A 55,425-nucleotide genomic window follows, 5' to 3' on the forward strand; every position below is an offset into this window, starting at 1 on the left:
CCTCCTCGACGTCCTCGGGTGCGTGCTCGACGTCCCCGTCCACCGCTCGGACGTGATCGGCGCCTTCGCCGGGCTGCGCCCCCTGCTGGACTCGGCGGAAACGGGCCGTACCTCGGACATCTCCCGACGGCACGCGGTCATCTGTCAGGACGACGGCGTCGTCACGGTGGTCGGCGGCAAGCTCACGACGTACCGGCGGATGGCCCAGGACGCCGTCGACGCCGCCGTCGCCTCGGGCCGCCTCACCGCCGCCCGCTGCCGCACGGCCCGCCTCCCCCTCGTCGGCGCGGCACCCGCGCGAACGCTGCGGACCGTCGCCGCGCCACGCCGCCTCGTCCAGCGCTACGGCACGGAGGCACCGGACGTCCAGGCCCTCGCCGCCGCCGACCCGCACCTCGCCGAGCCCGTCCTCGCGGGCCACCCCGTCACCGGCGCCGAACTGATGTGGGCCGTCCACCACGAGGGCGCCCTCGACGAGGCCGACCTCCTCGACCGCCGCACCCGCATCGGCCTGGTACCGGCCGACCGCGACCAGGCCGTGGTCACCGTAGGCCGCCTGCTCGGCGAGAGGTCCGGCTGGACGCCCTCCGGGCGGTCCTGAGCCGGGCCCGCGCTCGCGACTTCGCCGACTCGGGGTGCGTGCCGCCTCGGCTCATGCCTCGTCGCCGTGGGTGGGGTGGCCCGTCCGACTGCCTGCGCGCGGTCCGGTCGGGCGGTGGCGACCGGGTTGCCGGCGGCCCTGCTCCGGGCGGCGGCGATACGGTCCCGGGCGTCAAGGTGCCCGGCGAGGACCGTGGCCTCCGCCCGGAGTGCGACGTACCGGTGCAGCCGGCTCCAGGAGACCCACTGCCATGCCCGCGTACGCCCGCGACGGCAAGGTCGCCTGCTTCTTCGAGGGCGCGTACGCCACGCTCGGCTTCAGCGACCGGGCGGACCTCGACGAAGGCCCCCTGTGGCCCACCTCCTACGCCCTGACGCAGCCGACCTCCGGCACGAAGGCGCAGATCATCGAGAGGGCAACATGCTGAAACCGTTTGCGGAACGCTGATTACCGGTACGGGCCGTGCCTTCGGCAGGATGGCCCCATGACCGAGATCCGCACCCCCCGCCTCATCCTCCGTCGCTGGCACGACGACGACCTGGTACCCATGGCCGAGATCAACGCCGACCCCGACGTGATGCGCTGGGTCGACGACGGCTCGGTGCTCGATCCGGACGGGACGGCGGAGGCCATCGAGCAGTGGGAGGAGGAGTGGGACGAGGAGGGCTTCGGCCTCTTCGCGGTCGAGTTGCTGGCCTCGGGTGAGCTGGCCGGCTTCACCGGCCTGTCCGTGCCCGGGTACCTGCCGGAGGTGGCCTCCGAAGTGGCGATCAGCTGGCGGTTCGGTTCACCGTTCTGGGGCCAGGGCTACGCCTCCGAGGCCGCCCAGGCCACGTTGGAGTTCGCCCTCCAGGACCGTGGCCTCGACCGTGTCATCAGCATCTGCCGGGTGGGGGACGAGGCCTCCGAGAACGTCATCCGCAAGCTCGGCATGGTGCCGGAGCGGGTGACCACCCACCCGGTCCACGGCTTCCCGCTGGGCATTCACGCCATCGACCTCACCGAGTACCAGGCGTGAGCGGGCGGAGCGGCGGCCCCGGTCCCGCCTAGGTGGTCTTCGGCGGGCGGACGGACTGCTGGTGGCGGAAGACGTCGTGGGGGTCCCAGCTCGCCTTCGCGCGTTGCAGGCGCTGGTAGTTGTCCTTGTAGTAGAGCTTGTGCCAGGGCTGGCCGGACGTGTTGAGGAGCGGGTCGCCCAGGTCGGTGTCGGGGTAGTTGACGTAGCAGCCGTCGGTGTTCGACGACAGGGACGCGGGCAGGGCGGGGTCGGGCACCGCGGGTACTCCCCCGGTGGACTTGTAGACGTCCCGGTAGAAGTTCTGGATCCAGCGCAGGTGGGGGCCCGCGATCTCCGGGTCCCTGTCGGCGTCCCGGTAGTCGTACACCCCGTTGCCGTCGGCGTCCTTGCCCCAGCTCCAGTACGCCTGGTACTGGAGCTTGAGGACCGAGGACCGCTGCGGCACGGCCGTGTCGCCCGCGGCCACGTCGTTGATCCTCCCGCCGTAGGAGTCGACCTGGAGCAGGGCGTCGGGGTTGCTGTAGTTCGGGTCGGTCACGTGGCGGTGGATCGCGTCGATCTGCTGGTCGGTGAAGCCCTTGGTCATGTAGGCCGACTTGTACTTGCCGCAGCGGTTGGGGCCGGAGTCGTTCAGGCTCTGGGTGGCGGTGAGCCAGGGCAGCAGGGTCGGGATGAACAGGGCGTCCTGCGCCGGGTGTTCACCGATCTGCTTGTCCAGGGCCGTCTCGGTGACGTGGTGCCCGCCGCCGGTGGTGAAGCCTTCGGTGATCCAGTCCAGGAAGGCCTTCAGACGGCCGGGCGCGTCCTTGCCCGTGCCGTCGAGCTGGACGGTCAGACCCACCTTGCCGTTGCTCATGTGGGTGAGCTTGAGGAGGGTGAACATGTCGCGGTAGCCGTTGCGGCGGATGAAGTCGGGGCCGGTGCCGTGGTGTTCGTGCTCGAAGAACTCCCCGTAGCGGCGTACGAGGGACTTGAACAGGTCGGGCCGTTCGCGGAAGTCGTCCCAGGTCCAGGCGACGGACCGGAGCAGTACCTGGGCCGGTGGCGACTGCAGACCGCGGAACCAGTACCTGGTGATGACGCCGAAGTTCCCGCCGCCGCCTCCGGTGTGCGCCCACCACAGGTCGCGCAGCGCGGGGTCCTCGGAGTCCTTGCGGGCCACGGTGCGGCGGGGTGTCCTGCCGTCGGCGGCGGTGACCACCTCGACGGCGTACAGGTAGTCCACGGTCAGTCCGAGCATGCGGGACAGCAGACCGTATCCGCCGCCCGAGATGTGACCGCCGAGTCCGACCGAGTTGCAGGACCCGCCGGGCAGGGCGAGGCCGGTCGACCGGTAGAGCTGGGTGGTGCTGTGCCAGTTCGTCGCCCCTGCCTCGACGCAGTAGGCGTCCATGGAGGCGTCGAAATGGACGCGGTTCATCTGGCTCACGTCGATGATGACGCCGACGTCCTTCGAGGACACGAAGTCCTCGTAGCAGTGGCCGCCCGAGCGCACGGTGATCCGGCGGGTGGCGTTGGCGGGGTCGGCGAGGAACTTGCCGAGTGCCGACTCCACGTCGTCGGTGGACGTGGCGACGACGACGTAGTCGGGGTGGGCGATCCAGCGCTGGTTGAATCCACGGCGCAGCGCGTCGTAACGCGCGTCCCCCGAGCTGACTTCGATCGGACTCACGGACATGACACCTCTCCGGACTTGAGGAACAGCAACTGTGAGTGCACATATCCGAACGTAGAGTCACCGACCGGACGGTGTCCGACGATCCGCCGGGCCCCGGGCGATAAACCCGCACCGCCGGATGTACGGACCCACACCGCCCGCGCGCGACACCGCGCCCGGCCCCGCCGCACACCCGCCGACTCCGGCGCACGCCCCCGGCCCGTCAGCGCCCGACGGGGCCACCCGGCTGTTGCGGACGGGCCATGAGGATGGCGACGTCGTCCCGCGCGGTGTGCGGCAGCATCTGCCCGAGGACGTCGTCGCAGAGTGTCGCGAGTGACCGTCCGGGCGTCCGCAGGGCTCGGGCGAGCCTGTCGAGGCCCTGGTCGAGATCCCGGTCGCGGGCTTCGACGAGACCGTCGGTGTACAGGACCAGCAGGCTGCCCGGCGGCAGCGGGACCTCTTCGGTGCGGAACTCGTGCCCTCCCGTCCCCAGCGGGGTTCCCGGCGGGCCGTCGAGGAAGACGATCGACCCGTCGGGTGCCATCACGGCCGGCGGGGGGTGGCCGGCTCGGGCCACCAGGCATCCGCCGGACGCGGGATCGTGGACGGCGTAGACGCAGGTCGCCATCTCGTCCTCGCCCATGTCGGCCACGACGGCGTCCAGCGAGCGGAGCAGGCGGGCCGGATGCATGTCGTGCCGGGCGAGGGTGCGCACCGCTGTGCGGAGCTGTCCCATGACCGCCGCCGCGTGGATGCCGTGGCCCATGACGTCCCCGATGACGAGTCCGGTCCTGCCTTCGGGCAGCGCGATGACGTCGTACCAGTCGCCGCCGACGTCGTGTTCGCTGGCGGGCAGGTACCGTCCGGTGAGTTCGAGGCCGGGGACGACGGGCAGCGCGCTGTTCGTCAGGCTGCGCTGCAAGGTGATGGCCGCCGCGCGCTGACGGGTGTACATGAGGGCGTTGTCGATGTTCAGGGCGGCGCGCGCGGCCAGTTCGTCGATGAGGACGCAGTCCTGCTCGTCGAAGGGCTCGCGGCTGCGCAGCCGGGTCACGACGACCGCACCGAGCACCTTGCCGCGGGCGACCAGGGGGATCAGCCGGGCGGAGCCGAGGGTCATCAGGTACTCGCGCAGATCGTCGGAGCGGGGGTCGGTGACCAGTGCCGGGACGTCGGAGCGGTACAGGTTCGTGGGCCGCCCCTCGGTGATGACCCGCTCGTACAGGGAGCCGTGCGGGATCTGCGAGGTCGTGCCCGGCACGAGCTTCGCCGTGGGGGCGGAGGGGTCGGGGAAGTGGGCGGCCATGCGCCGGACCACGCCCTGGGTGGAGGCGGCGGACTCGTCGGGCTGCATGACCTCTTCGAGGAGCTGCACGTCGGCGGAGTCGGCGAGCTGGGGCACCAGCATCTGCACGATCTCCTCGGCGGTCTGCCGTAGGTCCAGGGTGGTGCCGATCCGGGTGCCCGCCTCCGCCAGCAGGGCGAAGCGGCGTCTGGCCCGCTCGGCGTCGGCCTCGGCGCGCTGGCTCTCGGTGACGTCGATGAGGGAGGCGATCAGGCCCAGTGTCCGGCCGGTGCCGTCGACGAGGGGGGCGTAGGAGCAGGACCAGGTCCGGTCGTGGTCGGGGTCCGACGCGGTGCGTCCGGTACGGCGGACGTCGACGACGGCGGTGCCCCGGTCCAGGACCTTCCTCATCGTCGACTCCAGTGCCACGGCGTTGACGTCGGGCACGACCTCGGTGAGGCGTTTGCCCACGTGGTCGGCGGCGGAGAGGCCGTTCATCCGGGCGAGGGCGTCGTTGACCCGCAGGAAGCGCAGATCGGTGCCGAGGGTGGCCAGGCCGATGGGTGACTGGCTGAAGAGGCTCTCCAGAGCCGCCAGCGAATCCCGCATGCGCAGGACCTGGGAGGTCTCGACGGCGATCAGCAGTGCGCCGGCCCGTCCGCGCGCGTCGGCGGCGGGGACGATCCACATCTCCATCGTCACCTGGTGGCCGTCGCGGTGGCGCACCCACAGGGTTCCGACCACGGTTTCCCCGGCGTGGACGCGGCGGGTCAGCTGGTCGGCGAGTTCACCGTTGCCCTCGGGGACGAGCAGGGCCGAGGCGGGCCGGTCGAGTACGTCCTCGGGCCGGTAGCCGAGCAGGTCCTGGGCGGCGAGCGACCACTCCGCGATGCGTCCGTCCGCGTCTTCCCGCCACAGTGCGATCGGCAGCAGTTCGCGCAGCACACCCGCGTACCCGACAGCCGAGGAGGGCTGTTCCGGCACCGGTCCCGCCGTCTGGTGAGCGTCCACCGCACGACCTAACCACCAGGCAACATTTCATATGGAATCACCCTATCCGGAACGGCCGGGTTCACCATGCGGCACACCCGCCCCTGACCGGAGGTGCAGGGCCACGTGCTGGCCATACAGCCCCTTTCGGGCGATATCGGAATTATCGACTTATGCTGACGTCGGGAGGGCTCGGTAAGTCGAGAGGCCGGTCCGTCGACCGGCGGGAAGCGAGCTTCCATGGCTGAGCGATTGAAAAGGTCGGGACTGGTCGGCGAACTGTCGGCCGAGTTCGCCGGCACGATGGTGCTCATCCTCTTCGGATGCGGTGTCGTCGCCCAAGTGGTCGCCGGCGGGGCCCTGACGACACCGCCGGGCGGCCTCGGAAACCACGACAGCATCGCCTGGGCCTGGGGCATCGGCGTCACCCTGGGCGTCTACGTCGCGGCCCGGCTGAGCGGCGCCCACCTCAACCCCGCGGTCACCGTCGCGCTGGCGGCTTTCAAGGGGTTCCCGTGGCGGAAGGTCGCGCCGTACGCGGTGGCGCAGACGGCGGGCGCCTTCGTGGCGGCCCTCATCGTCCGCTGGAACTACACCGAGGCACTGGCGAAGGCCGACCCCGGTCACACGATCAAGACACAGGGTGTGTTCTCCACACTCCCCGCCAACGGCAACACGAACCTTCCGGTGCACGAGTGGGGCGCCTTCCGCGACCAGATCATCGGCACGGCCCTCCTGCTGTTGCTGATCCTGGCCGTCACGGACCTGCTCAACAACCCGCCGGCCGCGAACCTGGCCCCGTTCATCGTGGGTTTGATCGTCGTGGCCATCGGCATGGCGTGGGGCACCAACGCCGGTTACGCGATCAACCCGGCACGTGACTTCGGTCCCCGGCTGGCCAGCTTCTTCACCGGCTACGGCGGAGCGTGGCGAGATCAGTACGGGAACATCTACTTCTGGGTGCCGATCCTGGGCCCCCTGATCGGCGGTCTGCTCGGCGCCGGCCTGTACAAGGCGTTCATCGGCCGGTTCCTGCCGACGGCGGAGCCGGAGCCTCCGGGCCGTGTCCCCGCACCCGACCAAACGCGCTGACACCCGCAACTCGAGCGCCGACACCCGCAGCAAAGGCGGCAACCCATGGCTGACTTCGTGGGCGCGGTGGACCAAGGCACCACCAGCACCCGATTCATGATCTTCGACCACGCCGGGAACGAGGTGGCGAAGCACCAGTTGGAGCACGCCCAGATCCTTCCGCGGTCCGGCTGGGTCGAACACGACCCGGTGGAGATCTGGGAACGCACCAACTCCGTGATGCAGAACGCCCTGCGGCACGGCAACCTGTCCCCGGACGACCTGGCCGCGATCGGCATCACCAACCAGCGGGAGACCACGGTGGTGTGGGATCCGCGCAACGGACGCCCGTACTACAACGCCATCGTCTGGCAGGACACCCGCACCGACTCCATCGCCGCGGCCCTGGAACGCTCGGGCAAGGGCGAGGTCATCCGCCGCAAGGCGGGCCTGCCCCCGGCGACCTACTTCTCCGGCGGCAAGATCCAGTGGATCCTGGAGAACGTCGACGGGGTCCGCGAGGCCGCCGAACAGGGCCACGCCCTCTTCGGCAACACCGACAGCTGGGTCCTGTGGAACCTCACGGGAGGCCCCGACGGCGGCATCCACGCCACCGACGTCACCAACGCCAGCCGGACCATGCTGATGGACCTGGAGACCCTGGACTGGGACGACGAACTGCTGGGCTTCTTCCGGATCCCCCGGGCCATGCTGCCCACCATCAACGCCTCCTCCCACCGCGAGGCGTACGGCGTCACGCGCACCTCCCGGCCACTGCGCGCCGCCATCCCCATCACCGGGGTGCTCGGCGACCAGCAGGCGGCCACGGTGGGCCAGGTCTGCTACGCCCCCGGCGAAGCCAAGAACACCTACGGCACCGGCAACTTCCTGGTCCTCAACACCGGTACCGAGCTGGTGCGTTCGCAGCACGGCCTGCTCACCACGGTGGCGTACCGGTTCGGCGACGAGCCGGCGATCTACGCCCTGGAGGGGTCCATCGCGGTCACCGGGTCCGCGGTGCAGTGGCTGCGCGACCAGATGAAGATCATCAGCAGTGCCGCCGAGAGCGAGACGCTGGCCCGCACGGTCGAGGACAACGGCGGCATGTACTTCGTCCCCGCGTTCTCCGGCCTGTTCGCTCCCTACTGGCGCTCCGACGCCCGCGGCGCGATCGTCGGCCTGGCCCGCTACAACGACAACGGTCATCTGGCCCGCGCCACCCTGGAGTCGATCTGCTACCAGAGCCGTGACGTCGTCGAGGCCATGGAGCAGGACTCCGGGGTCCACCTCGACGTCCTCAAGGTCGACGGCGGTGTCACGGCCAACGACCTGTGCATGCAGATCCAGGCCGACGTCCTCGGGGTCCCCGTCAGCCGCCCGGTCGTCGCCGAGACCACCGCGCTCGGCGCCGCCTACGCGGCGGGTCTGGCGATCGGCTTCTGGCGCGACACCGACGAACTGCGCACCCACTGGCAGGAGTCCGAGCGCTGGCAGCCCCAGTGGTCGGAAGAACAGCGCGCGGAGGGCTACGCGGGCTGGAAGAAGGCGGTGGAACGCACGCTGGACTGGGCCAAGGTCGATTAGGAGTCCTTCGGGCGCCCCTTCCGGAAAGCCCTCCTGAGCCGGGACCGACAGCATGCGCCGGTCCCGGCTCAGGTACGGTCTCTGCCTGTCCGGGGCAGACGGACAGGCAGAGACCCGGAGGCAGCTCCGGCCGAGCGCAGGGAGCCTGTCCGCGATGGGAACCGCCGTCCACGTACCGCAGACCAGAGACATGATCGGGGAGGAACTGTCCGGCGACGAGGCGCTGACCGCGCTGCGCCGCTACGGCGGCGTACCCCTGCTCCTCGACTCGTTCACCCGGTTCCGGTACGCCGACGGCTTCACCAACGCGCGGGCGCTCGCCTTCCAGGTCGTACTGGGTCTGCTGCCCTTCACCCTGGCCCTGGTGGGCCTGGCGACGTCCGTGCACACCGACTCGGTGGGCCAGGTCATCGAACAGACGCTCGGTGACATCGTGCCCGGTACCGGTACCGACCTCCTCGACGACGCGTTCGCCGGGACGCGGCGCAGCGCGCACGGCGACCTGTGGAGCACCCTCGCGCTCTGGCTCGGCCTGGCGTTCGCCATGCTGAACCTCGCCTCCGCGATGGCCCAGATAGAGCGGGGCGCCAACCGTATCTACGGCATCGAGCGCGACCGCCCCTTCCCCCGCAAGTACGGACGCGCGCTCCTGCTGTCCGTCGCGGCCGGGATGCCGCTGGTGCTCGGGTTCGTGGCACTCGTGGCCGGCGGGCCGCTCGGCGACGCCGTCGCCGAGACCCTCGGCACCGGCTCCGGCGGGCACCGCTGGTGGGACGCGCTGCGGATCCCCGTGGGTCTGGCGCTCGCGTGGATCGCCTCCGCCGCCATCTTCCGGTGGTCTCCGCGCCGCAGGCAGCCCGGCTACACCTGGCTCGCCTTCGGCAGCGCGGTGCACCTGGTCCTGTGGGTCGGGGCCACCTGGCTGCTGTCGCTCTACGTCGGGAAGAGCGCCTCGTTCGGCGCCGTGTACGGTCCGCTCACCGCCTTCGTCGCACTGCTCCTGTGGGCCAATGTGACCGCGATCGCCCTGTTCCTCGGCATCGCCTTCGCCGCCCAGCTGGAGGCGGCACGCGCCGGGATCGAGGCCCCCGTCCGTCCCGACCCGGGGCCGGGCACCTGAGACCTCGCCGCCTACCAGCGGGGCGGTGGACACGACACACCGCACCGCTGCCCGGGTCGTCCGCCTGGACGGCGCGCATCGCGTGCTTGTGCTGCGCCGGCGTGATCCGTTCGACGGGACCCGGCTCCCGGAGCCGCCCGGTGGCGGCATCGAGCCGGGCGGGACACCGCTGGAGGCGCCGCGACGCGAACCGGCCCAGGAGACCGGGCTCGACCCGGCCGCGGTCATCGACCGGTGGACGGCCGTCGACCGGGACGTGTGGGGGAAGGGCGAGCGGTACGTCGGGACGGAGCACTTCTTCCTCCCGCTGTTCACCGCCGAGGGGCCGCCTCCCGTACGGACGCGTCTCCTCCCCGACGAGCGGGCAGCCCTGGACACGCACCGCCGGGTCGCGTGGCCGGAGCCGCGCTCGCTGCCGGACCGGGTCGAGCCGCCGCGACCGACAGCGGTCCTCGGCGCCCTGGTGCCGGACGGGCCGTGGGGGCGGTCGGCGGGTGAGAGCGGGGCGCGACCTGGCCGCCCGGCCGCCGCCGGGCCGGTGGGCGGTCGCCGCGGGTGGTGGGCCGGCGCCGGCTCAGATGCCGCAGGTCGGTGCGGACCAGTACGGCGACGGGTCGAGGGCCACGTGGGTGTGGTCGTTGTGGCCGGGGTAGCCCGGACCGAGGATCTCCGAGAAGCCGTGCGTCCTGGCCTGCTGGGCGAGTCGGCACAGGGTCGGGGAGCCGGTGAGGTCGGCGGCGTCGCCGTAGAGGTGGCGGCTGGTGGACGATCCGCCGACCGCGTTGTTGCAGGCGTAGGACCGGAAGCCGCTGGAGACGGTGACGGGTACGTCGCCGAGGGCGTGCCGCATCGCCTCCAGCTTCCACATCGTCTTCAGGGCGTTCGCCTTGGCGGTGGCGGCAGAGACCGCGCCGCCGGACCAGTCGGAGTTGCACCTGTTGAGTTCTGCGTAGCCGAAGTGGACCGGTGTGCAGTCCGCGTCCTGGAGGGCGTAGATCTTGCTGAAGGTCTGCGCTCCCGCGACGCCGTCCGCGGTCAGCCCGTACGCGGCCTGGAACTTCTTGACGGCGGCGGTCGTCCGCGCGCCGAACCGGCCGTCGTAGGAGAGCCGTTCGCCCGAGGTCACCCAGCCCGCGACGCGGATCTGGAGCTGGGTGACGTCGCCTCCGGAGGACCCCTCGGTCAGGGTGCGGCTCCACGTGTAGCACTCGTCGGCGTGCGCGGTGCCCGAGGTGGCGCCCACCCCGATCACCGCACCAGTCATGATCATGACAAAAGAGACAAGCAGACGTGACACGCGTCTGAACATCCCGGCCTCCCGACCGTCGACTCCCGTACCGACCGGCCGCCGCCGTCTCGACAGCGGCCCGTGCACAGCGTGGAGCACCGTACTACGCGCGTCAACGGTGCCGAGGCACGGCGGCGCCGAAAGCGTTTCCGTCGACTTCTCCCCCGCCGAGCCCGGCACCGAGGACAGCGAACGTGCGATGTGCCGCCCGACGGCATGCATGATGGGCGGGATGGACGACAATCCCCTCCCGAACCCCCTCGCACACCCTCACCTGGACCCACTGGGGGACGACGACTTCCCCCTGGTCCACCGGGAGCCCGCTCCCGAGCGGTACGGACGCCTCCGTGTGCGGTCCAGCGACCTCCGCCCCGCCGAGTGGCTCACCGAACGGGCCCCCGGGTACGGCGGCTTCGGGACCGTGGCGGCTGTCGCCGCGCCCGGGTTCGCCGCCTACGCCCGGGTGCTGCATCCGGCGTCGCTGGACGAACGGCCGGTGCCGTGGGCGGCGGTGGCCGCGGCCCTGGGGCGGGTCGTGGAACCCGACACCGCCTGGCACGAGGTGATCGGCATGGACCTCGACCACCTCGACGCCTCCGAGTACGGCCTGCCCGGCGTCTGGGACGAGCATCCCGCGGAAGGGCCGACCCCGCCCGCGGTCGCCCTGTCCCTCGTCCCCGTCCTGGCCCGCCACACCCGGGCCTCCGAGCACTGCTGGTTCGGGCTGTGGAACGGTTACGGCCGCTGGGACTTCGACCGGTTCCCCTCGTTCGAGACCCCCGGCCGGGACGAGGTGCTCCTCTCCGGCACCCTCGCGGAGGCCGTCAGCCCGGTCGAGCTGGACGAGTTCGCCGAACTGCCCGACCTGTGGTGGCCCGACGACCGTGCCTGGTGCCTGGGCGGTGACGTGGACCTGATGAGCACGTACGTCGGCGGGTCCCCCGAGCTGATCGCCGACCTGCTGGCCACCGCGGACCTGGAGGTCCACCCGGTCACCGCCGGCGACAGAGTGGGCTGACGACGACCGCACGCCGCACGCGGCGGCGCCGCCTCCCCGGAACGCAGGGACGGCGCCGCGTCGTTCCCTTCCGGCCCCCGGACCAGCCGGCCGACGAAGCCGACCGGACCGGCGAGGACGTCGAGATTCCCCTGACTGCACTCCATCAGTGCTGCCGGAACTGGACGCCGGTCGGTTGCAGGACGTCCGCGCGCACCGGGATGCCGTCGAGCTGGAGCTGTTCGCCGTAGATGTCGGTGATCCGGAGAGCGCCGCCGCAGCCGGTGCCCTGTTCGGAGAGGAAGTAGTTGAACTCGGCGCGCGGCAGCGGACGCCAGGCACCGTCGGCCCTGACCTCCAGTCGCGCCACCGGGTTGCGGTGGCCGACGACCTGGATCCCGCACCAGTACTGGGTGGAACCGGTCTTGTAACGGACCGCGACGGTGTCGGAGGTGCTGGGGCTCAACAGGCTCCACGTGATGGAGAGTTCCCCGGCCGACAGGGCGCCCAGCTTCGCGAACGCCTGCTTGCTGAGGTCGAGTTGGCCGGGTGCGCAAGGCAGCGGGCACTCGTTGGTGACCTTGACCGTGACGGAGGCTCCGCTCACCGCGCGGACGCGGATGTAGGCCCCGCACGCCTTGGACGTCTCGTAGTCGGTGTGGTTCATCGCCGCGATCATGAGGCCGTCGCTCGGGCCGAACAGGCAGGCGCCGTCGCCGTCTCCGGCGTCGTAGTGGGTGGCGAGTCCGCGATAGGTGACACCGGGACGGATCCGGCCCGCGGACGGCACCTCCGCGACGACCGCCCGTGCCGGGTCCGAGGCCGACGCGCGCGCTCCCGGAGTCGCGGCGGGGGTCTTCGACGGGCTCGCGCCGGAGGTCGCCGTGGGCGTGGCGGAGGACGGGGAGGGGGAGGGAGAGGGGGAAGGTGACCGGGACGGCTTCTGCCGCGCGGTGCTTGACGGGGCGTCGGCGGCGGGGGCCGCGACGGTCCTTCCCGGGTCGCTGCCGCCGTCGGGGCGCAGTGCCATCACCAGGCAGAGGAGAACGCCCGTGGCGGCCAGCGCCGCGGTCGCCGTCGTCCACGGTCCGCGCCTGCTCGTGCGCCGGCGGCGGCTCGCGGCGTGCCTCGTAACCTTCATGTCCGTCCGTTCGGAAGAGCGGGTCGATTTCACATCACCGCAGTCGCCGCCCGACGCGAAAAGGTTGCCGCCGTCTTCTGCCACGCTTTCCGGTGCTGTCCGCCGCGCGACATGCCTCACATCGCTGTCCGGGGGTACACGCCGAAGCGTCGCGGCAGGATCCACGAAAGGGGTCACGATGGATGAATCGGCGCTGCGAGCGGTCGGGTGGGCGCGCACTCTGCCGATGCACACCTCGGTGAAGGCGGCCCGCGACTGGGCCCGGGAACACCTCGACACCCTGGGCTGGAGCGCCGAGGCCCCGGAGACCGCGGACGCCGTTCTGCTGACGGTCTCCGAGCTGATCACGAACGCCCACCGGCACGCCCGCAGCAACGCCCAGCTCGTCATGATGTGGGACAGCCGCTGTCTCCACATCGCGGTGCACGACCACTCGGGCGAGCTGCCCGCTCCCCGGCAGCCCAGCACCGACCGTGTCGGAGGGCGGGGGATGCTCCTGGTCGACGCCCTGGCCGACAGTTGGGAGGCGCACCCCTGCCCGCACGGGAAAACGATCACGGCATGTTTCCGCCCGCCCGCGGCGGACGCCGGGCGCAGCTGAACGGGCCGGTGTCCGACGCTCGTCGGAAGCGGACGCTACCGAGCGGGCAGCGCCTCGCGCAGCGTCTTCGCGGTGTGGGTGGCGTCGTAGCCCTCGGGGACGCCCGGGACCAGGATGATGTCGCCCTCGATGTGCCGGGCGCGCAGGGGCGCGATCTCCCGGTAGGCGTCGGAGGCCCACCAGGCCCGCGCCTCGGCGATCGACGGGAAACCGATCACCACCACGTGTCCGGGCCAGGCGCCCTCCATGACCTCGTGCTGCGCGCCGTGCACCAGGAAGCGGCCGCCGTACGGTGCCAAGGTGGCGGTGATGCGTTCGATGTACTCGGCGATTTCGGCGTGCGGTGCCGCTTCCTGCAGGTGGGCGATCGCGTAGGCAGACATGGTGTCCTTCCGTCCGGTCGGGCTCTCGACACCCACGATCCTGCGCCGTCGAAGGGCCGCGGTCGATTACCCGGGAGGTAAGCGCGACGCGTGGGCACCCTGGGACGGCCCTCCACGGTTCAGCCGCGCAGCCAGGCCGCGGTGTCGGTGGGCAGTCGGCCGTCGGTGTCCAGGGGGCCGCTGGTGAGGAGGACGGTCTCGTGGTCCGGCAGGACGGCGGGGGCGTCGGCGAGATTGACCACGCAGACCAGGCCGGATGCGCGGCGCAGGGCGAGGACGCCTTCGGGGGCGGGCAGCCACTCCAACGGGCCGTCGCCCAGGCCGGGTTCGGTGCGGCGCAGCCGGAGTGCGGTGCGGTAGAGGGTCAGCATCGAGGCGGGGTCGGCGGCCTGGCGGTCGGCGGCGTACGCGGACCAGCCCTCGGGCTGCGGCAGCCAGGGGTCGGTGCCTGAGCAGCCGAAGCCGGCGTACGGGGCGTCGGCGGTCCACGGCAGTGGCACACGGCAGCCGTCGCGGCCGGGGTCGGTGCCGCCGGAGCGGAAGTGCATGGGGTCCTGGATGCGGTCGCGCGGGATGTCCGCCTCGGGCAGGCCCAGTTCCTCGCCCTGGTAGAGGTAGACGGAGCCGGGCAGGGCGAGGGTGAGGAGAGCTGCGGCGCGGGCCCGGCGGGTGCCCAGGTCCAGGTCGGTCGGGGTGCCGAAGGCCTTGGTGGCGAAGTCGAAACCGGTTTCTCCACGGCCGTAGCGCGTGACCGTGCGGGTCACGTCGTGGTTGCACAGCACCCAGGTGGCGGGGGCCCCGACGGGGGCGTGCTCGGCGAGGGTGTCGTCGATGGCCGTACGCAGCCGGGCCGCGTCCCAAGGGCAGGCGAGGAAGGTGAAGTTGAACGCGGTGTGCAGTTCGTCGGGGCGCAGGTAGCGGGCGAAGCGCTCGGAGTCCGGCAGCCAGACCTCGCCGACGAAGACGGCGCCGTAGGCGTCGGCGACGCGCCGCCAGGAGCGGTAGATCTCGTGGAGTTCGTCGCGGTCGACGTAGGGGTGGGGATCGCGGCCCTCGACGAAGTCGGGCAGCGCGGGATCCTTGGCGGGCAGGGCGGCCGAGTCGATGCGGACGCCCGCGACGCCCCGCTCGAACCAGAACCGCAGGACGCTCTCGTGTTCCTCGCGGACGGCCGGGTGGGCCCAGTTGAGGTCGGGCTGCTGAGGGGTGAACAGGTGCAGGTACCACTCGCCGTCCGCCACCCGGGTCCAGGTCGGGCCGGCGAACTGTGACGGCCAGTCGTTGGGCGGCAGTTCGCCGTGCTCGCCGCGTCCGGGGCGGAAGTGGAACCGCTTGCGTTCGGGGCTGCCCGGTCCGGCGGCGAGTGCGGCGCGGAACCAGGGGTGCTGGTCGGAGACGTGGTTGGGGACGATGTCGACGATGGTGCGGATGCCGAGGGAGCGTGCTTCGGCGATCAGCTTCTCGGCCTCGTCGAGGGTGCCGAAGGCGGGGTCGATGGTGCGGTAGTCGGCGACGTCGTAGCCGCCGTCGGCGAGCGGCGAGAGATACCAGGGGGTGAACCAGACGGCGTCGACGCCGAGTTCGGCGAGGTAGGGCAGTTTCGCCCGTACGCCCGCGAGGTCTCCGGTGCCGTCGCCGTCGCCGTCGGCGAAACTGCGGGGGTAGACCTGGTAGATGGCGGCGTCACGCCACCAGTCGTCCGGGGGGCCGGGGGTCGTGTCGCGATGAGGGGCTGCCACGTGACGGTCCTTTCGGGGCAGGGGTGGGTCTCCGCCGCCGCCCCGGACAGCGGGGTGTCGAGAACGGGGCGGCGGCGGAGGATTCGGAAGGGGCGACGGGCGGCACCGCGAGGCCCGGCGGGAACCGGTGCCGAGGGGGAAGGGGCGCGTCAGCCCTTGAGGCCGCCCGCGGTCAGCCCGCTCATGATGTTGCGCTGGAAGAGGAGGAACAGCAGCAGGGTGGGCAGGGACGCGATGGTGAGGGAGGCGATCAGCACGTTCTCGGGCACGCTGGTGGCGAGCGAGTAGATGCCGACGGCGAGGGTCTGGCCCGTGGGGTCGGGCAGCACCAGCATCGGCCAGAGGAAGTCCTTCCAGACGCCGACGACGGCGAAGATGGACACCACGCCGAGGATGGGCCGGGAGATCGGCAGCACGACGGACCACAGGACGCGCAGCGGGCCGGCGCCGTCCATGGAGGCCGCGTCGAGGAGTTCCCTGGGGATGGAGTCGAAGAAGCGCTTCAGCAGGAAGATGGCGAAGGCGTTGGTGACCGACGGCAGCCAGATCGCCCAGGGCGAGTTGAGCAGGTTGCGTTGGATGATCGGCATGTCCAGCACGGTCAGGTACTGGGGTACGACGAGGACGGTCGCCGGGATCATCAGGGTGACGAGCATCATCCCGAGGATGGCCTTGCCGAGGACGGGCCGCAGCTTGGACAGCGAGTAGGCGGCGGCCACGTCCAGGACCAGTTGGAAGGCGAGCGCTCCGAAGGCGTAGTAGAGGGTGTTGAGGAGCAGCCGGGCGAGGTCCATCACCTCCCAGGCCCGCCGGTAGTTCTCCGGGTGGACGGAGCCGGGCACCCAGGTCGGAGGGGTCTGGACGGCTTCCTGGGTGGTCTTGAGGCCGCCGGACACCATCCAGTACAGGGGGCCGAGGAAGGCGAGCGTGAACAGGGCGACGACGAGCGCGAAGGCGAGCCAGTAGACGAGTCTGCCGCGCGGGCGGGCCAGTCGGGCGGGTGGGATGAGGGTGCGTGTGGACATGTGCGTGTCTCCCCCGGTCCTACTCGTCGGCGGCGCGGCTGAGCCTGGTGTACACGGCCGAGAAGCCGGCCAGCAGCACGAGCAGGAGCAGGCCCAGCGCCGCCGCGGCGCCGTAGTTGTTGAAGTTGAAGGCGTACTGGTAGATCAGGTAGACGACCGTGGTGGTGGAGCCCTCGGGTCCGGCGCCGCCGGTGAGCAGGAAGGGTTCGACGAAGACCTGCATGGTGGCGATGACCTGCATGAGGAGCATCAGCAGCAGGACGAGCCTGGTCTGCGGGATCGTCACGTGCCACACCTTGCGCAGCAGGCCGGCCCCGTCGAGTTCGGCGGCCTCGTACAGCTCGCCGGGGACGCCCTGGAGTGCGGCGAGGTAGATGAGGGTCGCGCCGCCCATGTTCATCCAGGTGGAGGCGACGACGACGGAGAGCATCGCCGTGTCGGGGTCCTGGAGCCACTGCTGGGCGGGGAGGCCGAAGACGCCGAGGACCTCGTTGAACATGCCGTACCCGGGGTCGTACAGGTACTTGAACAGCAGGACGGACGCGGTGGGCGGGAGCATCACGGGCAGGTAGACCAGCAGCCGCAGATAGCCCTGGCCGTGCCGGAACTCGTTGATGACGAGGGCGGTGAGGAAGGGCACGGCGAAGCCCAGGACCAGCGCGAGGACGGTGAACCACAGGGTGTTGCGCCAGGCCTGTCCGAAGGCGGGGTCGTTCCAGACGGTGACGAAGTTCTCCCAGCCGGCCCAGCTGACGTGTCCGTTCTCGGTCTTCTGGAAGGCGAGCAGGAACTCGCGGACGATCGGGTACCAGGAGAAGAAGGCGAAGCAGAGCACGGCGCCGATGAGGAAGCCGTGAGCGGTGAGGTTGCGGCGTACGGCCTGGGCGAGGCTCGCGTCCGGGTGCCGTACGGCGCCGGCGCGGGTCCGCCGGGGACGGCGGGGCCGGCGGTCCTTGGCCGTCGGGTCCTGCGCGAGGGTGGGGGCCGACATGAGGCGCTCCTTGACGTGCTGCGGTGCCGCCGGACGCGACGTCCGGGCACGTGACGTGGGCGGTCGGGCTCGCCCCTCCGTGAGGGGGCGGGCGCGGGGCGCGCTCGCGGGCCGGGCGGTGCGACGCCGCCCGGCCCGGCGGGGTCACTGGGTGGCGAGAACCTGGTTGACCTGGGACTCCGCCGTCGACAGGAGCTTGTCGATGTCGGCGTCCTTGTTGGTGAGGAGGCCGGACATCACGTTGTCGAGGACCTTGTAGATCTCCTGGGCCTTCGGCGGTTCGGCCTTGCCCGGGACCGGGTTGTCCATGAACGCCTTGAAGTTCTCCACCGGCATGGTCGCGTACTGCTTGCGGGCCGCGTCGTCCTTGGCCTTGCTGTCGTTCAGCCACAGGTTGGGCTGCGGGAGTCCCACGGGCAGACCGTCGGCCTTGGCGCGCCGCCAGTCGTAGTGGCCCTTGCCGACGGTGGTGAACTTGAAGTTGAGCCAGGCGACGGCGGCCTTGACCTTGTCGGGCGAAATGCCTTTCTTGATCATGTAGTTGTTGCCTCCGGCGAGGGTGTTCTTGCCGCCGGGGATCGGACCCATGCCGAAGTTCTCGTACTCGGCGCCGAGTTGCTGGACCATGTAGGTCACGTCGTCGGGCGCGGCGAGGAACATGCCGAGTTTGTCGGTGGCGATCTGCTTCTGGAGGTCGCCCCACTTCAGCAGCTGGGTCCTGCCCATGGAGTCGTCCTCCCAGCGCATGGCGTGCAGGTTCCGGGCGACCTGCTTGCCGATGGCGTCGTTGAAGGCGGCCTTCTTGCCGGAGGTGTCCACGACGTCACCGCCGAGGCTGTACATCTGCGCGGTGAAGTGCCAGCCGCCGGTGTTGGCGGCGCTGTACTCGCCGAACCCGGCGACGCCGCCGCCGAGGGCCGCGATCTTCTTGGCCGCGGCGCGGACGTCCGCCCAGGTGGCCGGCGGGGTGTCCGGGTCGAGGCCGGCCTCCGCGAAGAGTTTGCGGTTGATCAGCAGGCCCATCCGGTAGTTGCTGGTGGGCAGGCCGTAGAGCTTGCCGTCCTGCTTGAGGGAGCCGAGGACGTCGGGGTCGATGTCCTCGAGCAGCGGGACGGTCCGGTCGTTGACGTAGGCGGTGATGTCCTGGGCGCCGTCGTTGTCGAGGACCTGCGCGAGGTCGGTGAAGTAGGTGTAGAACACGTCGGGTTGGGACTTGGCCTTGAGCATCGCGGTGAAGCGGGGCGGCTCCAGGCACTGCCCCGGGGTGGACCGGCCTTGAACGGTGACGTTGGGATAGGTCCTGTTGAACTCCTTGACGTCCTCGTTCCACTCCTTCAGCTCGGCCGCCTTCGCCGCCGGGGGCATGCAGTCGATGGTGATGGTCACCTTGGTCTTGGGGTCCAGCGGCGCGGCGGGATCCGAATTCGCGCTGTTCCCGGAACCGTTGTCGTCGTCGTTGCTGCTGCTCGTGCCGCAGGCGGCGAGCGCCGTCAGCGTGAGAGCGGAGACGAGGGTGACCGCGCCGGCGCGGCGGGTGCGGCGGAACCGAGCTGTTCTCATGGGTGGTCCCCCTTCGGCATGAACGTGGAAGGCGCCCCCTCGCCGAGGCGATGTGGGGCGCCGCACACTCAACCACCGTCGACAAGTGTCCGCAATATCCCGCGCAGATTTCGTAATTGTTTGACAGATAGGCGTGGAGGGCTGGTTCGGTGACCGTCATCGCGGCGCGAGTGGGGGCCGAGCGAGCGCGGTCGGCGCGATGCCGTGCGGTCGGCGGGCCTCCGGCGTGGGAGCCGTTCAGTCCCGCGGGGCCTGCGCGGTCGAGCCGCGGACCACGAGTTCCGGCTCGAACAGCAGTTCGCCGGGCGGCACTTCGCCACCCCGGATCTGGGCGCACAACAGGTCCACGGCGGCCCGGCCCATGGCCTCGATGGGCTGGCGAACGGTCGTCAGCGGGGGCTCGATGCAGTTCATGAACGCCGAGTCGTCGAAGCCGACGACGGACACCTGTCCGGGCACCGCGAGGCCGCGCCGCCGGGCGGCTCGGATGGCGCCGAGGGCAAGGGGGTCGCTGGCGCAGATGATGCCGGTGACACCGCGTTCCAGCAGGCGTGTGGTGGCCGCCTGGCCGCCCTCCAGGGAGAACATCGAACGCTCCACCCGGTCGTCGGGCAGGGTCGTGCCGACCGCCTCGGCGGCGGCGCGGGCGGCGGCGAGCTTGCGCCGCGAGGGGACGTGGTCGCCGGGGCCGAGGACCAGGCCGATGCGCTCGTGGCCCAGCAGGGACAGGTGGCGCCAGGCCTGTTCGACGGCGACGGCGTCGTCGCAGGAGACGCAGGGGAAGTCCAGTTCCGCTATGGCGGCATTGATCAGCACGACCGGGATCCTCCGTTCGGCGAGCTGGTGGTAGTGGTCGTGCGGGGCGTCGGCCTGGGCGAACAGTCCGCCGGCGAACACCACCCCGGAGACGTGCTGCTGGAGCAGCAGCTCGACGTAGTCGGCCTCGGAGACGCCGCCCTTGGTCTGGGTGCACAGCACCGGAGTCAGCCCCTGCTGGGCCAGCGCCGCGCCGATGACCTCGGCGAACAGCGGGAAGATCGGGTTCTGCAGCTCGGGCAGGACCAGGCCCACCAGGCGGGCGCGTTCGCCGCGCAGCTGGGTGGGGCGCTCGTAGCCGAGCACGTCCAGCGCGGTCAGCACGGACTGCCGGGTGGCGTCCGAGACCCCGGGCTTGCCGTTGAGGACCCGGCTGACCGTGGCCTCACTGACCCCAACCTTCTTGGCTACCTGAGCAAGTCGTCGCGTCATGGGCGCAAGGCTAGCGCAAGCAGCGCAAGCGACTTGCGTGAATCTTGGGCCTCGGACCGTCCACGGCGATGTCGTGCGGGCGCGGCCCGCAGAGCGTGATGTCCGCTCCGACCGTGGCCCTCCGCTCAGAGACCCCTTCCGTGTCCGCCCTTCCCGTTACGCCCTGTGAACGGCCTCGGCCAGCGGCTTTCATGGCGGCTGTCGGGAAAAGCAAGCCGGTGGGCAAGCGACGCAAGCGGTTTGCGGGGCAACTGCGGCCGCTGCCGGGACCGTTGACAAACCTGGGACTCGCTAGAAACCTGTGCCGTAGTTTCCGCAAAGAATCGATTGTTCGACTCAAATTGTGTGCACGGGCCGGCGTTCGCCCTCTCGGTCCGCCCCTCCGGGGTCGTCCCGCTCCGCTCCTCCCCCGTACCTCCCCGCCGGTCTGCCGCGCCCTCCGCCGTGCCACCGATCGAACTGAGGACCTCATGAGATGGAGACCACCAGGCCGTCGGCCCCTGACCGGCGTCGTCGTCGCCGGGCTCATCACCACGGGACTGCTACCGCTCACCATCGCCTCCCCCGCCCAGGCCGCACCGGCCGCCGCTGACGTCAACCTGGCCCTCGGCCGCCCGGCCACCGCCGGCGGCTCCCACGCCGAGTACCCGGCGCCCCGCACCACCGACGGCGTCCAGGCCACCTACTGGGAAGGCCCCGCGGGCGCCTTCCCGCAGTGGGTGCAGGTCGACCTCGGCGCGGCCCACGACGTGGACCGGGTCGTGCTCAAACTCCCCACGGGCTGGGAGAGCCGCAAGCAGACCCTGTCCCTCCAGGGCAGCACCGACGGATCCGGGTTCAGCACCCTCGCCGCCTCGGCGGTCCGCGTGTTCGACCCTGCGCAGGCCAACACCGTGTCCGTCGCCCTGGCCTCCCCCGCCGACGTCCGGTACGTCCGCGTCGACGTGTCCGGCAACACCGGCTGGAACGCCGCCCAGCTCTCCGAACTGGAGGTGTACGGCGAGGACGGCGGCACCGAACCGCCCCCGGCCGGCACCAACCTGGCCCGGGACAAGCCCGTCGAGGCCACCTCCTCCGTGCAGAACTACGTGGCGGCCAACGCCACCGACGACTCCACCTCCACCTACTGGGAGGCGGCCGGCCACCCCGCGGACCTCACCGTGAAGCTGGGTGCCGACGCCGATCTCAGCGCCGTGGTGGTCAGACTCAACCCCGACCCGGTCTGGGCCGCCCGCACCCAGGGCATCCAGGTCCTCGGCCGCCAGCAGGCGGCAAGCGGTTTCACCTCCCTCGTCGCCACGAAGACCTACGCCTTCAGCCCGGCGGGCGGCAACACGGTGACGATCCCGGTCAGCGGCCGCTGGGCCGACGTACGCCTGCGGTTCTCCTCCAACACCGGCGCGCCCGGCGGTCAGGTCGCCGAGTTCCAGGTCGTCGGCACGGCGGCGCCCGCCCCCGACCTGACGGTCACGACCCTGGACTGGACGCCCGCCGCGCCCACCGAACGGGACCCGGTCACCGTCCGGGCCACCGTCCGCAACGCCGGCACCGCGCGCTCCGCCGCCACCACCGTGGAGGCGAGTGTCGAGGGCACGGTCGCCGGCAGCGGCGCCGTCCCGGCACTCGACCCGGGCGCCTCCGCCACCGTCGACGTGGCCACCGGCGCCCGTACGGCGGGGAGTTACGCCGTGTCGGCCGTCGTGGACCCGCGTGGCACCGTCGCCGAGCTGGACGACTCCAACAACAGCCGTGCCGCCACGAGCCGGCTGGTCGTCGCCCAGGCCCCCGGGCCGGACCTGGAGGTGCGCTCCATCAGCACCAGCCCGGCCGACCCGGCCGTCGGCACACCCGTCTCCTTCACCGTCGCCGTGCACAACCGCGGGACCACCGCGGCGCCCGCCGGTTCGGTGACCCGCGTCCAGGCGGGCTCCACCACCCTCGACGGCGCCACCGGCCCGGTGGCTGCGAACGCCACGGTGAACGTGCCGATCACCGGCACCTGGACGGCGACCGCCGGCGGAGCCACCCTCACCGCGACCGCCGACGCCACGGGGGCCGTCACCGAGACCGACGAGAACAACAACGTGCTCGCCAAGTCCCTGGTCGTCGGGCGCGGCGCCGCCGTCCCGTACACCGCGTACGAGGCGGAGGACGGCCGTTACTCGGGCACGCTGCTGACGGCCGACGCCAAGCGGACCTTCGGACACACCAACTTCGCCACCGAGTCCTCAGGACGCAAGTCGGTCCGCCTCAACTCCCCCGGCCAGTATGTGGAGTTCACCTCCACCAATCCGGCCAACTCCATCGTGGTGCGCAACTCCGTCCCGGACTCCGCGACCGGCGGCGGCGCGGACGCCACGATCAGCCTCTACGCCGACGGCAGCTTCGTGCGCAAGCTCACCCTGTCGTCGAAGCACAGCTGGCTCTACGGCAGCACCGACGACCCCGAGGGGCTGACCAACCGGCCCGGCGGCGACGCCCGGCGCCTGTTCGACGAGTCCCACGCACTGCTGTCGCAGACCTACCCGGTGGGCACCACGTTCCGCCTCCAGCGTGACGCGGGCGACTCCGCCGCGTTCCACATCATCGACCTCGTCGACCTGGAGCAGGTGGCGCCCCCGGCCGCCAAACCGGCCGCCTGCACCTCGATCACCGAGTACGGCGCCGTCCCCAACGACGGCCTCGACGACACCGACGCCCTCCAACGGGCGGTCACCGCGGACCAGAACGGCCGGATCGCCTGCGTGTGGATCCCTGCCGGGCAGTGGCGGCAGGAACAGAAGATCCTCACCGACGACCCGCTCGATCGCGGCCAGTTCAACCAGGTGGGCATCCGGGACGTCACCATCCGCGGCGCCGGCATGTGGCACTCCCAGCTGTACACCCTGACCCCGCCGCACGAGGCGGGCGGCATCAACCACCCGCACGAGGGCAACTTCGGCTTCGACATCGACCACAACACGCAGATCTCCGACCTCGCCATCTTCGGCTCGGGCACCATCCGCGGCGGCGACGGCAACCACGAGGGCGGAGTCGGTCTCAACGGCCGCTTCGGCAAGGGGACGAAGATCACCAACGTGTGGATCGAGCACGCCAACGTCGGCGTGTGGGCCGGCCGGGACTACTCCAACATCCCCGAGCTGTGGGGCCCAGGTGACGGGTTGGAGTTCAGCGGCGTCCGCATCCGCAACACGTACGCCGACGGGATCAACTTCGCCAACGGCACCCGCAACTCCACCGTCTACAACTCCTCCTTCCGCAACACCGGCGACGACGCGCTCGCGGTCTGGGCCAGCAAGTACGTGAAGGACACCGCGGTGGACGTCGGCCACGACAACCGCTTCCGCAACAACACCATCCAGCTGCCCTGGCGGGCCAACGGAATCGCGGTGTACGGCGGTTACGGAAACACGATCGAGAACAACGTCGTTTCCGACACCATGAACTATCCGGGCATCATGCTGGCCACCGACCACGATCCGCTGCCCTTCTCCGGGCAGACCCTGATCACGGGCAACGCCCTGTACCGGACGGGCGGCGCGTTCTGGAGCGAGGCGCAGGAGTTCGGCGCCATCACCCTCTTCGCGCAGGGTCAGGACATCCCGGGCGTCACCATCCGGGACACCGAGATCCACGACTCGACCTACGACGGCATCCAGTTCAAGACGGGCGGCGGCGCGATGCCGGGCGTGAAGATCACCGACGTCCGCATCGACCGGTCCACCAACGGCTCCGGCATCCTCGCGATGAGCGGCGCCCGCGGCAGCGCCACCCTGTCCGACGTCACGATCACCGGCTCGGCCCAGGGCGACGTACTCGTCGAACCGGGCTCGCAGTTCACGATCACCGGCACGCCGAACGGGGCGTCCGCGGCCGCCCGGCGGAACGTCTACTGACACGCGGTCGATCCCGTCGTGACGGGGATCGACCGCTCCCTCCCGTACACCGCGCCCGGTGCCGGAAATCCGGTACCGGGCGCGGCACATGTTCCCAACCGCCGCGTCACACGGCGGCCCACAGGGGCGGAGCGACCGGAAGGAGACCGGGTCGGTTCCCGTCCGGATCACACCCGCCGCTGCGGGAGTCGCCTCGTCAGCGGGTCACCGTCCACTTCTGGTTGACGGCTCCGGTGCAGGACCAGATCTGTAGCCGCGTCCCGTTGGCGGAACTGCCGCCGGACGCGTCCAGGCACTTGTTCGCCTGCGGGTTGACGATGTCCCGCGCGGCGGGGACGGCCCACTGCTGGGCCCCGGTGCCGTTGCAGTCCCAGAGCTGGACGAGGGTGCCGTCGGCCGTGCCGCCGGAGGCCACGTCCAGGCACTTGCCGAGCGCGCGGATCGTGCCGTCGCCGCCGACGGTCCACTGCTGGGCGGCGGTGCCGTTGCAGTCGTAGAGCTGTACGGCCGTGCCGTTGGCGTTGTCGGCCCCGGCCACGTCGACGCACTTGCCGCCGACGCCGGTGATCGGGCCGCTGCCGCCCGGCTGGGCGGTGTCGGTGCTGACGCGGACGTAGTCGACCAGGAGCTGCTGGGGGAAGACGGTGCTGCCGTCGGGGTCTCCGGGCCAGTAGCCGCCGACCGCGAGGTTGAGGATGAGGAAGAAGGGCTTGTCGAAGACCCACTGCCGGCCGCCGAGGTCGGCGGGGGTGCGCCGCTGGTACACCGTGCCGTCGACGGACCAGGTGATGGCGTTCGGGCTCCAGTCGACGGCGAAGGTGTGGAAGGCGTCGGCGAAGGCCTGTCCGCCGGGGAGGGTGTATCCGGCGCCGATGCCCCCGGAGCCGGAGTAGCCGGGCCCGTGCAGGGTGCCGTGCACGGTGGACGGTTCGAAGCCCACGTTCTCCATGACATCGATCTCGCCCGAGCTGGGCCAGCCGACCTGGCCGATGTCATTGCCCAGCATCCAGAACGCCGGCCACATGCCCTGCCCGCGCGGAACCTTCATCCGGGCCTCGACACGGCCGTACGTGGTGGTGAACCTGCCTGCCGTGTTCAGCCGGGCGGAGGTGTACTCGCACCGCCCGTACCAGCACTGGTAGTTGCCCGGGTTCTCGCGGCGAGCGGTGACCACCAGATGGCCCTGGCCGTCCAGGGCTGCGTTGCGGTTGCCGGCCGTGTAGTACTGCCGCTCGTGGTTGTTGACGTTGTCGCCGGTCTCCGTCTGCCACTTGGCGGCGTCCACGGCGGCGCCCGCGGGCCCGTCGAACTCGTCGGAGAAGGTGACGGCTGCCGCCTGGGCTTCGGCGACGGCGGGTGCGGCGGCCGCCGGGGCGGACGGGGACGCGCCCTGCGCGAGTCCGGTGGACAGCGACGCGAAGGCGAGGAGCGGCGCGAGCGACCGGAGCAGGCGCCGGGGAAAGCGCGGGGAGTCCATGACTCTCCCTTCGTCGGGCATGACGCGGAGACCGGCGTGCGTACGGCACGTACATGACGGCAGCGAGAGCAGCAGGCGGTGGACGCGAGCGGGTTCGGCCGGTCGGCGCGCATGGAGGTGGGGGGCACTTAGTTCACCATGTGATTTAAGGAGTGAGTAATGCCCATGTCAAGAGTTTGGTATGGACCACGACGGGAGATGACGCCCGACCGCACAGCGCCTCCCGGGTACGATGATCGACAGTTCGGGACCAACCGGTCTCCGCCGCGAGGGAGTTGCCATGCCGCACGGGTGGGTGCTCGCCACCTCCGCGGTGGTGACGGCCGTACTGCTGGCGTTCCACCGGACGGTGCACCGTTTCGCGGGCGGGCTGGGCAGCCTGCTGGAGTCGTTCCTGCCGTGGCTCGGGCTGGTGGTCGTGGCGCTGCTCGGCCTGGCGCTGCTGCGCCGGTCCGCCGTGGCGCTGGTGGCCCTGCTCCTGCCGGCGGCTCTGTGGACGCATCTCCACGGCGGGCTGCTGCTGCCCCGGCCGGAACCGGGCCCGCGTCACCTGGTCGTGGTGCAGCACAACGTCAGTGACGAGAACGGCGACCCCACGGGTACGGCCCGCGCCCTGGCCGACGCCGAGCCCGACCTCATCGCCCTCGAGGAACTGGTGCCCTCGGCACTGCCGGTCTACGAGCGGACGCTCGCCGCGCGTTACCCGTACCGGACCGTTCAGGGCACCGTCGGACTCTGGTCGAAGCATCCGCTCGCCGAAGCGGGGCCGTTGGACATCAAACCCCGGGGGATCACGGAGGACTGGAACCGTGCGCTGCGGGCGGTGGCCCGCACACCGTACGGCGAGATCGCGGTGTACGTCGCGCACCTGCCCTCGGTCCGCGTCCGGGCGAGCGGCCTGGCTTCGTCGTGGCGGGACGAGAGCGCCGGTCTGCTGGGCCGGGCCGTCGAGGCGGAGGCACTGAGGAGGGTGATCCTGCTGGGGGACCTCAACGGCACCGTGGACGACCGGGGGTTGGAGCCTCTGACCTCACGGATGGAAACGGCGGAAAGGGGTTTCGCCTTCAGTTTCCCCGCCTCCTTCCCGCTGGCGCGGATCGACCAGGTGATGGCCCGCTCGGGGCGCGTGAGCCATGTCCGCACCCTGCCGGCCACGGGCAGCGACCACCTCCCCGTCGCCGCGCTGATCAGGCCGGACGGCGGACCGGCGAGCCGCTGAGGTCACGCGCCGAGGCGGTGTGCGAGGTCGGTCAGGTCGGGCAGGCGCAGCACCCGCCCCTGCAGCAGTTGGGCGAACGGCTCGTCGAACTCCTCGTCTGCCTCGACGGCTCCGCCAGAGGCATCTTCCTCGCCCTGGTGCGCGGCAGCAACGAACCGCAGATCCAGCAGCGCCTGCAGGCCACGCACGAGCAGGTCCTCGTCCGCCCGTTGCGCGGCCTGATCTCCGGACCCGACTCCGACGTCCGCGCACGCCTCGCGGCCGCCCTGGCCGCGGGCCTCCTGCACACCCTGTGGGTCGCCAGGGACGAAGCCCTGCTGCGCACCGACCGCGCGGAACCGATCTCGCGTTACGGCGCGCTGCTCCAGGCGGTCCTGATTCCCGCGGACACCTGACCGCCGGAGTCCGGCGGGTACGCGGGCACGTCGTACCGGACGGAAACGGGTTACGGCGTTACCGTCGGCCGCATGGACGGAGACCGCCGGGAATGGCTGAAGTGTCTGCTCGGCGGGGCCGTGTTCGCCGTGTGCATGGCAGGCACGACGCTGCCGACTCCCCTCTACGGCCTCTACCAGCAGAAGTTCGGCTTCTCGGAGCTGACCGTCACCGTCGTGTACGCGGTGTACGCCTTCGCGGTGATCGGCGTCCTGCTACTGGCGGGCAACGCCTCCGACACCGTGGGCAGACGGATCGTGCTGCTGACGGGCCTGGGCTGCGCGGCGGCGAGCGCCGTCTGCTTCCTCGGCGCCGATTCGCCGGCCTGGCTGTACGTGGGCCGGCTGCTGTCGGGACTGTCCGCCGGCCTGTTCACCGGGGCCGCCACGGCGTACGTCATGGATCTCGCGCCGCGCGGCGGCGGTCGCCGGGCCACGTTCGTGGCGACGGCCGCCAACATGGGCGGCCTGGGCTGCGGTCCCCTCCTCGCCGGCCTGCTCGCGCAGTACGCTCCCTGGCCGCTGTACCTGCCGTTCGCCGTACACCTCGCCCTGGTGGCCGGCTCGGCCGCCGTCCTGCTGTCGCTCCCCGAGACCGTCCGCGAGCGGCGGCCACTCCGTACCGTACGGCCGCAGCGCCCCGCCCTGCCCGCCGAGGTGCGGGCCGTTTTCGGGCCGGCTGCCATCGCCTCCTTCGTCGGGTTCGCGCTGTTCGGGGTGTTCACGTCGGTCAGCCCCGCGTTCCTCGCCCAGTCCCTGGACGTGGACAACCACGCCGTGAGCGGGCTGATCGTCGCCCTGGCCTTCTTCGCCTCGACGGGCGGGCAACTGGTCGTCGGCCGGGTCGGGGTCCGGCGATCGCTGCCACTGGGCTGCGCCGCGCTCCTCGCCGGACTGGCGCTCCTCGCGGGCGCGTTGCTGTGGGATGTGCTGGCGCTGGTGGTACTGAGCGCGATCGTCGGCGGGACCGGGCAGGGGCTGGCGTTCCGCGGCGCGCTGTCCGCGGTGGCCGAGGCATCCCCCGCCGACCGGCGCGCGGCGGTCATCTCGACGCTGTTCGTGGTGGCCTACGCGGGCATTTCCGTTCCGGTGATCGGCGTGGGCGTACTCTCCGAGCCACTCGGCCTGGAGGGCGCCGGCCTGGTCTTCATCGCCTGCATGGCGATCCTCGTGTCGACGGCGGCGGCGTATCTGCTGCGACGCCCGCTGCCGGTGGACTCGTGAAGCTTCGAGGCGGCTCCGTAGAGGGCTTCCGCGGCGGACCGGACCTGCTCCCGCTTCGCCGGTCCGGCCGCGGACCGGTGCGTGGCGGAGTCGGCGGACCGGAAGGTCCAGGAGGTCGAGCCTGCGTCGACCGTGCGGCGAAGGCCGCCGGACTGCATGTGGGGAACGACTTCGGCGAAGCCCTGGCCTGCGTGCTGAGCGGCGACCGCGACGAACGCGACGAGCAGGCCCACTGCCTCGACAAGTGCCTGCGCCTCGACCAGGGAAGGACAACCGCCCGGCGCAGCTCGCCGGGCGCGACGGTGGTGCCCAGCGTCAGCACCGCGGCGCCGCGCTCGCGCCTGCCCCGCCCGTTGCCGGCGAGGGCGGCGCGCAGGTGGTCGGCGGCGGCCGGTATGTGCCCCGCGAGGTCGGGGGCCATCAGCAGTGAGGCGACCGCGCCCTCGGCGGCCTCGCTGACGGCGGGGTCGGCGCCGCCCAGGAAGGGCAGGACAGCGGCGTACAGGGTGGTGCGGACGGCCGGGCACGCCTCGGTGACGCCCGGTTCGTCGTCGCCCTCGGTGTCCCGTGCGGCGGCATCGTCCTCGTCCGACGCGGCGTCGTCGCCGCCGACCGGCGCCACACCGTCGCCCCCGCTGCCCGGCTGCTCGCCGTACGCGGCCGACTCGGCGAACCCGCCGAGGAATTCCATCAGGGCGGCGCGCAGGGGCGGGTCCGGTCGTCCCAGGGGTAGTGGCTCTCGTGCGCGGCCAGGGTCCGGGGGTGTGGCAGGACCGCCGCGACGAAGAGCATGGCCGGAGGCGTGGCGCTTACAGGGACCCCTGGTGGAGCACCGACATGTCCAGCATGCCCAGTGCCTCCGCCTGCCGTTCCGGGTCCTCTTCGAGGAGGTGGACCAGGTACGGCGGCATGTCCTCGGCGGGCCCGTAGGCATGCGCCAGGCTCCCCCGGTCCGTGTTCTCCAGCAGCTCGATGACATCGGGCGCGCCGGTGTGTCCGGCCGCCCTGCCACGCTGTCCGTCATCCGCGATCGTCACCCGCACACCATGCCTCACGGCACTGACAACGACGTCCGGGCAGCCCGTCCGCCCCGGTCTTACGGAGTAATGACGTGCCGGGCGGGTCACGGTGCGCGGCGGGTCGCCGGTCCTAGCGTGGGTGTATGCGTGTACTGGTCACCGGCGGTGCCGGGTTCATCGGGTCCCATGTGGTCGACGCCCTGCGGGCGCACGGGCACGAACCGCTCGTGTTCGACGTGGGGGAGGATCCGGCCGCGGACGTCCGTGATCCGGCGGCTGTGGCCGACGCCCTCGCCGGTGTCGACGCCGTCTGTCATCAGGCGGCGATGGTAGGGCTCGGCAACGGGGTGGCCGACGCCGCGGAGTACGTCTCCCGCAACGACCTGGGCACGGCAGTACTGCTCGCGGCCATGGCCGAAGCGGACGTACGGCTTCTCGTGCTGGCCGGGTCGATGGTCGTGTACGGCGAGGGGCGTTACGAGTGCGCGCGGCACGGTGTCGTGCGGCCGGGGCCGCGGGCCGTCGCCGATCTGGACGTGGGCCGGTTCGAGCCGCTCTGTCCGGCCTGCGGGCAGGACCTCTCCCCCGGGCTGGTCGGCGAGGACGCTCCCCTCGACCCGCGCAACGTGTATGCGACGACCAAGCTCGCGCAGGAGCACCTGGCCGCCGCGTGGGCGCGCTGCACCGGCGGTTCGGCGGTTTCGCTCCGTTACCACAACGTGTACGGGCCGCGGATGCCCCGCGACACGCCGTACGCCGGTGTGGCCTCCTTCTTCCTTTCCGCGCTCGCCGGGGGCGAGGCTCCGCGCGTCTTCGAGGACGGCCGGCAGCGGCGGGACTTCGTGCACGTGCGGGACGTGGCCGCGGCGAACCTGGCCGCGCTGGAGGCACGGAACCGGGTCGGCGCGCTCACGGCGTACAACACCGGCAGCGGCGAGCCGCACACGGTGGGCGAGATGGCCCGTGCCCTGGCCGCCGCGTACGGCGGCCCGGAGCCCGTGGTCACCGGCGAGTTCCGGCTGGGCGACGTCCGGCACGTCACCGCGGACTCCGCGCGGCTGCGGGCCGAGCTGGGCTGGCAGCCGCGGGTCGGATTCGAGGACGGGATGCGGGAGTTCGCGCGGGCCGGGCTGCGGGAGGCCTGAACCGCCGGCGGGCCCGGCCGTTCACAGCACCGTGGGCAGCGTCACCTCGAAGCTGCATCCGCCCGGGATGTTGCGTACGGTGGCGCGCCCCTGGTGCGCTTCCACGATGCCCCGCACGATGGCCAGGCCCAGGCCCGCGCCGGCCGGCGGGGTGCGCGCGTGCGTGCCGCGCCAGCCGGTGTCGAAGACGCGCGCCAGGTCCTCCTCGGGGATGCCGCCGCAGCCGTCGGTCACGGACACCACCACGCCCTCCGCCGAGCGTTGGGCGGCCACCGCCACCGTGCCGTCGGCCGGGGTCCGCCGGATCGCGTTGACCAGGAGGTTTCCCAGGACGCGGCTCATCTCCTTGCCGTCGACCTCCACCGGCACCGCCTCCACGGCGTGGCCGACGAGACGTACCCCGTGCTCGCGGGCGAGGGGGTCGGCTCCCGCGAGGGCGTCGCCTACGAGGTCGTACAGGGAGATACGGGTGGGGGTGAGCGGGAGGGTGCCGGCGTGGATGCGGGAGAGTTCGAAGAGGTCGCCGACCATCTCGTTGAGGCGTTCGACCTCGGTGCGGATCTGCCTCAGGTAGCGGCCGGGGTCGGCGGCGACGCCGTCCTCCAGCGCCTCCGACATGGCGCGCAGGCCCGCGAGGGGGGTGCGCAGGTCGTGGGAGATCCAGGCGACCAGTTCGCGCCGGGAGGTCTCCAACGCGCGCTCACGGTCGCGGGATTCGGCGAGTCGGGCGCTGGTCGACGCCAACTCGCGGCTCAGGGCGTTCAGTTCCGCGGTCGTCGGTCCTGCGGGGACGGCGAAGGCGCCGCCGTCACCGAAGGAGCGGGCGGCGACGGCGAGTTCGCGGCTGCGGGCGACGACCCAGCGGCCGAGGAGCAGTGCGGTCGCGAGGGAGACCACGGCCGCCATCGCCACCACGGTCGTCACCACGGTGAGGTCGTGCGGGGACAGGAACATCGCCCAGGCGACGGCAAGGGTGCCCGCGAGCATCGCGACCACTCCGACCGCGGCGACCACGGCGAGCGAGGCGGTGAGCGAGCGACGCCGGATCGGGCGCAGCACGGCCGCTCCGAGGAGCCCGGTGGCGGCGGCACCGGCGAAGGCGTACAGGGCGATGAGGAGGGTGTCGCGCATGGTCAGCCGGCCTCCTGGCCCTGGGGGTCGAAGCGGTAGCCCACGCCCCACACCGTCTGGATCAGGCGCGGGCGCGCCGGATCGTCCTCGATCTTGCCGCGCAGTCTGCGGACGTGGACGGTGACGGTGGACAGGTCGCCGAAGTCCCAGCCCCACACCCGCTGCATCAGGTCCTCGCGGCCGAACGCCCGTCCCGGATGCCGCAGGAAGAAGGCGAGCAGGTCGAACTCGCGGAGCGTGAGGGCGAGTTCGGTGCCGTTCTTGGTGGCGCGGCGGGCGGCGGGGTCGACCGTCAGGCCGGCCGCGCTCAGCGGGGGCGTCGCGGTGGCGGGCCGGGCGCGGCGCAGCACGGACTCCACCCGCAGGACCAGTTCGCGAGGGCTGAAGGGCTTGGTGACGTAGTCGTCGGCGCCCACCTCCAGGCCGAGGATGCGGTCGTCCTCGTCGCCCCGGGCGGTGAGCATCACGACCGGGACGGGCCCCTGGCCGCGCAGCCTGCGGCAGACCTCCAGGCCGTCCATGCCGGGCAGCATCAGGTCGAGCACCACCAGGTCGGGCCAGTGGGCGGCGGCGCGGGCCAGGGCGGTGGGGCCGTCGTCGGCCCGGTCGACGGTGTAACCGGCCCGGTCGAGGTAGCCGGTGACGACCTCGGCGACCGTGGGGTCGTCGTCGACGACCAGGACGCGGGCGGCGGCGCCCGGCCGGGGCCCGGCGGCGGGCCCTGCCTGCGGAGACTCGAACGGCTGCTGCATGCCTCCAGCCTCGCACCACCCCGTCGCCGCCGGGGGCCACGGACGTGCTGCCGGCCTCGACGTCCGCGTTTCGTAAGGAGCCGAAGTCCGGTTTGCCCGGTTCGCGTTCGTAGGGTGAACCGCGTGACCATCCCACCATCGCCGCAGGACGGCGTCGATGTCGTCCTTCCCTGTCTCGACGAGGCCGAGGCCCTGCCCTGGGTCCTGGCCAGGATCCCGGCCGGCTGGCGCGCGCTCGTCGTCGACAACGGCTCCACCGACGGTTCGGCGGAGATCGCCCGAGGGCTCGGCGCGACCGTCGTCCACGAGCCGCGCCGGGGCTTCGGCGCGGCCTGCCATGCCGGACTGACCGCCGCCACCGCCGAGGTGGTGTGCTTCTGCGACTGCGACGCCTCGCTCGACCCGGCCCTGCTGGCGCCGTTCGTCCAGGAGGTGCGCGCGGGCGAGGCCGACCTGGTGCTCGGCAGGAGGCGCCCGCACGGCCGCGGCAGCTGGCCCGCGCACGCTCGGGCCGGCAACCTCGCTCTGGCCCGGCTGCTGCGCCGCCGCACCGGTCTGCCTCTGCACGACCTCGGCCCGCTGCGGGCCGCCCGCCGCGAGGCGCTGCTCGGCCTCGGCCTCACCGACCGGCGCAGCGGCTACCCCCTGGAGATGGTGGTGCGGGCGGCCGACGCGGGCTGGCGGATCACCGAGCACGACGTCCCCTACCTGCCCCGCACCGGTACCTCGAAGGTCACGGGCACCTGGCGCGGCACCTGGCAGGCGGTACGGGACATGAGCCGCGTCCTGAACGAAGTTCCCGTCCGCGAAGGGATCCCACGGTGATCACGCCGACCCCGGTTTCCACGCCGACCCCGGTGACCACGCTCCTCGTCATCGCCAAGGAGCCGCTGCCCGGCCGGGTCAAGACCCGGCTCACCCCGCCGTTCGCGCCGACGGAGGCGGCGGCGCTCGCGGAGGCCGCCCTCGCGGACACCCTGGAAGCCGTCGCCGCCACCCCGGCCGCCCGACGACTCCTCGTGCTGGACGGCGCGCCCGGACCATGGCTGCCGCCCGGCTTCGACGTCGTGGCGCAGTGCGCGGGAGGTCTCGACCAGCGGCTTGCGGACGCCTTCGCCCGCTGCGACGGGCCCGCGCTGCTGATCGGCATGGACACCCCGCAGGTGACGCCGGAGCTGCTGACGGTGGACTTCGCCGGCTGCGAGGCCTGGTTCGGGCCCGCCGAGGACGGCGGCTTCTGGGCCCTGGGGCTCGCCGAGCCGGACCCCGCGCTGCTGCGGGGCGTGCCCATGTCGAAGCCGTTCACCGGAGCCGTCCAGCGCGAGCGGCTCGTCTCCGCCGGGCTGCGGGTGCGCGATCTGCCGCGCCTGCGGGACGTCGACGACGCCTCCGACGCCCGCGCCGTCGCCGCGCTGGCCCCGCACGGCCGGTTCGCCGCCCGGCTGGCCCGGTGTGCGGCGGCGTACCGATGACGACGCGGGAGGCCACGGCCGTCCCCTGGGCCGCCGCCGACCCGTACTCCACCGCCCTGCGCGCCGGTCGCGGCCCACTGTTCCTGCGCCGCGCCGACGGCTGGCTGCTGCCGCTGGAGGTGGAGCGCTGGTGCGCGCGGGCCGACCGGGTCGACCTGGACGTCCTGGACCGGTGCGAGGGCAGGGTGCTGGACGTCGGCTGCGGGCCGGGGCGGCTGGCCGCGGAACTCGCCGGCCGGGGCCGTACCGCGCTCGGGATCGATGTGAGCGAGGCGGCCGTGGAGCAGACCGTCCGGCTCGGCGGCCGGGCGTTGCGGCGCTCGGTCTTCGAGCCGCTGCCCGGCGAGGGCCGGTGGGGCACCGTCCTGCTCATGGACGGCAACGTCGGCATCGGCGGTGATCCGCGCGCCCTGCTGGACCGCACGGCCAGGCTCCTCTCCCCCGGCGGACTCCTCATCGCCGAGACCCTGCCGGTGGACGTCGACGAACGCGCCGAGGTGCAGGTCGTCGACGCCACCGAGGCCCACGGAGGCACCGGCGACCCGTTCCCGTGGGCCCGGCTGGGCACCCCGGCCCTGTCCCGGTACGCGGACCGGGCGGGCTGGGGTGCCGTCGATCAGTGGGCGGCGGGCGGCCGTTGCTTCGTCGCCCTGCGCAGCCGCAGCGCCAGCAGCAGGGCCGAGGCGCCGAAGAGTACGGCGGTGATCAGCAGCCAGCGGGCCAGGAAACCGTCTGCCGGGAGCCCGGTGGCCGAGCGGTAACGCCGGGCCACCGTCCCGCTGATCAGCGGGAACCACACCAGCAGAAGCAGCCCGGACAGGGCGGCCGGGACCCGGACGTACAGGATCCACTCCCCGCGCCCGGCCGCGCGCAGCCCTCGTACGAGCGCCCGGTCCGCCGTCGCGTACAGCGGCAGCAGCACCAGGTCGTGCAGCAGCGCCGCCCCCACGAACCACAGGGCCACGCCGAACCGGTCGTCGGCGAGCAGCCGCACGCCCGCGTAGCCGGCCAGCGCGAACGAGGCGACCGACAGGAGGAGTTGGAGGGGGCTGCCGATGGGGATCCGTCGTCGCGTCGGCATCGTCACAGGTCTCCGAACGTCATGCGGGCCACCCATTTGGTGTTGAACACACCGGGTGCGGCGGGCACGATGACGCGTGCCGGGTGGCCGTGGTCGGGGGACAGTTCCTCGCCGTTGACGTACAGGGCGAGCAGGGAACGCGGGTCGGCCACCTGGTTGGCGCGCAGGGCGGCGTGCCGGAAGGCGCCGCGCCGCTGGAGGGACTCGACGAACACGTCCGGCGGGTCGTCGTCGTGTCCGACGAGCGCCGCCAGGTCCCGCAGCCGTACACCGCGCCACCACTGGTCGGACGTCGACCAGCCCTCGACGCAGGCGATGGGCAACGGCGCGCTGTGCAGCGGTAGTTGCAGGAGGTCGTCCCGGCTGAGGCGGACGGTGCCCGTGCGGCCGGTGATGACGAGCCGCCACGCCTCCCGGCTCGTCTCCGCCGTGCGGATGCCCGCGTACCGGGCCGTCTTGTTGATCTGGAAGCCGTTCGGCCCGGTGCCCGGATCCGGTCCGCCGTGCGGTGCGAGCAGGGCCGTTCGCCGCAGCAGCCCGTCGGCGCTCTGCCCGGCCGTCGTCACGAACAGCAGCAGCGAGCCGCCGCCCACGAACGCCAGCGCGCCGCGCCGGGAGACGGTCGGGGCGCCGGGCCGTGGGGAGACCAGCGTGTCCGGACCGGCGGCCGGCTTCGTTTCGGGAACCGGTTCCCGCTCGTTCCACAGGCCGCGCAGGTTCCGTACCGCCGCCGGCGTCTTCAGTGTGGCGTGGACGGCGAACGCGGCGAAGAACACCCACGCGCCGTAGAAGTGCAACGGGTAGAACGAGCCCGGGAAGACGTACTCCAACTGGACATTGAGTACGCCCGTCACGAACTCGAACAGCGCTCCGCCGACCAGGAGCAGCAGGGAGATCCGTTCCAGGGCGTGCGCGAGCGAGCGGGCCGGCGGCAGCGCGAACAGCCTCGGCACCACGGACCACAGTTTGGCCAGCAGGACCGGGATCAGGGTGATGCCGAGGGTGACGTGGACGCCCTGGTTCAGCCGGTACAGCCAGTACGGGTTCGTCGGCCAGGCAAAGAGGTAGAAACCGAGAATCCCCTTGTCCGGGGTCTTGTCGTTGACCGACGCCAGATCCGGGTTGTAGGCCGCGTACGAGAGCAGGCCCGTCACGAACAGCACGGTGATGCCGACCAGCAGGACGAGGCCCAGCACCGAGGTGAACCAGGGGCCCCGCAGGGGGCTGCGCCAGAAACCGGGCGCGGAGGGAAGCCGTGGATCGTCTCGCATGCCCCGACCGTAGGCCCGCGCACCCCGGGGACCTGGCGCACGACCCATGACGAAACGCTGACGTCCGGCGCCGCGGGCGGCCCGGCGCGGGCCGCCCGGCCTAGCGTGCCGGTGTGACCCGCACCCCGCGCTCCGCCGAGCCCGACGCCCCGCGCCCCGACCCCGGCTCCCCCGGCTCCGGTTCGAGCGGCATCCGCCCCGACCTGTACGCCGTCGGCGCGGCCGTCCTGCTGGTGACGGCGGCCGTCCTCATCGGCCGCCACATCCAGCACAGCCGCCACACCCTGTTCGTCGACTGGCCCCCGGTGCTGGCGAGTTGGGAACCCCACGTGGGCCCCGGCACTCCGGCGGCGATCGTGCTGGCGGCGGCCTGCGTGGCGTACGGCCCCGCCGTCGCGGCCCGCCTGCCGTGGCGGGCGCTGCTCGGGGCGGCCTGGGGCACGGCGACGGCGTGGATCTTCTCCCTCGCCCTGATCGACGGCTGGCAGCGAGGCGTCGCCGGCCGGCTCACCACACGCCACGAGTACCTCCGGGCCGTCGACCGCTTCCCCGACATCCCGGCCGCACTGCGCGACTTCAACGCGCACATCCTCCTGGAATCGCCCGACAACTGGCCCGCTCACATCGCCGGCCACCCCCCGGGCGCCACCCTCACCTTCGTCCTGCTCGACCGGGCCGGCCTGGGCGGCGGCGGCTGGGCCGGGGTCTGGTGCGTCACGGTCGGCGCGACGGCCTGTGTGGCGGTGCTGGTGGCCGTACGCGTCCTGGCCGACGAGGGGCTCGCACGGCGGGCCGCCCCGTTCCTGGTGCTGGCCCCGGCCGCGGTGTGGCTGGGCACGTCGGCCGACGCCTACTTCGCGGCCGTCGCCGCCTGGTCCGTGACCCTGCTGGCCCTCGCCGTCACCTGCCGGTCGATCCGTCGCTCGATCGGATGGGCGGCGGGCTCCGGCCTCCTGTTCGGCCTGACCTGCTATCTCTCCTACGGCCTCACCCTGTTCGCCGTCATCGGCGCGGCCGTGCTGCTGCTGGGCCGTCGGCGTGGCCGTGAGCGACCCGTACCGCTGCTCGTGCCGCTGCTCGCCGGACTCGCGGTGGTGCCGACGGTGTTCACGCTGGCCGGGTTCGACTGGTGGGAGGCGTACCGCCTGCTCGTGACGCGCTACCACCAGGGCGCGGGCGGGGTCCGCCCCTACGGCTACTGGGTGTGGGCCAACCTCGCCTGCACCGTCCTCGTCATCGGCCTGGCGTCGACCGCGGGCCTGAGACGGGCCGGCGCGGTGCTGCTGCGCCACCCCGGCGCGGCCCTGACCTCCCCCGGCGACCCGGACCGTCCCGCCACCGAGGCCCGGCTCGTCCTGCTCACGGCGGCCGCGCTCCTCGCCCTGCTGATCGCCGACCTGTCCGGCATGAGCAAGGCGGAGACGGAACGCATCTGGCTGCCGTTCGCGATGTGGCTGCTCCCTGCCTGCGCGTTCCTGACCCGCCCGCGCGCCTGGCTGGCCGCCCAGGCGGTCCTGGCCCTGCTGCTCAACCACCTGCTCAGGACAGGCTGGTGACGCGGGCCAGGACACGCCGGCGAAGGCGAGGGAAGGCGGGTTGCGGCGTCGGTCAGCCGGTGGTGGCGGCGAGCAGGCCGAGGGTGTCGATCACCCGGTTGGAGAAGCCCCACTCGTTGTCGTACCAGGCGACCACCTTGATGTGACGGCCGTCGACGCGGGTGAGGGCCGAGTCGAAGATCGACGAGGCCGGGTTGCCCGTGATGTCGGCCGAGACGAGCGCGTCCTCGGAGTACTCGAGGACGCCCGCGAGGGGGCCCTCGGCGGCGGCGCGGTAGGCCGCCAGCACGTCGTCGCGGGTGACGTCACGCGCCACGGTCGTGTTGAGTTCGACGATCGAGCCCACCGGGACGGGCACGCGGATGGAGTCGCCCGAGAGCTTGCCCTCGAGGTTCGGCAGGACCAGCCCGATCGCCTTGGCGGCGCCCGTCGTGGTCGGCACGATGTTGACACCGGCGGCGCGGGCGCGGCGCGGGTCGCGGTGCGGGCCGTCCTGGAGGTTCTGCTCCTGGGTGTACGCGTGCACGGTGGTCATGAAGCCGTGTTCGATGCCCGCGAGGTCGTCGAGGACCGCGGCCAGCGGTGCGAGCGCGTTGGTCGTGCAGGAGGCGTTCGAGACGATCGTGTGCAGGTCCGGGTCGTACGCGTCGGTGTTGACGCCGAACGCGAGCGTGACGTCCGCGCCGTCCGACGGCGCGCTGACGAGCACCTTCTTCGCGCCCGCGTCCAGGTGGGCGCGCGCGGCCTTCGCCGACGTGAAGCGGCCGGTCGCCTCGAGGACGATGTCGACGCCCAGTTCGGCCCACGGCAGCTGGGCCGGCTCGCGCTCGGCGAGCACCTTGATGCGGCGGCCGTCGACGACGAGGGTGTCGCCGTCGGCGCTCACCGGGCGGCCGAGGCGGCCGGCCGTCGAGTCGAAGGCCAGCAGCCGGGCGAGGGCGGCGGGCTCGGTGAGGTCGTTGACGGCGACGACCTCGAGGTCGGTGTCGCGCTCCAGCAGCGCACGCAGCACGTTGCGTCCGATGCGGCCGAATCCGTTGATGGCGATGCGAGTCATGTGTGGTGTCCCTTCCATTCGCTTCCCCAGGTTCGCGCGCTGCCCGCGGCCGGGACAGCGGCGAGATCGCCACGGTTCGAAAGGATCGCGCCAGCGGGGGCATGCGCGCGGTCGATGGGCCGGGCCGGCCTATTCGCCGTGGGTGAAGGTGCGCCGGTACTCGCTCGGCGTGGTGCCCAGGATGCGCTGGAAGTGCGTCCGCAGATTCGCGCCGGTGCCCAGGCCGACATCGGCGGCGATCTGCTCGACGCTCCGCTCGGAGCGTTCGAGCAGTTCACGGGCCGCGTCGATACGGGCGCGCATCACCCACTGCATGGGCGTGTACCCCGTGTCCTCGACGAAACGTCGCGAGAAGGTACGGGGCGACACCGCCGCGTGCCGGGCGAGCACCGTGAGAGTGAGGGAGGCGCCGAGGCGGCGCAGCGCCCACTCGCGGGTGGCGGCGAACCGCTCGCCGAGCGGCTCGGGCACGCTGCGCGGCACGTACTGCGCCTGGCCGCCGCTGCGGTAGGGGGCCGCGACGAGGCGCCGGGCCGTGTGGTTGGACGCGGCCACCCCGAGGTCGCCACGCAGGATGTGCAGGCACAGGTCGATGCCGGAGGCGGCGCCGGCCGAGGTCAGCACGCTGCCCTCGTCAACGAAGAGGACGTTCTCGTCGACCCGTACCAGCGGGTGCCGGGCCGCCAGGGCGCGCGTGTAGTGCCAGTGCGTCGTGGCGCGTCTGCCGTCGAGGAGGCCGGTGGCGGCGAGCGCGAAGGCGCCGGTGGAGATGGCGGCGAGCCGGGCGCCGTGGGCGTGGGCGGCGATCAGCGCGTCGACGACGGCCCGGGGCGGGTCGTCGCGGTCGGGGAACCGGTAGCCGGGGATGAACACGATGTCGGCCCGTCCGAGGGCGTCGAGCCCGTCCGCGACGTGGTAGGACAGTCCGTCGCCGCCGGTCACCAGTCCGGGTGTCGCACCGCAGACCCGCACCTCGTACGGCATGCTCGCGCGGGTCGTGAACACCTGCGCGGGGATGCCCACGTCCAGCGGTTTCGCCCCTTCCAGGACGAGGACGGCGACACGACGTAGACGGGGGGCCTGCACGGGTGCCAGGTTACCCGGCGACGATCAGCGGGCTTCCCCACCGGTAACCCGATTGACGGGTACACGCCTATCCGCATACGTTCTGCGCGTTCGTGATCATGCAGGACCGTCACGCCGACCCGGGGGATGCGATGAGCTGGTACTTCAAGGTGCTCGGACGGTACGCCGTGTTCGGCGGCCGTGCCCGCCGCACGGAGTACTGGATGTTCACGCTGGTGAGCTCGGTCGTCTACCTGGCGCTGGCCTTCGCCGACGACCACGTCGGCAACGACTGGCCCACTCTGTCGTACCTGCTCGCGACCCTGCTCCCCAGTCTGGCCGTCACGGTTCGCCGCCTGCACGACACCGACCGCTCCGGCTGGTGGGTCCTGGTCGGCGCCATCCCCTGTGCCGGCTTCATCGCCATGCTGATCTTCACGGCCGGCGAACCCACCCCCGGCCGGAACAAGTACGGCCCGAACCCGAAGGAAACCCCCTTCTTCACCGACGCGGTCCCCCACTGACAGGTCGGCGAACGCCCGTCTCACACGGGCACGGTCACTCCGTGCGAGCGCAGCTCGGTGACAGGGGTGGCCAGAGCACGCTCGGCAGCCGGACCGTCGGCCCTGAGCCAGGACGGGAGCGGGCTGTCGTGCACGAGCAGGGTCCAGCCGGGCCGGGGCCGATCCCCGTCCGCCTTGAGGAAGACCCGCGCACCCTGCTCGACCAGCCAGTCCAGGAGGAGGACCCCGGTCCCCTCGACATGGGCGGACCGGGCCACGTCCGAGGGGATCACGTACGTGCTCCCGTCCACACCGGTACCGGTCAGTGCCGGCAGCACCGTCCGCACGCACTCCCCCGCCGACGCCCGCACCGCCTCGGCGTCCCGGCCCAGCACCCGCAACGACCACAGCGGCACGGCCGAGGGCTCCGCCTTCAGCGTCACGACGGCGCCCTGGTCGGCGAGACACTGCATGAAGGCCAGCAGTCCGTCCTCGCCGAAGCCCCGGTCCGCCCCGGCATCGACCACCCGCCCGCGACGCCCGCGTCCCCGCATGTCAGCCGCCCCCCATGTCGCTCACCGTCCCGTGCGGCGACCGTACGCCTCCGTCCACAGGCAGCTCGGCCCGCCCGTTAGCTTCGGACCCCGCAGGGCACTCGCCAGGCGTCCGGTCGGTCGTTCCGGGAGGAGGGACAGGTGGCCACCAGCCGACTTTCCGATCAGGAGCAGCGTGTCCTGGAGGAGATGGAACGCGCACTGAGCCGCGACCGCCGGCTCGACCGGCGGCTGCGCACCTTCAGCCTGCCGCCGCGCGGCCCACGCTTGCGTACGGCCGCCTCCCTGCTGGCCGTGTCCGTCACCTTGATGGTGACCGGCATCGTCACTTCCGAACCGGGCGTGATCTGGGCGTTCGCCGCCGTGTGGCCGGTGACCCTGTTCACGGTGTTCCGGCTGCTGTGCCGCTGGACGAAGGGCTAGGCCACCGCGCTTGCCCGTACGACCGCCCGGGGACCCGGTCGGCAGGAGGTGATCGTCGTGCCCGAACCCGGAAGCAGGAAGTACGACACCCGGCGAGCGCGGCTCCGCAAGGACGCCGAGGGTTCCGGAGTGAGCGACCAGGACGCCAACCGCGCGGCCAACGAGGAGCTTCAGCAAGGCGACGACCGGCACGGCCGGGGCCCGCGGACCGAACGTGGGCGGTGCCCGAAGGGCGAGCGTCCGGAGAACGCCGACCGAGGCCGCCGTACACAGCGTGCCCGACCCCGCCCGGCCCCGGTGGCCGACGCGGGGTCAGCTTCGGTTGCACGTCTCCTCAGGGCCGCCGCACCACCCGCAGCGTCCGGAGCGAGGGGTCGGCCGCGTCCGGGATGAGGACGCCGTGGTCGACCCCGCTGCGGAGGTGGTCGAGGACTTCCTCGGTGATGACCTCGCCGGGCGCGACCGCCGGCACGCCCGGCGGGTACGGGCTGATCATCTCGGCGGCGATCCGCCCCGCCGCGCGCTCGGCGGGCACATGGTCCGCCTCGGCGAAGAACGCCGCGCGCGGCAGCATGGCCTGTTCCAGCTCCAGGGCTGAGGGCTCCGGCAGGCGGACCGGCGGCTGCCGTTCGATGGAGTCGGCGGCCTCGACCAGGGCGCGCAGGGCGTCCAGCAGGATCTTCTCGGTCTCGTCGTCGTCGGCGTGGGTGATCGAGGCGCTGATGCGGCAGCTGTCGGAGCCACCGACGTCCACATGCCGCCGGTCGCGCAGCCATTCGGCGGCCTGCATGCCGCTGATGCCGAGTTCCCGTACGTCGATCACGAGTTTCAGGGGGTCGAAGGAGGCGGCGAGTCCTTCCTCGACGACCTCCTGTCCCATCGGCCGCAGCCCCGGCAGCTCACCGGCCGCGAGCCGGATCCGTTCCGCCCGCTGGAGCGCGGCGTCCAGGAGTTCGTGCCCGTGCTCGACCATCTGGCGGCGCCAGCCGTCGAGCGTCGCGTACACCAGGGACGAGGCGCTGGTCGTGCCGAGCAGGTCCTCCCGCTGCTTGAGCGCCTCGGGCGACACCCGGTCGTACTGGAGATGGAAGACGGAACTCTGTTCGATGGCCCCGCCCATCTTGTGGACGCTGGTGACCACCAGGTCGGCCTCCGCGTCCATGCCCCAGGCCGGCAGACCCGGGTGGAACGGGAGGTGGGCGCCCCACGCCTCGTCGAGGATGAGCGGGACGTCGAACTCGTGGCACACGCGCGCCACGCCCTGGATGTCCGCGCAGGTGCCCCAGTCCGTGGGGGTGATCAGCAGCATGCCCTTGGCGTCCGGGTGCTCCTGGAGCCGACGGCGTACGTCGTCCGGCTCCGGTGGGTGCGCGAGGTGCCGTTCCCCGTCGAACTTCGGGTGGACCCAGATGGGTTCGACACCGTTGACGACGACGGCCGCGATCACGGACTTGTGCGCGTTGCGCGACAGCAGGAGCTTCTCGCCGGGGCCGGCGACGGCCAGCATGGCGGTCTTGACCGACAGGGAACTGCCGCAGGTGGAGAAGAACGCCTGCTCGGCACCGACCGCGTCCGCCATGAGTTCCTGGGCCTGGCTGAGCACGCCCCGGGACTGACGGCGGTCGTCCAGGCCGTTGAGCGACAGGACGTCCGAGCGGAACACGTCGAGGCCGACGATCTCCGCCACCCGCGGATCCACACCGCGGCCCTGTTTGTGTCCGGGCGGGCCGTACGACACGTCTCCGCGGCGCCTGAACTCCTGCAGCGCCTCCAGCACCGGAACCCGTGAGTGATCCATCGTTCCTCCCTGTGGGAAGCCGCCCGAGTACCCCGGTCACCCGGCGGGGGAACCCTCCGTCGTCGTCCGGCCGCTCCGCGTTTCCGGCCGGGGCCGGAGGGCACTCGCGGAGCATGGATCAGAGTCGTCGCCCCCCACTCGCCGACAGCTCGCCCGCCCTCCTCGCCAAGGGGTACGCCTGGCTGCCCGACCGTCGGCGCCGTACCACGAGCCCCGTCGTACGCGCCCGGCTGATGGGACAGCACGCCGTGGCCCTGCACGGGCCGGACGCGGTGCGCTTCTTCTACGACGAACGGCACGTGGAGCGCGGAACGGCGCTTCCCGGGCCCGTGCTGAGCACCCTGTTCGGGCACGGCGCCGTGCACACCCTGGACGGGCGGGCCCACCGCACGCGCAAGCACATGTTCCTCTCCCTGCTCACCGGGCCGGAAGCCGTCGCCGGCGTGGTGGACCACGTCACGAAGGTGTGGGACGAGACCGTGCCGTCGTGGGCCGGGCGTCCGTCGGTCGTCCTGTTCGACGAGGTGAGCCGCATCCTCACCCGAGGCGTCTGTCGCTGGGCCGGCATCCCCCTCGACGACGTCGACCGGGTGGCGCGGGACATGGTCGCCATGGTCGACGGTTTCGCCACGCCCGGACCGCGCCACTGGCGGGCCCGCCGCGCGCGTGCCCGCAGCGAGGCATGGCTCGGCCGTCTGGTCGAGGACGTACGGGACGGGGACACCGGCGCGCCGGCCGGGTCGGCGCTGGACGTGGTCGCCCGGCACCGCGACGCCGACGGCCTGCTGCTCGACCCGCACACGGCCGCCGTCGAACTGCTGAACGTCGTCCGTCCGACCGTCGCGGTGTGCTGGTTCGTCTCCTACGCCGCTCACGCACTGCACCGCGGCCCCGACCTGCGGGAGCGGCTGAGCGAGGACGACGCCGCGTACGCCGTGGCGTTCGCCCATGAGCTGCGGCGCTTCTACCCCTTCGCCCCCTTCCTCGGCGGCCGGGCCGTCACCGACCTGGAGTGGCAGGGGGAACCGATCCCGTCCGGCACGCTCGTCCTGCTCGACCTGTACGGGCAGAACCACGACCCCGACCTCTGGGCCGACCCGTACGGTTTCGAACCGGGGCGCTTCCTGAACCGGCCGCCCGAACGCGACGAACTGATCCCGCAGGGCGGCGGCGACCGCACCACCGGACACCGCTGCCCCGGCGAGGACATCACGATCGCCCTGCTGGGTGCCCTGGGCCCACGGCTGGCCCGGCTGGACTACACCGTCCCCCATCAGGACCTCCGCATCCCCCTCAACCGCGTTCCGAGCCGCGTACGCAGCGGATTCGTCATCGAGGGCGTCCGTGTACCGACCCCGGCCCGCCACGGGGCGGGGCGAGCGGCGGGCTGACGGCCGCCGGCCTTTCCGGACCGCAACGCCACGGCCCCGCCGGACCCGCGACAGCGGGCGGCGGGGCCTTCTTCCGGCCTGTTTCGGCCCCGGTCAGCCGCCCGCATGGGCTCGGCTCGCCCGGCGGCCTGCGGTCACGGCGGCGCCCGCGAGGGCCGCGGCGACGGCCGTCCTGCGCATCGCGGTGCGTCGGCGGCCGTGCCAGCCGCCGTGGACGGCTCCCTCTCCAGGGGCCGGGACGTGCAGCGCGCCGTGGGTGGCGGGGGCCGTCTCGTCCCTGTCGAGGTGGCCCTTGTCGGTCTGCCGGGCCATGGCCCGCTCCGCGAGGGCCGGTGCCATGCGGGACTGGCGTACCAAGGCGCGGCCGGCGGGGCCGACCACCACTTCGCGGCGGGGATGCCGTACGAGATCGACGATGGCGTGGGCCACCCGCTCGGGGCTGTAGACCGGGGGCATGGCGACCACCTTGTGCCCGGTGTAGTTGGCGGCCTGCTCGAAGTGCGGGGTGTCGACGGTCGCGGGCATCACCGTGCACACGTGGATGCCCTTCACGCCCTCCACCCGCAGTTGCTGCCGCAGGCTGGAGCCGAGGCCCTGGACGGCGTGCTTCGACATGCTGTAGGGGTGGCTGTACGGCTGCGGGACGGCGCCCACGATCGACGAGATGTTGATCAGCGTGCCCGTGCCCTGCTGCCGCATCACCGGCAGCGCCGCTCGGGCTCCGTGCACGTAACCCATCACGTTGACGTCGAGGACCTTGCGGAAGTCCTCCAACGGCACGTCCTCGAAGCGGCCGAAGGCGTTGACGGCCGCGTTGTTGACCCAGACGTCGATGCGGCCGAACTCCTCCACCGCGCGCCGCGCCAGGTCGTCGACCGCTCCCATGTCGGTCGTGTCGGTCGGCACGACCAGCGTCCGTGCCCCGCGATGCTTCGCGCACTCCTCGGCGGCCGCCTCCAGCGCCTCCTCGCGGCGCGCTGCCAGCACGACGGCGCAGCCCTTGCGGGCGAAGGCCTCGGCCGTGGCCCGTCCGATCCCGCTGGACGCTCCGGTCACCACCACGACGTGGTTGCGCAGTCCCATCCCGTACCTCCTAGGCTCCGTCCGGGCCGGACGCTTCGTGTCCGGCCGCACGGCAGGGCGGGTACCCGCGACCGCCGGGTCATCTCCGCGTCCCCTCGTCAAAGGCTGGTCAGGACCTGGGGCGAAAGGATCTTGATCATGGTGTTGGTCCAGCGCATCTGCCGAAGAGTCCGCGGGTGGCACTCGGAGGCCACGGCGAGGAGGTCGTCGTCCTTGGTGGCCTGCGCGGCCTGCGCGAGCATTTCCCAGTAGAGGGAGTTCTCGGCGGCATCGAGGTGCAGTTCCCGCAGGTCGCGCAGGAGCAGCAGGCCGGGTTCGGGGCGGTGGCCCGCGGCTTCGGCGGCCTTCTCCCGCAGCGTCGACAGGACGCCCTGCGCCGGCGTCCCGGAGGCTTCGCCGAGGTCGAGGCCGTGGGCGTGACCGGCGTCGGCCAGGCGCCGGACGTGTTCGCGGGACCAGCCGGCGAGGTCGGTGGCGACGTGGTGGATCTCATGGTCGGTGCGGTGCCGTTCGGCGACCCTCGTCAGCTGCCCGGCAAGGTGTTTCTCGCCGTGGTGCAGGGCGCGGAGGGTGAGGCTGATGCCGTTCGTTCGACTCATTCGGCGTCCTCCTTACGGCCGTCGCCGCCCGCTTCGGTGGCGAGGGCGGAGGTTCCGCCCGTGGTGGCCGGTACGGTGCCGGCGCGCGCGGGAGCGGACGCGGTGGTGGTCGGCGCCGGGGCGTGCTCGCCGTCCCCGCGTTCGACGAGCCGGAGCCCGGCGGCGGCCGTCTTGAACAGCGGCTGTTTGGACACCGGGTCCCAGTCGGTGACGGTCGTCTCGTTCGCGGCACGTGCGGGTGTGTCGCCGTCCGGGCCGTATCCGGCCTTGGTGTCCCAGTAGCCGTAGTGGAAGGGGACGAACAGCAGGCCGGGCCGGATGTCGGTCACCCGCAGCCGGCCTCGCAGTGCGCCGCGCGGTGTGCTGACCTCGACCAGGTCGCCCTCGCCGAGCCCGAGCAGGGCGGCGTCGGACACGGAGGCCTCCACCCACACGTCGGGAGCGGCCGCGTCGAGCTGCGGGGCGCGTGCCGTCTTCGTCCGGGTGTGGAAGTGGTAGAGCGTGCGTCCCGTGGCCAGCTGGAACGGGTACTCCTCCGCCGGGATCTCGTGGGGCGGGAGGTAGCCGGCCGCCTTGATCATGGCCTTCCCGTCGGGGTTGAGGGAGCGGTACTCGACCACGTCGTCGGCCGCGCCGGTCACCAGATCCTTGCCGTAGCTCTCGCAGACGTCGGGGTGGGCCCAGTCGATCCCGTCGGTGTAGAGGCGTTCCGTGCCGTCCGGGGCCTGCTCGTTGCAGGGCCACTGGATACCGCTCGCGCCGCGCAGCCTGTCGTAGGTGATGCCGGTGTAGTCGCAGGGCCGGCCGGCGCTGCACCGTTTCCACGCCTCGAACGCGGACTCCGGGTCGTGCCAGGTGATCAGCGGCCCGCCGTCCTTGTCGCGGAAGTCCATGCGGGCGGCGTAGGCGAGGAAGATGTCCAGGTCGGGCCTGGCCTCGCCGGGCGGTTCGACGGCCTTGTCGGACAGGTGGACCGTGCGGTCGGCGTTGGTGAAGGTGCCGGTCTTCTCGCCCCAGGTCGCCGCGGGCAGGACGACGTCGGCCAGCTGCGCGGTCTCGGTGAGGAACAGATCCTGTACGACCACGAGGAGGCGGTCCTGCTCCAGGATCGAGCGGATGCGGGCCAGCTCGGGCAGCGACACCGCCGGGTTGGTGCCGCTGATCCACAGCATCCGGATCGAGCCCTGCTCGGCGTAGCGGAACATCTGCATCGCGTGGGTGGGCGGGGCGTAGTGCGGGATGGTCCTCGGTTCGACGTTCCACACCCGCGCGAGGTCGGCGACGTGGCTGTCGTTCTGCCAGTTGCGGAATCCGGGCAGGTCTCCGTTGGCGCCGCACTCGCGGGTGTTCTGGGCGGTGGGCTGCCCGTTCATCTGGAGGACGCCTGCGCCGGGCCGGCCGAGCATGCCCCGGACGAGGTGCAGGTTGTTGATCTGGACGGCGGCGGCGGTGGCCTGGTGGGACTGGTAGACGCCTTGCAGCACCGTGGACAGCAGCCGGTCGGCCGTACCGATGATCTCGGCGGCCTCACCGATCCGCGCGGCCGGCACGTCGCAGATCCGGGCCGCCCACTCGGGGGTGCAGTCCTTCACCCGGGAGGCCAGTTCGTCGAATCCGACGGTGTGCGCGGCCAGGTAGTCGTGGTCGACGCGGTCCGTGCGGATGATCTCGTGCAGGAGCGCGTCGAGCAGGGCCACGTTCGTGCCGACGCGCGGAGCCAGGTGTACGGCCGCCATGCGGGCCACCTGCGTGGGGCGCGGGTCGACGCAGACCAGGCGGGGCGGGTCGGCCCCCTCCAGCCGGTCGAGGATCCGCATCCACTGCACGGGCTGGGTCTCGGCGATGTTGTGCCCGAACAGCGCGATGACGTCGGCGTGGTCGATGTCGTCGTAGCTGCCCGGCTGTCCGTCGCAGCCGAAGGTCTCCTTCAGCGCCTCGGCGGCGGTCGCCGTGCACAGGCGGGTGTTGCCGTCGAGGTGGTTGGTGCCGATCCCGGCCCGCGCCAGCACCGCGAGGGTGTAGTACTCCTCCAGGAAGAGCTGCCCGGTCGTGTAGAAGCCGATCGATCCGGGGCCGCGTTCGGCCAGCAGGTCCTGTGAGCGGGTGACGATCCGCTCCAGCGCGGTGTCCCAGTCGCACTCGACGAGACGTCCGTCGCGCCGGATCAGCGGTGTGGTCAGCCGGTCCGGTGAGGCGTTGGCCTGCCAGCCGAAGAGGTCCTTCGGGCCGAGCCGGCCGTGGTTGACCCGGTCGTCGGCCCGGCCGCGCACCCCGACCATGCGCCCGTCCAGCACGGCGACGTCCATGGCGTCGCCGTCGGAGTGCAGGATCGACGCGGTCTGCACCCACCGCTGCACCCGCCCCGGATCGACCCCCGCCTCCAGATAGGTGTCCACGCGCACGGGCCAGGGCTCGTGCCGCCCATGGGGGGTACGGCTGCCCCAAGGCCGTGCGATCCGGTCCACCGAAGCGTCCATGCCTGCCTCCCGGCGATCCCTGCGACTCCGACCGGTGCGGGGCCGGTCACCCCGGTGGCCACCACGACCCCGACCGGTACGGGACCCGCCGGTCCCGGCGATCCGTGCGGCGCCGCGTGAGGTGTCGCCGCCCGTCACCGGTACCCTCCGGCGCCGGCCTGTAACGGAGCGGGGACCGGCTCCACCCCGGCGACGGTGATTGCCGGCCCGGTGGGCAGGGCACCCGGTGCGCCGTGGCAGAGCGACCGCGGATCCTGCTGACGGGGTGGTTCGGCTTCCTGGACGGGGAGGCGACCGCCGGGGACGTACTGGCGCTGCACCGGGTGCAGGACGTGCTGCGGCGCGCGGGGCTGGACCACGACGTCGCCTGGAGCCCCGGCTTCCGGCCGGCCGGACCGCATCTGACACAGGTGCGTCCCGAGGACTACTCCCATCTGGTGTTCGTCTGCGGTCCGCTGCACGGGCCGCAGATCGAGGAGCTGCACGGGCGGTTCGCGCACTGTGTGCGGATCGCCGTGGGCACCTCCGTCGTCGACGCCGCAGGTCCGGCCGTCACCGGCTTCCACCGGGTGCTGGCACGGGACGCGCCGGACGTCGGGCCCACGGCGGATCTGGCGGCCCGCGCGCCCGCTCTGCCCGCGCGGCCCGTCGTCGGGGTGATCCTCACCCACGGCCAGCACGAGTACGGGGCGCGCCGGCGGCACGAGCGGGTCGCGGACGAGGTGACGCGCTGGCTGTCCCGCCGGGACTGCGCCCGCCTGGAACTGGAGACCCGGCTCGACGTGCACGACTGGCGGCTGAGCGCGACACCCGCCCAGTTGGAGGCGGTGCTGTCCCGGCTCGACCTGGTCGTCACCGACCGGCTGCACGGGATGGTGCTCGCCCTGCGCGCCGGAGTTCCCGCGCTGGCCGTCGACCCGGTCGAGGGCGGCGCGAAGGTGACGGCGCAGGCGCAGGCCTTGGGCTGGCCCGCGCTGGTGCCCGCCGAACGGCTCGACGCGGCGGTGCTGGACCGCTGGTGGGACTGGTGTGCGACCTCGGGCCGTGACCTCGCCCGGGAGATCGGGGCCGGATTCCGGCGGGACACGGGACCGGACGCCGCGGACGGTCTCCTCCAGGCTCTCGCTTTCGGCCGGGCCGATTAGCCGGGAAGCCGCCGGGGCACCCGGGGCCCACCCCGAACCACCACCACCGAGGAGTGCCGCTCATGACCGACCACACCCCCAGCCAGGCCGAGGGCGAGCCCGACGAACCCGACACCCTGAACAGGACCGGCATGCCCACGCCGGACCACCCGACGCCGTCCCAGGCGGAGGGCGAGAGGGACGACGACACCGACACCGGGGCCGAGGCCGACTGAAGATCCGGACGCGGCGTCGTCATCGATGCGAAGAAGACCCCTTTGCATGATCATGCGAGATGCTGCATACTCTTCCTATGTCCAAGGTCCTCACCTCCCTTCCCACCGGCGAGCGCGTCGGCATCGCCTTCTCCGGCGGCCTCGACACGTCCGTCGCGGTCGCGTGGATGCGCGACAAGGGCGCCGTCCCCTGCACCTACACCGCCGACATCGGCCAGTACGACGAGCCCGACATCGCGTCGGTGCCCGGCCGTGCGAAGGCGTACGGCGCCGAGATCGCGCGTCTCGTCGACTGCCGCGCGGCGCTGGTCGAGGAGGGCCTGGCCGCACTCACCTGCGGGGCGTTCCACATCCGCTCGGGCGGACGCGCCTACTTCAACACCACGCCCCTCGGCCGCGCGGTCACCGGCACCCTCCTGGTCCGGGCGATGCTCGAGGACGACGTGCAGATCTGGGGCGACGGCTCGACGTTCAAGGGCAACGACATCGAGCGGTTCTACCGTTACGGGCTGCTCGCCAACCCGCACCTGCGGATCTACAAGCCCTGGCTGGACGCGGACTTCGTGACCGAGCTGGGCGGCCGCAAGGAGATGTCGGAGTGGCTCGTCGCCCACGACCTCCCTTACCGCGACAGCACGGAGAAGGCGTACTCCACCGACGCCAACATCTGGGGTGCCACCCACGAGGCGAAGACCCTGGAGCACCTCGACACGGGCGTGGAGACCGTCGAGCCGATCATGGGTGTGCGGTTCTGGGACCCGTCGGTCGAGATCCCCACCGAGGACGTGACGATCGGCTTCGACCAGGGCCGCCCGGTGACGATCAACGGCAAGGAGTTCGCCTCCGCCGTGGACCTGGTGATCGAGGCGAACGCCATCGGCGGCCGGCACGGCATCGGCATGTCGGACCAGATCGAGAACAGGATCATCGAGGCCAAGAGCCGCGGCATCTACGAGGCGCCCGGCATGGCCCTGCTGCACGCGGCGTACGAGCGTCTCGTCAACGCGATCCACAACGAGGACACCATCGCCCAGTACCACGCCGAGGGCCGTCGGCTGGGCCGCCTGATGTACGAGGGCCGCTGGCTGGACCCGCAGGCGCTGATGATCCGGGAGTCGTTGCAGCGCTGGGTCGGCTCGGCGGTCACCGGTGAGGTCACCCTGCGGCTGCGGCGCGGTGAGGACTACTCGCTCCTCGACACCACGGGCCCGGCGTTCAGCTACCACCCGGACAAGCTGTCGATGGAGCGCACCGAGGACTCCGCGTTCGGTCCGGTCGACCGGATCGGCCAGCTCACCATGCGCAACCTCGACATCGCCGACTCGCGCGCCAAGCTGGAGCAGTACGTCGGACTCGGCCTGATCGGCACCGGCAGCCCCGCCATGGGCGCCTCGCAGGCGGCCGCCACCGGCCTGATCGGCACCATGCCGGACATGCCGCAGGGCGGCGCCGAGGCCATCGCCTCGCGCGGCGAGATCTCGGAGGACGACGAGCTGCTGGACCGTGCCGCGATGGAGTTCGGCACGGACTGACCCCGCTCACCCGTCAGCATGGAAAGGCCGGCCCGGCGCCCTGCGCGCCGGGCCGGCCTTCGCGTCGCCGGGACCGGGTCCGGTCACCCGGTCCACCGCTCAGTGGACGGAGAACCCGCCGTCCACGAAGACCGACTGGCCGGTGACATAACCGGAGGAGCGCCCGGCCAGGAACACCGCGGCTCCGGCGAAGTCGTCGGCCAGACCGTTGCGCCCGACCATGGTGCGCGCCGCCAGCGCCGCCACCTTCTCCGGGTCGGAGGACAGCCGTGTGTTCAGCGGGGTCATGACGAAGCCGGGCACCAGCGTGTTGCAGGTGACGCCGTACGGCGACCAGGCCTCGGCCTGTGAGCGGGCCAGCGACTCCAGCGCCCCCTTGGAGACGCCGTAGGCACCGCTGTTCACGAACGCCCGGTGTGCCTGCTGGGAGGTGATGTGGATGATCCGCCCGTAACCCCGCTCGGCCATGCCGGGCCCGAACCTTCGGCCCAGCAGGTAGGGCGCCTCCAGGTTCACCGCCATCGTGGCGTCCCACACGTCCTCGTCCAGCTCGCTCATCGGCGGACGCAGGTTGATGCCGGCGCTGTTGACGAGGATGTCGGGCTCGCCGAACACCGCGGCCGCGTCCTCCGCCGCCGTACGCACCCCGCCGCGGCTGCTCAGGTCGCCGCTCACCCAGGCCGCCCGGACGCCCTCGGCCGTCAACTCGTCGACGGTGGCGACGAGTTCGGACTCCTTGCGAGCTACGACGACCACGCTCGCCCCGGCTCGGGCGAGTGCGCCGGCGACGGCCCGGCCGATGCCGGAGCTGCCGCCCGTGACCAGGGCGGTCAGGCCGTCCAGCGAGAACAGTTCGGAGAGGTAGTCGCGCGAGGTCATGACGGCACCCTAGACGCCGAGTTCACGGCGCCGGGGCCGGGGTGGGGGGACGGGGGCGGTCCGCCGCCTCCCGGTACGGCCGGCCCCGGGAGGCGGTGGCGCACGTCAGACGACTGCCGCGCCCGCGGGGTGCTCCAGGAGGCTGAGGTAGGGAAGGTCCGTCAGGGGCCGACCGGTGCAGAACCGGAGGACGAGGTCGGCGTGGGCGACGTCCTGCTCCAGGGTGAACATGTGGTCGGCGTCGCGGAACGTGGCGAACGGGGCGTGCAGTTCGCGGGCCAGCCGCTGCCCCTGGTCCGGCGTGGTGAGGTGGTCCTGCTCCCCCGTGTAGACCACCGCGGGGACATTGAGGGCGATCGGCTCGTACCACTCGTGGAGCAGCATGCGGGCGTTGTGGTCGCACGCCTTGGCGAGATCCTGGCTGCTCTGCGTGCGGAACTGATGGCTGAGCATCCGCCACACGGCGGAGTGACGGGGGATCCGGCGGTCGGGCGGCTTCACGAACGTCGCCATCAGGCTGTCGGCGAGTTCCTCGCGCCGGTCCTCCGCGACCATCGCCCGCCACTGCGGGATCATGCCGAGGTAGGACTGCGGCAGCCGTCCCGTCATCGCGCCGAGCAGCAGCCGGGACACGTGCTGCGGGTACCGCTGGGCGCAGCGCAGGGCGATCGCGCCGCCGTAGCAGGTGCCGAGCAGGTTCGCGTCGCGGATGTCGAGTTCGACGAGCAGATGGCGCAGGGCGGCGGCGAGGAAGTCGTAGCCGTGCGTGGCGGGAAGCGGGTCGGCCGCGCCGAAACCGGGGAGTTCCACGGTCACCAGCGAGGCGTGTCCGAGCAGCAGCTTCTCGTAGTGGGCCCAGGAACCGCGGTCCTGCATCATGCCGCCGATCACGACGAGGGGCCCGGTGGCCGGGTCGGGCGCCTCGGCGACCCGGCAGAGATACGTGAACCCCTCGAATTCCAGCCGGTGTTCACTCCTGCGCCCGGTCATCGGCGGCTCCGTGCCGTCGGGCCGCGGTCGTGACGAGCACGGAACCACGAGCTTGCACGGTCGCTCGGCGTCGGCGGGGCCGCTGTGGAGAGGGCATGTTCCATGGGAGGTTCAACGTCCGCTCCGCCCTCTTTGTCACGCTCGCCGCCGGGACGACTTCTCCCGCCGGGCCGCGACGGGCAGGACCCACGGCGTCGGGGAGACGGTTTGCACGGGATGCGAGAGGGGCTAACCTACAACCAAATGGTTGTAGATGAAGCTGCCGACGGAGGCCTGAACCGCCTTTTCCACGCCCTGTCGGACCCGACCCGCCGGGGCGTCCTGCGCCGTTGCGCGCGCGGCGACCTGTCGGTGTCGCAACTGGCCGCGGAGTACCCGATGAGCTTCGCCGCGGTACAGAAACACGTGTCGGTGCTGGAGCAGGCCGGACTGGTGTCCAAGCGGCGCCGCGGACGCGAGCAGCTCGTCCGCGCCGAACCCGACGCCCTGGCGCGGGCGCGGCGGGCCCTCGACGAGCTGGAAGCACTCTGGCGGGGCAGGGTGGAACGCATGTCCTCCCTGCTGGAGCCGGAATCACCGACGCCGGAAGCTCCCGCACGGGAGCCCCGGCACACCGAAGAGCACGATCCGAGGAAAGGACCGGACCAATGACCGTGACCAGTGTGGACAAGGACTTCGACCGTCTCACCCTCACCCTGACGGCCGACTTCGCCGCCCCGGTCGAGAAGGTGTGGCAGCTGTGGGCCGACCCCCGCCGGCTGGAGCGCTGGTGGGGTCCGCCGACCTACCCGGCGACCGTCGAGAACCACGACCTGACCCTCGGTGGCGAGGTCACCTACTACATGACGGGCCCCGAGGGCGACAAGCACCGCGGCTGGTGGCGCGTCACCTCGGTCGCGCCGCCCACGTCCCTGGAGTTCACCGACGGCTTCGCCGACCAGGACGGCACCCCCAGCCCCACGATGCCCACCACCACGGTGAGCATGCGGCTGACGGAGCACGACGGCGGTACGCGCATGGAGATCCGGTCCGCCTTCGAGACCCGTGAGCAGATGGAACAGCTGATCACCATGGGCATGGAGGAGGGCCTCAAGGAGGCGGTCGGCCAGATGGACGGCCTCCTCGCCGACTGAGCCGGAGCCGGAACGCGCCACGTGCAACCGTCGAGCCGTTTCCCGTGTCTCATCCACCAAAAGGGATGATTCCGATCATCCATGCGAAACCGTTCCACGGGGGAACACATGAAACTGGCTCGCAACCACAACCGCACCCGCCTCGGCGTGGCCGCCGGTCTCGTCGCCCTGTCCGCGACCGTCCTCGGCGCCGCCGGGGCGTCGGCAGCCGGCACCGCCGCGCCGCAGTCACGGCAGATCGGCTCCTCGGTCCTCGGCAGCGACTACAGGATCACCCTGACCGCCCTGCGCTCGGCCGATGACCAGTACGCCGCGTCCGTGCGCCTTCAGGTGCACACGCAGACGGGCGGCGCCTGGAAGGAGACGGACCGCGTCACCGTCGGCGACGTGGACGGCTGGTTCTGGTACCCGCTCACGGGCAGCGGCGCCGTCTGCGAGTTCTCGACGGCGAGCACCGAACCCGCGCCGCTCACGGTGAGCCTGCTCCTCACTCCGTCCCTGGGCTGTTCCGACCCCACGCACTACGTGGTGAAGGAAGGCCGGGTCTTCGCGGGCTGAGCACCGGCCGCGCGTGCCCCGGGCGGTGGCGCCGCAGGGGCACG

Annotated in this window: 49 protein-coding genes and 2 pseudogenes (1 of these 51 only partly in view); 27 read left to right on the forward strand and 24 right to left on the reverse strand. The window is 72.2% G+C overall.

The features are described from left to right. From ACFWJX_RS09270 to ACFWJX_RS09280, 3 genes and pseudogenes are all read left to right on the forward strand, one after another. On the forward strand, positions 1–601 hold the 3' portion of the coding sequence (locus tag ACFWJX_RS09270) for a glycerol-3-phosphate dehydrogenase/oxidase (protein WP_383239159.1). It extends 986 nt beyond the left edge of the window; the window shows 601 of its 1,587 coding nt (coding positions 987–1,587); its start codon lies off the left edge, out of view; its stop codon occupies positions 599–601. A gap of 250 nt (positions 602–851) precedes the next feature. Continuing rightward, positions 852–1,028: pseudogene (locus ACFWJX_RS09275) on the forward strand (hypothetical protein); the annotation flags it as partial. 57 nt (positions 1,029–1,085) lie between these two features. Further along, a complete protein-coding gene (locus tag ACFWJX_RS09280) occupies positions 1,086–1,619 on the forward strand; it encodes a GNAT family N-acetyltransferase (protein ID WP_383239162.1) in 534 nt (177 codons plus the stop codon). Between the two features lie 28 nt (positions 1,620–1,647). Here the strand turns inward: ACFWJX_RS09280 and ACFWJX_RS09285 are convergent, their stop codons facing one another. Then, positions 1,648–3,297, reverse strand: coding sequence for an FAD-binding oxidoreductase (locus ACFWJX_RS09285; protein WP_383239167.1), 1,650 nt, complete (start codon positions 3,295–3,297; stop codon positions 1,648–1,650). A gap of 202 nt (positions 3,298–3,499) precedes the next feature. Next, the gene (locus ACFWJX_RS09290; protein WP_383239170.1) at positions 3,500–5,575 is read right to left on the reverse strand and encodes a SpoIIE family protein phosphatase; all 2,076 of its coding nucleotides are present in this window, start codon (positions 5,573–5,575) and stop codon (positions 3,500–3,502) included. Positions 5,576–5,794: 219 nt separating this feature from the next. Between ACFWJX_RS09290 and ACFWJX_RS09295 the strand changes: the two genes are divergently transcribed. The 4 genes and pseudogenes from ACFWJX_RS09295 to ACFWJX_RS09310 all read left to right on the forward strand — a co-directional run. Continuing rightward, complete coding sequence (locus ACFWJX_RS09295) at positions 5,795–6,646, forward strand: MIP/aquaporin family protein (protein WP_383239173.1); 852 nt, start codon at positions 5,795–5,797, stop codon at positions 6,644–6,646. A 45-nt stretch (positions 6,647–6,691) separates the two neighbouring features. Next, positions 6,692–8,209, forward strand: coding sequence for a glycerol kinase GlpK (gene glpK, locus ACFWJX_RS09300; protein WP_383239176.1), 1,518 nt, complete (start codon positions 6,692–6,694; stop codon positions 8,207–8,209). Between the two features lie 154 nt (positions 8,210–8,363). Continuing rightward, the gene (locus ACFWJX_RS09305; protein ID WP_383239179.1) at positions 8,364–9,329 is read left to right on the forward strand and encodes a YihY/virulence factor BrkB family protein; all 966 of its coding nucleotides are present in this window, start codon (positions 8,364–8,366) and stop codon (positions 9,327–9,329) included. 25 nt (positions 9,330–9,354) lie between these two features. Next, a pseudogene (locus ACFWJX_RS09310) lies at positions 9,355–9,732 on the forward strand (NUDIX domain-containing protein); the annotation flags it as partial. A gap of 171 nt (positions 9,733–9,903) precedes the next feature. Here the strand turns inward: ACFWJX_RS09310 and ACFWJX_RS09315 are convergent. Then, positions 9,904–10,638 (reverse strand): D-Ala-D-Ala carboxypeptidase family metallohydrolase, encoded by a 735-nt coding sequence (locus ACFWJX_RS09315; RefSeq protein WP_383239182.1) that lies wholly within the window; start codon positions 10,636–10,638, stop codon positions 9,904–9,906. A gap of 211 nt (positions 10,639–10,849) precedes the next feature. Between ACFWJX_RS09315 and ACFWJX_RS09320 the strand changes: the two genes are divergently transcribed. Next, positions 10,850–11,635 (forward strand): hypothetical protein, encoded by a 786-nt coding sequence (locus tag ACFWJX_RS09320; protein WP_383239185.1) that lies wholly within the window; start codon positions 10,850–10,852, stop codon positions 11,633–11,635. 145 nt (positions 11,636–11,780) lie between these two features. Here the strand turns inward: ACFWJX_RS09320 and ACFWJX_RS09325 are convergent, their stop codons facing one another. Further along, a complete protein-coding gene (locus ACFWJX_RS09325) occupies positions 11,781–12,755 on the reverse strand; it encodes an expansin EXLX1 family cellulose-binding protein (protein ID WP_383239188.1) in 975 nt (324 codons plus the stop codon). Between the two features lie 178 nt (positions 12,756–12,933). On the opposite strand from ACFWJX_RS09325, the gene ACFWJX_RS09330 reads away from it, so the two are divergent. Then, a complete protein-coding gene (locus ACFWJX_RS09330) occupies positions 12,934–13,356 on the forward strand; it encodes an ATP-binding protein (protein ID WP_383239191.1) in 423 nt (140 codons plus the stop codon). Positions 13,357–13,391: 35 nt separating this feature from the next. Here ACFWJX_RS09330 and ACFWJX_RS09335 read toward each other — a convergent pair whose 3' ends face one another. From ACFWJX_RS09335 to ACFWJX_RS09360, 6 genes are all read right to left on the reverse strand, one after another. Next, a complete protein-coding gene (locus tag ACFWJX_RS09335; RefSeq protein ID WP_383239194.1) occupies positions 13,392–13,739 on the reverse strand; it encodes a DUF1330 domain-containing protein in 348 nt (115 codons plus the stop codon). 119 nt (positions 13,740–13,858) lie between these two features. After that, entirely contained in the window at positions 13,859–15,478 is a 1,620-nt protein-coding gene (locus ACFWJX_RS09340) for a glycoside hydrolase family 13 protein (RefSeq protein WP_383239197.1), read from the reverse strand. Between the two features lie 149 nt (positions 15,479–15,627). Further along, positions 15,628–16,503 carry a carbohydrate ABC transporter permease gene (locus tag ACFWJX_RS09345; RefSeq protein WP_383239200.1) on the reverse strand — a complete coding sequence of 292 codons (876 nt, stop codon included), beginning with the start codon at positions 16,501–16,503 and terminating at the stop codon, positions 15,628–15,630. A 19-nt stretch (positions 16,504–16,522) separates the two neighbouring features. Continuing rightward, the gene (locus tag ACFWJX_RS09350) at positions 16,523–17,494 is read right to left on the reverse strand and encodes a carbohydrate ABC transporter permease (protein WP_383239203.1); all 972 of its coding nucleotides are present in this window, start codon (positions 17,492–17,494) and stop codon (positions 16,523–16,525) included. A gap of 144 nt (positions 17,495–17,638) precedes the next feature. Continuing rightward, on the reverse strand, positions 17,639–19,054 hold the full coding sequence (locus ACFWJX_RS09355; protein WP_383239206.1) for an ABC transporter substrate-binding protein: 1,416 nt from the start codon (positions 19,052–19,054) through the stop codon (positions 17,639–17,641). A gap of 237 nt (positions 19,055–19,291) precedes the next feature. Further along, a complete protein-coding gene (locus ACFWJX_RS09360; RefSeq protein WP_383239209.1) occupies positions 19,292–20,302 on the reverse strand; it encodes a LacI family DNA-binding transcriptional regulator in 1,011 nt (336 codons plus the stop codon). A 470-nt stretch (positions 20,303–20,772) separates the two neighbouring features. Here ACFWJX_RS09360 and ACFWJX_RS09365 point away from each other — a divergent pair, with 470 nt between their 5' ends. Next, positions 20,773–24,198, forward strand: a complete 3,426-nt coding sequence (locus ACFWJX_RS09365; protein ID WP_383239212.1) for a CARDB domain-containing protein — start codon at positions 20,773–20,775, stop codon at positions 24,196–24,198. A 196-nt stretch (positions 24,199–24,394) separates the two neighbouring features. Here the strand turns inward: ACFWJX_RS09365 and ACFWJX_RS09370 are convergent, their stop codons facing one another. Beyond that, the gene (locus ACFWJX_RS09370; protein ID WP_383239214.1) at positions 24,395–25,675 is read right to left on the reverse strand and encodes a ricin-type beta-trefoil lectin domain protein; all 1,281 of its coding nucleotides are present in this window, start codon (positions 25,673–25,675) and stop codon (positions 24,395–24,397) included. A gap of 232 nt (positions 25,676–25,907) precedes the next feature. Here ACFWJX_RS09370 and ACFWJX_RS09375 point away from each other — a divergent pair, with 232 nt between their 5' ends. From ACFWJX_RS09375 to ACFWJX_RS09385, 3 genes are all read left to right on the forward strand, one after another. Then, entirely contained in the window at positions 25,908–26,894 is a 987-nt protein-coding gene (locus ACFWJX_RS09375) for an endonuclease/exonuclease/phosphatase family protein (RefSeq protein ID WP_383239217.1), read from the forward strand. A 17-nt stretch (positions 26,895–26,911) separates the two neighbouring features. Beyond that, positions 26,912–27,289: a hypothetical protein gene (locus ACFWJX_RS09380; RefSeq protein WP_383239220.1), complete on the forward strand. Its 378-nt coding sequence runs from the start codon at positions 26,912–26,914 to the stop codon at positions 27,287–27,289. 72 nt (positions 27,290–27,361) lie between these two features. After that, a complete protein-coding gene (locus ACFWJX_RS09385; protein WP_383239223.1) occupies positions 27,362–28,552 on the forward strand; it encodes an MFS transporter in 1,191 nt (396 codons plus the stop codon). 809 nt (positions 28,553–29,361) lie between these two features. Here ACFWJX_RS09385 and ACFWJX_RS09390 read toward each other — a convergent pair. Next, complete coding sequence (locus ACFWJX_RS09390) at positions 29,362–29,589, reverse strand: hypothetical protein (protein ID WP_383239226.1); 228 nt, start codon at positions 29,587–29,589, stop codon at positions 29,362–29,364. A gap of 125 nt (positions 29,590–29,714) precedes the next feature. Between ACFWJX_RS09390 and ACFWJX_RS09395 the strand changes: the two genes are divergently transcribed. Then, positions 29,715–30,716, forward strand: coding sequence for an NAD-dependent epimerase/dehydratase family protein (locus tag ACFWJX_RS09395; protein WP_383239229.1), 1,002 nt, complete (start codon positions 29,715–29,717; stop codon positions 30,714–30,716). Positions 30,717–30,737: 21 nt separating this feature from the next. On the opposite strand, the gene ACFWJX_RS09400 is transcribed toward ACFWJX_RS09395, so the two are convergent. Further along, complete coding sequence (locus ACFWJX_RS09400; protein ID WP_383239232.1) at positions 30,738–31,847, reverse strand: sensor histidine kinase; 1,110 nt, start codon at positions 31,845–31,847, stop codon at positions 30,738–30,740. A gap of 2 nt (positions 31,848–31,849) precedes the next feature. Continuing rightward, positions 31,850–32,599: a response regulator transcription factor gene (locus ACFWJX_RS09405; RefSeq protein ID WP_383239235.1), complete on the reverse strand. Its 750-nt coding sequence runs from the start codon at positions 32,597–32,599 to the stop codon at positions 31,850–31,852. Between the two features lie 114 nt (positions 32,600–32,713). On the opposite strand from ACFWJX_RS09405, the gene ACFWJX_RS09410 reads away from it, so the two are divergent. The 3 genes from ACFWJX_RS09410 to ACFWJX_RS09420 are packed head-to-tail and all read left to right on the forward strand — an operon-like array spanning position 32,714 to position 34,832. After that, positions 32,714–33,424 (forward strand): glycosyltransferase family 2 protein, encoded by a 711-nt coding sequence (locus ACFWJX_RS09410; protein WP_383239238.1) that lies wholly within the window; start codon positions 32,714–32,716, stop codon positions 33,422–33,424. A 32-nt stretch (positions 33,425–33,456) separates the two neighbouring features. Continuing rightward, positions 33,457–34,071, forward strand: a complete 615-nt coding sequence (locus tag ACFWJX_RS09415) for a DUF2064 domain-containing protein (protein ID WP_383239698.1) — start codon at positions 33,457–33,459, stop codon at positions 34,069–34,071. After that, positions 34,068–34,832, forward strand: a complete 765-nt coding sequence (locus ACFWJX_RS09420; protein ID WP_383239241.1) for a class I SAM-dependent methyltransferase — start codon at positions 34,068–34,070, stop codon at positions 34,830–34,832. Before ACFWJX_RS09415 ends, ACFWJX_RS09420 begins: the two co-directional genes overlap by 4 nt. 322 nt (positions 34,833–35,154) lie before the next feature. On the opposite strand, the gene ACFWJX_RS09425 is transcribed toward ACFWJX_RS09420, so the two are convergent. Next, the gene (locus ACFWJX_RS09425) at positions 35,155–36,423 is read right to left on the reverse strand and encodes a molybdopterin-dependent oxidoreductase (protein WP_383239245.1); all 1,269 of its coding nucleotides are present in this window, start codon (positions 36,421–36,423) and stop codon (positions 35,155–35,157) included. Between the two features lie 113 nt (positions 36,424–36,536). On the opposite strand from ACFWJX_RS09425, the gene ACFWJX_RS09430 reads away from it, so the two are divergent. Beyond that, positions 36,537–37,979, forward strand: a complete 1,443-nt coding sequence (locus tag ACFWJX_RS09430; protein ID WP_383239248.1) for a hypothetical protein — start codon at positions 36,537–36,539, stop codon at positions 37,977–37,979. A gap of 52 nt (positions 37,980–38,031) precedes the next feature. On the opposite strand, the gene gap is transcribed toward ACFWJX_RS09430, so the two are convergent. Both gap and ACFWJX_RS09440 read right to left on the reverse strand, forming a co-directional pair. Further along, a complete protein-coding gene (gene gap / locus ACFWJX_RS09435) occupies positions 38,032–39,036 on the reverse strand; it encodes a type I glyceraldehyde-3-phosphate dehydrogenase (protein WP_383239250.1) in 1,005 nt (334 codons plus the stop codon). Between the two features lie 129 nt (positions 39,037–39,165). Beyond that, positions 39,166–40,122 carry a GlxA family transcriptional regulator gene (locus tag ACFWJX_RS09440; protein ID WP_383239253.1) on the reverse strand — a complete coding sequence of 319 codons (957 nt, stop codon included), beginning with the start codon at positions 40,120–40,122 and terminating at the stop codon, positions 39,166–39,168. 98 nt (positions 40,123–40,220) lie between these two features. Between ACFWJX_RS09440 and ACFWJX_RS09445 the strand changes: the two genes are divergently transcribed. Then, the gene (locus ACFWJX_RS09445; protein WP_383239701.1) at positions 40,221–40,625 is read left to right on the forward strand and encodes a DUF805 domain-containing protein; all 405 of its coding nucleotides are present in this window, start codon (positions 40,221–40,223) and stop codon (positions 40,623–40,625) included. Positions 40,626–40,645: 20 nt separating this feature from the next. On the opposite strand, the gene ACFWJX_RS09450 is transcribed toward ACFWJX_RS09445, so the two are convergent. After that, positions 40,646–41,158 (reverse strand): hypothetical protein, encoded by a 513-nt coding sequence (locus ACFWJX_RS09450; protein WP_383239256.1) that lies wholly within the window; start codon positions 41,156–41,158, stop codon positions 40,646–40,648. Between the two features lie 141 nt (positions 41,159–41,299). Here ACFWJX_RS09450 and ACFWJX_RS09455 point away from each other — a divergent pair, with 141 nt between their 5' ends. Continuing rightward, a complete protein-coding gene (locus tag ACFWJX_RS09455) occupies positions 41,300–41,581 on the forward strand; it encodes a DUF3040 domain-containing protein (RefSeq protein WP_383239259.1) in 282 nt (93 codons plus the stop codon). A gap of 334 nt (positions 41,582–41,915) precedes the next feature. On the opposite strand, the gene ACFWJX_RS09460 is transcribed toward ACFWJX_RS09455, so the two are convergent. Beyond that, positions 41,916–43,379 (reverse strand): aminotransferase class I/II-fold pyridoxal phosphate-dependent enzyme, encoded by a 1,464-nt coding sequence (locus ACFWJX_RS09460; RefSeq protein WP_383239262.1) that lies wholly within the window; start codon positions 43,377–43,379, stop codon positions 41,916–41,918. Positions 43,380–43,492: 113 nt separating this feature from the next. Here ACFWJX_RS09460 and ACFWJX_RS09465 point away from each other — a divergent pair, with 113 nt between their 5' ends. Then, on the forward strand, positions 43,493–44,770 hold the full coding sequence (locus tag ACFWJX_RS09465; RefSeq protein WP_383239265.1) for a cytochrome P450: 1,278 nt from the start codon (positions 43,493–43,495) through the stop codon (positions 44,768–44,770). A 93-nt stretch (positions 44,771–44,863) separates the two neighbouring features. Here ACFWJX_RS09465 and ACFWJX_RS09470 read toward each other — a convergent pair whose 3' ends face one another. The 3 genes from ACFWJX_RS09470 to ACFWJX_RS09480 all read right to left on the reverse strand — a co-directional run bounded on the left by ACFWJX_RS09470 (position 44,864) and on the right by ACFWJX_RS09480 (position 48,929). Next, positions 44,864–45,853 (reverse strand): SDR family oxidoreductase, encoded by a 990-nt coding sequence (locus tag ACFWJX_RS09470; protein ID WP_383239268.1) that lies wholly within the window; start codon positions 45,851–45,853, stop codon positions 44,864–44,866. A 98-nt stretch (positions 45,854–45,951) separates the two neighbouring features. Then, the gene (locus tag ACFWJX_RS09475; protein WP_383239271.1) at positions 45,952–46,452 is read right to left on the reverse strand and encodes a hypothetical protein; all 501 of its coding nucleotides are present in this window, start codon (positions 46,450–46,452) and stop codon (positions 45,952–45,954) included. Continuing rightward, a complete protein-coding gene (locus ACFWJX_RS09480) occupies positions 46,449–48,929 on the reverse strand; it encodes a molybdopterin oxidoreductase family protein (RefSeq protein ID WP_383239276.1) in 2,481 nt (826 codons plus the stop codon). The genes ACFWJX_RS09475 and ACFWJX_RS09480 overlap by 4 nt, the downstream gene beginning before the upstream one ends. Positions 48,930–49,162: 233 nt before the next feature. Here ACFWJX_RS09480 and ACFWJX_RS09485 point away from each other — a divergent pair, with 233 nt between their 5' ends. The 3 genes from ACFWJX_RS09485 (at position 49,163) to argG (ending at position 51,821) form a co-directional block, all read left to right on the forward strand. Beyond that, a complete protein-coding gene (locus tag ACFWJX_RS09485; protein ID WP_383239279.1) occupies positions 49,163–50,074 on the forward strand; it encodes a polysaccharide pyruvyl transferase family protein in 912 nt (303 codons plus the stop codon). A gap of 62 nt (positions 50,075–50,136) precedes the next feature. Beyond that, positions 50,137–50,289 (forward strand): hypothetical protein, encoded by a 153-nt coding sequence (locus tag ACFWJX_RS09490; RefSeq protein WP_383239281.1) that lies wholly within the window; start codon positions 50,137–50,139, stop codon positions 50,287–50,289. A gap of 77 nt (positions 50,290–50,366) precedes the next feature. Next, positions 50,367–51,821, forward strand: a complete 1,455-nt coding sequence (argG, locus tag ACFWJX_RS09495) for an argininosuccinate synthase (protein ID WP_383239284.1) — start codon at positions 50,367–50,369, stop codon at positions 51,819–51,821. Positions 51,822–51,920: 99 nt separating this feature from the next. Here the strand turns inward: argG and ACFWJX_RS09500 are convergent, their stop codons facing one another. Continuing rightward, positions 51,921–52,700 carry an SDR family NAD(P)-dependent oxidoreductase gene (locus ACFWJX_RS09500; RefSeq protein ID WP_383239287.1) on the reverse strand — a complete coding sequence of 260 codons (780 nt, stop codon included), beginning with the start codon at positions 52,698–52,700 and terminating at the stop codon, positions 51,921–51,923. Between the two features lie 105 nt (positions 52,701–52,805). Then, positions 52,806–53,690 (reverse strand): alpha/beta fold hydrolase, encoded by an 885-nt coding sequence (locus ACFWJX_RS09505; RefSeq protein ID WP_383239290.1) that lies wholly within the window; start codon positions 53,688–53,690, stop codon positions 52,806–52,808. 243 nt (positions 53,691–53,933) lie between these two features. Here ACFWJX_RS09505 and ACFWJX_RS09510 point away from each other — a divergent pair, with 243 nt between their 5' ends. The 3 genes from ACFWJX_RS09510 (at position 53,934) to ACFWJX_RS09520 (ending at position 55,381) form a co-directional block, all read left to right on the forward strand. Next, positions 53,934–54,341, forward strand: a complete 408-nt coding sequence (locus tag ACFWJX_RS09510; protein ID WP_383239293.1) for an ArsR/SmtB family transcription factor — start codon at positions 53,934–53,936, stop codon at positions 54,339–54,341. Further along, positions 54,338–54,823, forward strand: a complete 486-nt coding sequence (locus tag ACFWJX_RS09515) for an SRPBCC domain-containing protein (protein WP_383239296.1) — start codon at positions 54,338–54,340, stop codon at positions 54,821–54,823. Before ACFWJX_RS09510 ends, ACFWJX_RS09515 begins: the two co-directional genes overlap by 4 nt. A gap of 108 nt (positions 54,824–54,931) precedes the next feature. Then, positions 54,932–55,381, forward strand: coding sequence for a hypothetical protein (locus ACFWJX_RS09520; RefSeq protein WP_383239300.1), 450 nt, complete (start codon positions 54,932–54,934; stop codon positions 55,379–55,381). The last annotated feature ends 44 nt before the right edge of the window (positions 55,382–55,425 follow it).

The sequence above is a fragment of the Streptomyces sp. NPDC058335 genome (genome assembly GCF_042723915.1).
GTDB lineage: Bacteria > Actinomycetota > Actinomycetes > Streptomycetales > Streptomycetaceae > Streptomyces.

What these genes read in the sequence shown, in the direction of transcription:
- ACFWJX_RS09470 (WP_383239268.1), bottom strand. Translation starts at nt 45,853, where the DNA reads ATGGGACTGCGCAACCACGTCGTGGTGGTGACCGGAGCGTCCAGCGGG.
- gap (WP_383239250.1), bottom strand. Translation starts at nt 39,036, where the DNA reads ATGACTCGCATCGCCATCAACGGATTCGGCCGCATCGGACGCAACGTG.
- ACFWJX_RS09285 (WP_383239167.1), bottom strand. Translation starts at nt 3,297, where the DNA reads ATGTCCGTGAGTCCGATCGAAGTCAGCTCGGGGGACGCGCGTTACGAC.
- glpK (WP_383239176.1), top strand. Translation starts at nt 6,692, where the DNA reads ATGGCTGACTTCGTGGGCGCGGTGGACCAAGGCACCACCAGCACCCGA.
- ACFWJX_RS09335 (WP_383239194.1), bottom strand. Translation starts at nt 13,739, where the DNA reads ATGTCTGCCTACGCGATCGCCCACCTGCAGGAAGCGGCACCGCACGCC.
- ACFWJX_RS09490 (WP_383239281.1), top strand. Translation starts at nt 50,137, where the DNA reads ATGACCGACCACACCCCCAGCCAGGCCGAGGGCGAGCCCGACGAACCC.
- ACFWJX_RS09515 (WP_383239296.1), top strand. Translation starts at nt 54,338, where the DNA reads ATGACCGTGACCAGTGTGGACAAGGACTTCGACCGTCTCACCCTCACC.
- ACFWJX_RS09360 (WP_383239209.1), bottom strand. Translation starts at nt 20,302, where the DNA reads ATGACGCGACGACTTGCTCAGGTAGCCAAGAAGGTTGGGGTCAGTGAG.
- ACFWJX_RS09370 (WP_383239214.1), bottom strand. Translation starts at nt 25,675, where the DNA reads ATGGACTCCCCGCGCTTTCCCCGGCGCCTGCTCCGGTCGCTCGCGCCG.
- argG (WP_383239284.1), top strand. Translation starts at nt 50,367, where the DNA reads ATGTCCAAGGTCCTCACCTCCCTTCCCACCGGCGAGCGCGTCGGCATC.
- ACFWJX_RS09295 (WP_383239173.1), top strand. Translation starts at nt 5,795, where the DNA reads ATGGCTGAGCGATTGAAAAGGTCGGGACTGGTCGGCGAACTGTCGGCC.
- ACFWJX_RS09280 (WP_383239162.1), top strand. Translation starts at nt 1,086, where the DNA reads ATGACCGAGATCCGCACCCCCCGCCTCATCCTCCGTCGCTGGCACGAC.
- ACFWJX_RS09425 (WP_383239245.1), bottom strand. Translation starts at nt 36,423, where the DNA reads ATGCGAGACGATCCACGGCTTCCCTCCGCGCCCGGTTTCTGGCGCAGC.
- ACFWJX_RS09345 (WP_383239200.1), bottom strand. Translation starts at nt 16,503, where the DNA reads ATGTCCACACGCACCCTCATCCCACCCGCCCGACTGGCCCGCCCGCGC.
- ACFWJX_RS09395 (WP_383239229.1), top strand. Translation starts at nt 29,715, where the DNA reads ATGCGTGTACTGGTCACCGGCGGTGCCGGGTTCATCGGGTCCCATGTG.
- ACFWJX_RS09505 (WP_383239290.1), bottom strand. Translation starts at nt 53,690, where the DNA reads ATGACCGGGCGCAGGAGTGAACACCGGCTGGAATTCGAGGGGTTCACG.
- ACFWJX_RS09375 (WP_383239217.1), top strand. Translation starts at nt 25,908, where the DNA reads ATGATCGACAGTTCGGGACCAACCGGTCTCCGCCGCGAGGGAGTTGCC.
- ACFWJX_RS09465 (WP_383239265.1), top strand. Translation starts at nt 43,493, where the DNA reads ATGGATCAGAGTCGTCGCCCCCCACTCGCCGACAGCTCGCCCGCCCTC.
- ACFWJX_RS09500 (WP_383239287.1), bottom strand. Translation starts at nt 52,700, where the DNA reads ATGACCTCGCGCGACTACCTCTCCGAACTGTTCTCGCTGGACGGCCTG.
- ACFWJX_RS09365 (WP_383239212.1), top strand. Translation starts at nt 20,773, where the DNA reads ATGAGATGGAGACCACCAGGCCGTCGGCCCCTGACCGGCGTCGTCGTC.
- ACFWJX_RS09355 (WP_383239206.1), bottom strand. Translation starts at nt 19,054, where the DNA reads ATGAGAACAGCTCGGTTCCGCCGCACCCGCCGCGCCGGCGCGGTCACC.
- ACFWJX_RS09385 (WP_383239223.1), top strand. Translation starts at nt 27,362, where the DNA reads ATGGACGGAGACCGCCGGGAATGGCTGAAGTGTCTGCTCGGCGGGGCC.
- ACFWJX_RS09445 (WP_383239701.1), top strand. Translation starts at nt 40,221, where the DNA reads ATGCAGGACCGTCACGCCGACCCGGGGGATGCGATGAGCTGGTACTTC.
- ACFWJX_RS09315 (WP_383239182.1), bottom strand. Translation starts at nt 10,638, where the DNA reads ATGTTCAGACGCGTGTCACGTCTGCTTGTCTCTTTTGTCATGATCATG.
- ACFWJX_RS09400 (WP_383239232.1), bottom strand. Translation starts at nt 31,847, where the DNA reads ATGCGCGACACCCTCCTCATCGCCCTGTACGCCTTCGCCGGTGCCGCC.
- ACFWJX_RS09305 (WP_383239179.1), top strand. Translation starts at nt 8,364, where the DNA reads ATGGGAACCGCCGTCCACGTACCGCAGACCAGAGACATGATCGGGGAG.
- ACFWJX_RS09450 (WP_383239256.1), bottom strand. Translation starts at nt 41,158, where the DNA reads ATGCGGGGACGCGGGCGTCGCGGGCGGGTGGTCGATGCCGGGGCGGAC.
- ACFWJX_RS09330 (WP_383239191.1), top strand. Translation starts at nt 12,934, where the DNA reads ATGGATGAATCGGCGCTGCGAGCGGTCGGGTGGGCGCGCACTCTGCCG.
- ACFWJX_RS09460 (WP_383239262.1), bottom strand. Translation starts at nt 43,379, where the DNA reads ATGGATCACTCACGGGTTCCGGTGCTGGAGGCGCTGCAGGAGTTCAGG.
- ACFWJX_RS09350 (WP_383239203.1), bottom strand. Translation starts at nt 17,494, where the DNA reads ATGTCGGCCCCCACCCTCGCGCAGGACCCGACGGCCAAGGACCGCCGG.
- ACFWJX_RS09480 (WP_383239276.1), bottom strand. Translation starts at nt 48,929, where the DNA reads ATGGACGCTTCGGTGGACCGGATCGCACGGCCTTGGGGCAGCCGTACC.
- ACFWJX_RS09520 (WP_383239300.1), top strand. Translation starts at nt 54,932, where the DNA reads ATGAAACTGGCTCGCAACCACAACCGCACCCGCCTCGGCGTGGCCGCC.
- ACFWJX_RS09510 (WP_383239293.1), top strand. Translation starts at nt 53,934, where the DNA reads ATGGTTGTAGATGAAGCTGCCGACGGAGGCCTGAACCGCCTTTTCCAC.
- ACFWJX_RS09475 (WP_383239271.1), bottom strand. Translation starts at nt 46,452, where the DNA reads ATGAGTCGAACGAACGGCATCAGCCTCACCCTCCGCGCCCTGCACCAC.
- ACFWJX_RS09420 (WP_383239241.1), top strand. Translation starts at nt 34,068, where the DNA reads ATGACGACGCGGGAGGCCACGGCCGTCCCCTGGGCCGCCGCCGACCCG.
- ACFWJX_RS09325 (WP_383239188.1), bottom strand. Translation starts at nt 12,755, where the DNA reads ATGAAGGTTACGAGGCACGCCGCGAGCCGCCGCCGGCGCACGAGCAGG.
- ACFWJX_RS09405 (WP_383239235.1), bottom strand. Translation starts at nt 32,599, where the DNA reads ATGCAGCAGCCGTTCGAGTCTCCGCAGGCAGGGCCCGCCGCCGGGCCC.
- ACFWJX_RS09320 (WP_383239185.1), top strand. Translation starts at nt 10,850, where the DNA reads ATGGACGACAATCCCCTCCCGAACCCCCTCGCACACCCTCACCTGGAC.